This window comes from Nonomuraea sp. NPDC049421, from assembly GCF_040677005.1.
Lineage (GTDB): Bacteria > Actinomycetota > Actinomycetes > Streptosporangiales > Streptosporangiaceae > Nonomuraea > Nonomuraea salmonea.
Window position 1 is genome coordinate 1 of record NZ_JBFAQA010000040.1, and the last position, 57115, is coordinate 57115.

The 57115-nt window shown below is 71.4% G+C and carries 49 protein-coding genes (1 of these 49 cut by a window edge); 17 read left to right on the top strand and 32 right to left on the bottom strand.

Translation table 11 applies throughout. The features are described from left to right. Positions 1 to 442: 442 nt before the first annotated feature. On the top strand, positions 443 to 1540 hold the full coding sequence (locus AB0K18_RS44235; RefSeq protein WP_364927249.1) for an AI-2E family transporter: 1098 nt from the start codon (positions 443 to 445) through the stop codon (positions 1538 to 1540). Here the strand turns inward: AB0K18_RS44235 and AB0K18_RS44240 are convergent. Next, positions 1509 to 2135, bottom strand: coding sequence for a helix-turn-helix domain-containing protein (locus tag AB0K18_RS44240; RefSeq protein ID WP_364927252.1), 627 nt, complete (start codon positions 2133 to 2135; stop codon positions 1509 to 1511). The genes AB0K18_RS44235 and AB0K18_RS44240 overlap by 32 nt on opposite strands. Next, positions 2101 to 3177 carry a hypothetical protein gene (locus tag AB0K18_RS44245; protein WP_364927254.1) on the bottom strand — a complete coding sequence of 359 codons (1077 nt, stop codon included), beginning with the start codon at positions 3175 to 3177 and terminating at the stop codon, positions 2101 to 2103. The genes AB0K18_RS44240 and AB0K18_RS44245 overlap by 35 nt, the downstream gene beginning before the upstream one ends. A 75-nt stretch (positions 3178 to 3252) precedes the next feature. Here AB0K18_RS44245 and AB0K18_RS44250 point away from each other — a divergent pair, with 75 nt between their 5' ends. Then, positions 3253 to 3420, top strand: coding sequence for a hypothetical protein (locus AB0K18_RS44250; protein ID WP_364927257.1), 168 nt, complete (start codon positions 3253 to 3255; stop codon positions 3418 to 3420). Between the two features lie 3 nt (positions 3421 to 3423). Here AB0K18_RS44250 and AB0K18_RS44255 read toward each other — a convergent pair whose 3' ends face one another. Both AB0K18_RS44255 and AB0K18_RS44260 read right to left on the bottom strand, forming a co-directional pair. Then, on the bottom strand, positions 3424 to 5199 hold the full coding sequence (locus AB0K18_RS44255; protein WP_364927260.1) for a hypothetical protein: 1776 nt from the start codon (positions 5197 to 5199) through the stop codon (positions 3424 to 3426). Then, positions 5196 to 6257, bottom strand: coding sequence for a MoxR family ATPase (locus AB0K18_RS44260; protein ID WP_364927263.1), 1062 nt, complete (start codon positions 6255 to 6257; stop codon positions 5196 to 5198). The genes AB0K18_RS44255 and AB0K18_RS44260 overlap by 4 nt, the downstream gene beginning before the upstream one ends. 249 nt (positions 6258 to 6506) lie before the next feature. Between AB0K18_RS44260 and erm the strand changes: the two genes are divergently transcribed. Further along, a complete protein-coding gene (gene erm / locus AB0K18_RS44265; protein WP_364927266.1) occupies positions 6507 to 7331 on the top strand; it encodes an ErmE/ErmH/ErmO/ErmR family 23S rRNA (adenine(2058)-N(6))-methyltransferase in 825 nt (274 codons plus the stop codon). Here erm and AB0K18_RS44270 read toward each other — a convergent pair. Next, complete coding sequence (locus AB0K18_RS44270; RefSeq protein ID WP_364927269.1) at positions 7320 to 8708, bottom strand: hypothetical protein; 1389 nt, start codon at positions 8706 to 8708, stop codon at positions 7320 to 7322. The two genes, erm and AB0K18_RS44270, sit on opposite strands and share 12 nt — an antisense overlap. Positions 8709 to 8835: 127 nt before the next feature. Between AB0K18_RS44270 and AB0K18_RS44275 the strand changes: the two genes are divergently transcribed. Next, positions 8836 to 10422 (top strand): molybdopterin-dependent oxidoreductase, encoded by a 1587-nt coding sequence (locus tag AB0K18_RS44275; RefSeq protein WP_364927272.1) that lies wholly within the window; start codon positions 8836 to 8838, stop codon positions 10420 to 10422. On the opposite strand, the gene AB0K18_RS44280 is transcribed toward AB0K18_RS44275, so the two are convergent. From AB0K18_RS44280 to AB0K18_RS44300, 5 genes are all read right to left on the bottom strand, one after another. After that, positions 10409 to 12205: a glycoside hydrolase family 18 protein gene (locus tag AB0K18_RS44280; RefSeq protein WP_364927275.1), complete on the bottom strand. Its 1797-nt coding sequence runs from the start codon at positions 12203 to 12205 to the stop codon at positions 10409 to 10411. The two genes, AB0K18_RS44275 and AB0K18_RS44280, sit on opposite strands and share 14 nt — an antisense overlap. Before the next feature lie 114 nt (positions 12206 to 12319). Beyond that, positions 12320 to 13762 (bottom strand): carbohydrate-binding protein, encoded by a 1443-nt coding sequence (locus AB0K18_RS44285; protein ID WP_364927278.1) that lies wholly within the window; start codon positions 13760 to 13762, stop codon positions 12320 to 12322. Beyond that, positions 13759 to 15336, bottom strand: coding sequence for a cellulose binding domain-containing protein (locus tag AB0K18_RS44290; protein WP_364927283.1), 1578 nt, complete (start codon positions 15334 to 15336; stop codon positions 13759 to 13761). Before AB0K18_RS44290 ends, AB0K18_RS44285 begins: the two co-directional genes overlap by 4 nt. A 289-nt stretch (positions 15337 to 15625) precedes the next feature. Further along, the gene (locus AB0K18_RS44295; RefSeq protein ID WP_364927287.1) at positions 15626 to 17455 is read right to left on the bottom strand and encodes a M14 family zinc carboxypeptidase; all 1830 of its coding nucleotides are present in this window, start codon (positions 17453 to 17455) and stop codon (positions 15626 to 15628) included. Positions 17456 to 17546: 91 nt separating this feature from the next. Further along, on the bottom strand, positions 17547 to 18413 hold the full coding sequence (locus AB0K18_RS44300; protein ID WP_364927290.1) for a TIGR03619 family F420-dependent LLM class oxidoreductase: 867 nt from the start codon (positions 18411 to 18413) through the stop codon (positions 17547 to 17549). 105 nt (positions 18414 to 18518) lie between these two features. Between AB0K18_RS44300 and leuE the strand changes: the two genes are divergently transcribed. Both leuE and AB0K18_RS44310 read left to right on the top strand, forming a co-directional pair. Then, positions 18519 to 19175 carry a leucine efflux protein LeuE gene (leuE, locus tag AB0K18_RS44305; protein WP_364927293.1) on the top strand — a complete coding sequence of 219 codons (657 nt, stop codon included), beginning with the start codon at positions 18519 to 18521 and terminating at the stop codon, positions 19173 to 19175. 216 nt (positions 19176 to 19391) lie between these two features. Further along, positions 19392 to 20033: a VC0807 family protein gene (locus AB0K18_RS44310; protein ID WP_364382891.1), complete on the top strand. Its 642-nt coding sequence runs from the start codon at positions 19392 to 19394 to the stop codon at positions 20031 to 20033. On the opposite strand, the gene AB0K18_RS44315 is transcribed toward AB0K18_RS44310, so the two are convergent. Both AB0K18_RS44315 and AB0K18_RS44320 read right to left on the bottom strand, forming a co-directional pair. Next, positions 19941 to 20927, bottom strand: a complete 987-nt coding sequence (locus AB0K18_RS44315; protein WP_364927296.1) for a hypothetical protein — start codon at positions 20925 to 20927, stop codon at positions 19941 to 19943. The genes AB0K18_RS44310 and AB0K18_RS44315 overlap by 93 nt on opposite strands. Continuing rightward, a complete protein-coding gene (locus tag AB0K18_RS44320) occupies positions 20911 to 22164 on the bottom strand; it encodes a histidine kinase (RefSeq protein WP_364927299.1) in 1254 nt (417 codons plus the stop codon). The genes AB0K18_RS44315 and AB0K18_RS44320 overlap by 17 nt, the downstream gene beginning before the upstream one ends. Before the next feature lie 391 nt (positions 22165 to 22555). Between AB0K18_RS44320 and AB0K18_RS44325 the strand changes: the two genes are divergently transcribed. From AB0K18_RS44325 to AB0K18_RS44360, 8 genes are all read left to right on the top strand, one after another. Beyond that, a complete protein-coding gene (locus AB0K18_RS44325) occupies positions 22556 to 23173 on the top strand; it encodes a DedA family protein (RefSeq protein ID WP_364927302.1) in 618 nt (205 codons plus the stop codon). Positions 23174 to 23210: 37 nt separating this feature from the next. Further along, positions 23211 to 24011, top strand: a complete 801-nt coding sequence (locus AB0K18_RS44330) for a DMT family transporter (RefSeq protein WP_364927305.1) — start codon at positions 23211 to 23213, stop codon at positions 24009 to 24011. A 65-nt stretch (positions 24012 to 24076) separates the two neighbouring features. After that, the gene (locus AB0K18_RS44335) at positions 24077 to 25288 is read left to right on the top strand and encodes a glycosyltransferase (protein ID WP_364927308.1); all 1212 of its coding nucleotides are present in this window, start codon (positions 24077 to 24079) and stop codon (positions 25286 to 25288) included. After that, positions 25285 to 25995, top strand: coding sequence for a DUF998 domain-containing protein (locus AB0K18_RS44340; protein WP_364927311.1), 711 nt, complete (start codon positions 25285 to 25287; stop codon positions 25993 to 25995). Before AB0K18_RS44335 ends, AB0K18_RS44340 begins: the two co-directional genes overlap by 4 nt. A 49-nt stretch (positions 25996 to 26044) precedes the next feature. Next, the gene (locus tag AB0K18_RS44345; RefSeq protein ID WP_364927314.1) at positions 26045 to 26992 is read left to right on the top strand and encodes a hypothetical protein; all 948 of its coding nucleotides are present in this window, start codon (positions 26045 to 26047) and stop codon (positions 26990 to 26992) included. After that, positions 26989 to 27729 carry an isocitrate lyase/phosphoenolpyruvate mutase family protein gene (locus tag AB0K18_RS44350; protein ID WP_364927317.1) on the top strand — a complete coding sequence of 247 codons (741 nt, stop codon included), beginning with the start codon at positions 26989 to 26991 and terminating at the stop codon, positions 27727 to 27729. The genes AB0K18_RS44345 and AB0K18_RS44350 overlap by 4 nt, the downstream gene beginning before the upstream one ends. 8 nt (positions 27730 to 27737) lie before the next feature. Next, positions 27738 to 30668: a BTAD domain-containing putative transcriptional regulator gene (locus AB0K18_RS44355; protein WP_364927320.1), complete on the top strand. Its 2931-nt coding sequence runs from the start codon at positions 27738 to 27740 to the stop codon at positions 30666 to 30668. A gap of 60 nt (positions 30669 to 30728) precedes the next feature. Next, positions 30729 to 32261, top strand: coding sequence for an MFS transporter (locus tag AB0K18_RS44360; RefSeq protein ID WP_364927324.1), 1533 nt, complete (start codon positions 30729 to 30731; stop codon positions 32259 to 32261). Between the two features lie 9 nt (positions 32262 to 32270). Here the strand turns inward: AB0K18_RS44360 and AB0K18_RS44365 are convergent, their stop codons facing one another. The 7 genes from AB0K18_RS44365 to AB0K18_RS44395 all read right to left on the bottom strand — a co-directional run bounded on the left by AB0K18_RS44365 (position 32271) and on the right by AB0K18_RS44395 (position 40141). Then, positions 32271 to 33185 (bottom strand): serine hydrolase, encoded by a 915-nt coding sequence (locus tag AB0K18_RS44365; protein ID WP_364927327.1) that lies wholly within the window; start codon positions 33183 to 33185, stop codon positions 32271 to 32273. A 120-nt stretch (positions 33186 to 33305) separates the two neighbouring features. Then, positions 33306 to 34700, bottom strand: coding sequence for an FAD-dependent oxidoreductase (locus AB0K18_RS44370; protein WP_364927330.1), 1395 nt, complete (start codon positions 34698 to 34700; stop codon positions 33306 to 33308). 49 nt (positions 34701 to 34749) lie between these two features. Continuing rightward, positions 34750 to 35535, bottom strand: coding sequence for an ABC transporter permease (locus AB0K18_RS44375; protein WP_364574741.1), 786 nt, complete (start codon positions 35533 to 35535; stop codon positions 34750 to 34752). Then, on the bottom strand, positions 35532 to 36383 hold the full coding sequence (locus tag AB0K18_RS44380; protein WP_364927333.1) for an ABC transporter permease: 852 nt from the start codon (positions 36381 to 36383) through the stop codon (positions 35532 to 35534). Before AB0K18_RS44380 ends, AB0K18_RS44375 begins: the two co-directional genes overlap by 4 nt. A gap of 2 nt (positions 36384 to 36385) precedes the next feature. After that, a complete protein-coding gene (locus AB0K18_RS44385) occupies positions 36386 to 37579 on the bottom strand; it encodes a spermidine/putrescine ABC transporter substrate-binding protein (RefSeq protein WP_364927336.1) in 1194 nt (397 codons plus the stop codon). A gap of 30 nt (positions 37580 to 37609) precedes the next feature. Then, positions 37610 to 38689 carry an ABC transporter ATP-binding protein gene (locus tag AB0K18_RS44390; protein WP_364927339.1) on the bottom strand — a complete coding sequence of 360 codons (1080 nt, stop codon included), beginning with the start codon at positions 38687 to 38689 and terminating at the stop codon, positions 37610 to 37612. An 18-nt stretch (positions 38690 to 38707) separates the two neighbouring features. Next, positions 38708 to 40141: a gamma-aminobutyraldehyde dehydrogenase gene (locus AB0K18_RS44395; RefSeq protein WP_364927342.1), complete on the bottom strand. Its 1434-nt coding sequence runs from the start codon at positions 40139 to 40141 to the stop codon at positions 38708 to 38710. Between the two features lie 198 nt (positions 40142 to 40339). Between AB0K18_RS44395 and AB0K18_RS44400 the strand changes: the two genes are divergently transcribed. Further along, positions 40340 to 40831: an Lrp/AsnC family transcriptional regulator gene (locus AB0K18_RS44400; RefSeq protein ID WP_355422752.1), complete on the top strand. Its 492-nt coding sequence runs from the start codon at positions 40340 to 40342 to the stop codon at positions 40829 to 40831. Here the strand turns inward: AB0K18_RS44400 and AB0K18_RS44405 are convergent. Genes AB0K18_RS44405 through speB form a run of 3 tightly spaced genes read right to left on the bottom strand, consistent with a single transcriptional unit; the run spans position 40828 to position 43918 of the window. Then, a complete protein-coding gene (locus AB0K18_RS44405; protein ID WP_364927345.1) occupies positions 40828 to 41472 on the bottom strand; it encodes a cyclase family protein in 645 nt (214 codons plus the stop codon). The genes AB0K18_RS44400 and AB0K18_RS44405 overlap by 4 nt on opposite strands. Further along, entirely contained in the window at positions 41472 to 42983 is a 1512-nt protein-coding gene (locus AB0K18_RS44410; RefSeq protein WP_364927348.1) for a cytosine permease, read from the bottom strand. The genes AB0K18_RS44405 and AB0K18_RS44410 overlap by 1 nt, the downstream gene beginning before the upstream one ends. Further along, entirely contained in the window at positions 42980 to 43918 is a 939-nt protein-coding gene (gene speB, locus AB0K18_RS44415; protein WP_364927350.1) for an agmatinase, read from the bottom strand. The genes AB0K18_RS44410 and speB overlap by 4 nt, the downstream gene beginning before the upstream one ends. Positions 43919 to 43988: 70 nt before the next feature. Between speB and AB0K18_RS44420 the strand changes: the two genes are divergently transcribed. After that, positions 43989 to 45482: a PucR family transcriptional regulator ligand-binding domain-containing protein gene (locus AB0K18_RS44420; RefSeq protein WP_364927353.1), complete on the top strand. Its 1494-nt coding sequence runs from the start codon at positions 43989 to 43991 to the stop codon at positions 45480 to 45482. Between the two features lie 2 nt (positions 45483 to 45484). Here the strand turns inward: AB0K18_RS44420 and AB0K18_RS44425 are convergent, their stop codons facing one another. From AB0K18_RS44425 to AB0K18_RS44470, 10 genes are read right to left on the bottom strand one after another with little or no spacing between them, the layout of a single operon-like run. Continuing rightward, a complete protein-coding gene (locus tag AB0K18_RS44425; protein ID WP_364927355.1) occupies positions 45485 to 45712 on the bottom strand; it encodes a hypothetical protein in 228 nt (75 codons plus the stop codon). 12 nt (positions 45713 to 45724) lie between these two features. Beyond that, the gene (locus AB0K18_RS44430) at positions 45725 to 46171 is read right to left on the bottom strand and encodes a hypothetical protein (protein ID WP_364927358.1); all 447 of its coding nucleotides are present in this window, start codon (positions 46169 to 46171) and stop codon (positions 45725 to 45727) included. A 3-nt stretch (positions 46172 to 46174) separates the two neighbouring features. Next, positions 46175 to 48904, bottom strand: coding sequence for a glycoside hydrolase family 38 C-terminal domain-containing protein (locus tag AB0K18_RS44435; protein WP_364927360.1), 2730 nt, complete (start codon positions 48902 to 48904; stop codon positions 46175 to 46177). Then, positions 48901 to 49980, bottom strand: a complete 1080-nt coding sequence (locus AB0K18_RS44440; protein ID WP_364927362.1) for a Gfo/Idh/MocA family oxidoreductase — start codon at positions 49978 to 49980, stop codon at positions 48901 to 48903. Before AB0K18_RS44440 ends, AB0K18_RS44435 begins: the two co-directional genes overlap by 4 nt. Then, positions 49977 to 50870, bottom strand: a complete 894-nt coding sequence (locus AB0K18_RS44445; RefSeq protein ID WP_364927365.1) for a TIM barrel protein — start codon at positions 50868 to 50870, stop codon at positions 49977 to 49979. The genes AB0K18_RS44440 and AB0K18_RS44445 overlap by 4 nt, the downstream gene beginning before the upstream one ends. After that, positions 50861 to 52054 carry a CehA/McbA family metallohydrolase gene (locus AB0K18_RS44450; protein WP_364927367.1) on the bottom strand — a complete coding sequence of 398 codons (1194 nt, stop codon included), beginning with the start codon at positions 52052 to 52054 and terminating at the stop codon, positions 50861 to 50863. Before AB0K18_RS44450 ends, AB0K18_RS44445 begins: the two co-directional genes overlap by 10 nt. Further along, positions 52051 to 53115 carry an ABC transporter ATP-binding protein gene (locus tag AB0K18_RS44455; protein WP_345398051.1) on the bottom strand — a complete coding sequence of 355 codons (1065 nt, stop codon included), beginning with the start codon at positions 53113 to 53115 and terminating at the stop codon, positions 52051 to 52053. Before AB0K18_RS44455 ends, AB0K18_RS44450 begins: the two co-directional genes overlap by 4 nt. Then, entirely contained in the window at positions 53115 to 53933 is an 819-nt protein-coding gene (locus AB0K18_RS44460; protein WP_345398048.1) for a carbohydrate ABC transporter permease, read from the bottom strand. Before AB0K18_RS44460 ends, AB0K18_RS44455 begins: the two co-directional genes overlap by 1 nt. Next, positions 53930 to 54856, bottom strand: coding sequence for a sugar ABC transporter permease (locus tag AB0K18_RS44465; protein ID WP_364927371.1), 927 nt, complete (start codon positions 54854 to 54856; stop codon positions 53930 to 53932). The genes AB0K18_RS44460 and AB0K18_RS44465 overlap by 4 nt, the downstream gene beginning before the upstream one ends. Beyond that, positions 54831 to 56225 carry an extracellular solute-binding protein gene (locus AB0K18_RS44470; protein ID WP_364927374.1) on the bottom strand — a complete coding sequence of 465 codons (1395 nt, stop codon included), beginning with the start codon at positions 56223 to 56225 and terminating at the stop codon, positions 54831 to 54833. Before AB0K18_RS44470 ends, AB0K18_RS44465 begins: the two co-directional genes overlap by 26 nt. Positions 56226 to 56489: 264 nt before the next feature. Between AB0K18_RS44470 and iolC the strand changes: the two genes are divergently transcribed. Then, positions 56490 to 57115: the 5' portion of a 5-dehydro-2-deoxygluconokinase gene (gene iolC, locus AB0K18_RS44475; protein ID WP_364927377.1), read on the top strand. The gene runs 313 nt beyond the window's last position; the window shows 626 of its 939 coding nt (coding positions 1-626); its start codon is at positions 56490 to 56492; its stop codon lies beyond the right edge, outside the window.

Genomic DNA, 57115 nt, shown 5'->3' on the forward strand with positions numbered 1-57115 from the left:
CAAAGGAATCCGTCAAAAATGACGGGGTTGTGCATCATGCACTGGCTTTTAACACACTGTTGAGTTCTCAAGAAACGGACGCGTACATCCGCACCGGAACCACAATCCCTTGTGATCCCCGCTCGGAGGCGTTCACTCCGTTCGTTCTGTTGTGTCTTAATCTTTTCAGCCGCTCAAGTCCCTGTCAAATTGACCGGACCGGCTCGACTTTCCAAGAATTAAGCCGCGCCCCCTTTCGGAGACAACCCCTCTAAGTTACCAGCCGATCCGAGTGGACGCGCACGTCTCACCGGAGTGGTGATCTCTTGGAGGTGGCCCCCGAGTGAGCCCGGCGATCACCGCCGTTCTCGTGGGACTGGTGAACTCTATGTACGCCTCCCGGAACCGTCAAATCGATGGTTCGTCCCTCTCCCGGAGGCGGCCCAGGGGTAGGTACGGGGGCGTGCGTGATCAATCCGTGCCGAGGGCGGTGATCATCCTGGTCGGCCTGGCCGCCGGGGTGATCGTGCTCTTCGGTATCCGCGAGGTCGCCTCCATCGCCGGGCCCGTCGTGCTGGCTCTCGTGCTGGTCATCGCGGTCTCCCCGGTACGCAACTGGCTGGCCCGCCGGCACGCCCCCATCTGGCTCCAGGTCGCGCTGCCCTTCCTCATCGTCGTCCTCGTGCTGCTCGCCATGGTCGGCATCATCACCATCTCGGCCACCCAGCTCGCCTCGCTGCTGCCCACGTACACCGACCAGTTCCAGGAGCTGGTGGCCGACGCGCAGCGCTGGGCCGCGGCGCACGGGCTCAGCAACGACGTGCTGAGCAGGGGGCTGCAGGCGTTCGACCCCGGCAGGGTGCTGGGGCTGGCGCAGATCCTGCTCGGCAGCCTGATCGGGGTGCTGTCCGCGCTCTTCCTCATCGTGGTGCTGTTGCTGGCGATGTCGCTGGACGCGCCCGTCACCTCCAAGGTGCTCACGGCCGGCGAGGGGTATCGGCCGCACGTGGTGACGGCGCTGGCGACGTTCGCGCACAAGACACGGCGGTATTTGATCGTCTCCACGGTCTTCGGATTGATCAACGCGATTCTCGACATGATCGCGCTGTCGTTGTTGGACGTGCCGCTGCCGTTGCTCTGGGGTGTGCTGGCGCTCATCGCCAATTACATTCCGAACATCGGTTTCGTGATCGGGTTGCTGCCGCCCGCCATGCTCGCGCTGCTGGACGGCGGGGTGCGGACGATGCTCCTGGTCATCGCGGCCTATTGCGTCATCAATGTCGTCACGCAGTCGTTCATTCTGCCGAAATTCCTGGGCGACGCCGTGGGGCTTTCCACGACGATGACGTTCATCTCGCTGATCGTGTGGACTTTCGTGCTGGGGCCGCTCGGGGCGATTCTCGCGATTCCGTTGAGCCTGCTGACGCGGGCGTTGCTGATCGACAGCGACCCGAGTGCGAAATGGGCGCAGGCGCTGGTGTCCGGTAAGCGGCCGGCGGGGCGGCCCGGGCAGAGGCGAGTGCGGCGGGTCAGAGGAGGTGGCTCATCGGGCCGCCGCTGAGCCGGCGGACGTCGTTGGCCATGTGGGCCTGGTCGGTGTAGCCCGCCGTGGCGGCGACCTGCGCCAGGGGGAGGCCGGTGCGGGCCAGGCGCAGGGCGTGCTGGAAGCGGACGATGCGCTGCAACGTCTTGGGGGCATAGCCGAAGGCGGAGACGCTGCGGCGTTGCAGCTGGCGTTCGCTGAAGCCGAGTGACCAGGCGACCTCGCTGACCGTCCTGCCCTGGCTCAGGGCGGTGGCGATGGCGGGGGCGACGGGGTCGAGGCCCTGGTCGGCGTCGTAGCCGAGGTGGGGGACGAGCAGGCGGCGCCGCACCGCCGCCCGCACGGCGTGCAGCCGCTCCCCCGCCGTGCTCGCGGGGCCGTCGATCAGCTCGCGGAGGAACGCGTGGCCGCCGGGCAGGTCGGCCAGGGGGACGCGGCGGTCGAGGAGGTCGGCGAGCGGGACGCCGAAGAACGCGCCGACCGCCCCCGGCTTGAACCGCACTCCGACCATGGTCTCGCCCGCCCTGATGGACGTCGGCATGGGCCCCGTGTCAGGCCCCGCCACGAACGGCCCTTTGTCACCCCAGATCAGGTCGACACAGGCGTCGGGCACCACGAGCACCCGCCCACCGCCCCGCTGCTCGGGGGTGACGGCAGAGCCGGAGCCTCGCGCGCCCGAGGCCGGCGTGGGCGAGGCGGAGGTGTCGCTGGTGCGGAGCCATTCGCAGGCGATGCGGCCGGTGAAGCCCGAGGCCGGGGGCCGTTCGGCGTACATGGCTCCAACGTACGCCCGTCCTACGACAGATCGCCGAGCCTCCGTACGCGTGCAGCGTCTGCAGGCTCTGCACGGTGATGTAGCCGCCCCACTCGTGCTCCACCAATGGCGTCCACATCGTCCAGTTCGGGCCCCAGCCGCCGTCCGGGGACTGCGCGGCGAGCAGCGCGTCGAGGTGGGTGTCCAGGATGTCCTGGGGGAAGAGCGGCAGCGGCGACGGCCGGGGCGCGAAGTCGAGCGGGTGGTGGACGTGGCCGGGCGCGTCGAGGTCGTAGGTGACGGTGCCGAGCAGGACGTCCCGCAGCCGGTCGAACTCGGCCAGCGCGCGTTCCCTGTCCGGCACGTACGTCAGGAAGATCAGCGCGGCCATCGCCTCGTACGTGCCGGGCTCCTTGAGGCCGGCCAGCCGCGACCAGCAGAACGCGGTGGCCCCGGCCAGCCACGGATGCGCGACCCCGTGCTTGTGCAGCAGTCCCGCGATGGGCGCGGTGGGGACGAGCGCGCCGGGCGGGTCGTCGTCCGTCTGCCACCAGGGGGCGCGCGGCGCCTCGCGCACGGACGGCAGCACCCACGGCACCCCGCCGTCGATCGTGGTCACGGAGGCGAGGTAGTCGCAGGCGGCGGCCACCATCGGTGAGTCGAAGGCGTCCAGCTCGTCGAGGATCCACAGCGCCACCTCTACGGGCTCGGGCTGGCTGCCGGCGCCGCGCAGGTCGGGTTCGAGCGCGTGGCCGAAGCCGCCGTCGGGGTTCTGGTAGGCGCGCAGCGCGTGCAGCACGGGCTCGCGCGGGCCGCCCCTGAACAGCGCCTGGAAGCGCAGCCGGTCGATGAGGCGGCCGTGGTGCAGCAGGTAGCGCTCGGCGCGGTCGAGGACGTCCATGGCGGAGCTCCTTCTCAACGTGGGCTTCCGACGCTAACGAGACCGGGAGACCGCGGGCTTGTAACAATCGGACACGTGGACAGACGGCGCTGGGACATCGACGACCGCTTCACCGGGGTGTGCGACGCGACGGCGATGCTGCCCGCCGTGCACCGGCTCGGGGAGGCGATGGCGTCCGACGGGTGGGTGACGGAGAACCCTGAGGTGCACCTGCTGCCGCACACGGCCACCTGGTGCGCCTGATCGTCACTTGAGGTGGAAGACGGGCCCGCGCGGCCGGAAGGGCAGCGAGGCCCCCTGCGGGATCAGGAAGGCGTGCTCGCGCCGGATCCGCAGCACGTCGCACTCCCCGTCGGTGATCAGCAGGATGGGCCCGTCGGGCGGGAAGTCGCCGGCGCGTTCGAGCAGCCGGACGCCGGGCTGGAGGATCGTGCCGCCCCGCCCGCGCACCCTGACCTTGGAGGCGATCTCCTCGACGGGAAGGTAGCCGGCGTCGTAGGCGGTGGCGTCGCAGAACACCACTCGGGCGCGCGGCACGTCGCGGGCGGCGGCGTAGGAGGCGATGGCGCCGAGCGCCTTGCCGAGAAGCTTGACGTCCATGGAGCCGGAGGTGTCGAGCACCACCCCGAACGTGGCCCTGCGCACGGTCTCCTCGGGCCTGATCCGGCCGGGGCGCGGGATGTGGGGGGTGGCGGCCTGCCGGCGGGAGGCGCGGGCGTAGGTGCGGCGCTGCTCCTCGGGCCGGAAGTGCTCGTCGAACCAGCGGGCCAGCCGGGCGTCCCATGGCAGGGGCGGCTGGTCGAGCGCGCGGATCTCCTGTTCGAGCCCGGCCGGCAGCAGGCCGCGGCCGCTGGACTGGTGGTAGGCCAGGCCGGTGGTGAGGGCGTTGCGGTAGTAGTCGTCGAGGTCGACGTAGCCGCCGGCGCGGCGGGGCGGGCGGTCGAGCACGTCGCCGAGCCCGCGCCCGCGCAGCGTGCCGAGCTTGCGCAGGCGGCGCAGGTCGGTGGCGATGCGGTCGTAGACGGCCTCGGCCGACATTCCGGTGAGCGACTGGTCGAACAGCAGCCCTTCCGGCATCTCGCCGACGCCCATCTCGACCAGCCAGCCGTTGATGACGTAGTCGCAGGCGACGTTCCACAGGTACGGCTCGCGCAGACCGGCGCGCTCGCCGTGGCGCAGCGCGGCGTGCAGCATCTCGTGGGCCAGCACGAACCGCCAGCCCAGCTCGGTCTGCCTGCTGAGCGGGTTGATGTAGATCTCGCCCGCCTCGGCGCTGACGGCGGCGATCGAGATGTCCCGCTCCCGGGCCAGCTCGGCGTCCGTGACGATCTTCATGCCCGCGGCCAGCGCCCCGAGCAGCGGGTACGACGACACGAACCAGCGCAGCGCGGTGTCCCACGGCCCCTTGACGTGCCCTTCGACGGAGGTGCGTGGCTCACCGGCGACGTCCAGGGCGTGCGTGGCCGCGTCGGCGATGCCGATGGCGAACGACCGGGGGAAGTCGAGGTCGCGGGCCAGCTCGGCGGTGCCGATGCGGAAGTCGGGCTCGCCCGGCGGTCGGTAGGCGTCGGGCACGCTGGTGCGGCGCCACAGCTCAGACAGCGCCACCTCGTCGTGCGGGGGCAGCTCGGCGGGCAGCGGCTCAGGGCAGCGGCCGATCTTGAGGGTGCGCAGGAAGCGTTCGACGGCCAGGCAGCAGGCGGCGTGGTAGGCGGGGTCGGGGAGGTCGTCGTCGACGTCCTTCGGCGCGCAGGAGCGCGGGTCGGCGTGGCCGAAGCCGAGGTGGAGCAGCAGGTGGGCGAACACCCACGCCCACTCGTCGGCGGGGGCGCGGCGCTTGGGGTGGAAGTGCACGTCGCCGCCGGCGGTGACGTACGCCCACGTGTCGGTGGTGAGGCGGCCGTCGGGGGCCTCGTACAGGGTGCTGTGGAAGACGCGGAACAGCGGCAGCCGGCTGACGGTGTGCCAGCCCTTGAGCACCTCGGCCCGCCAGGGGTCGGTCTTGGCCTTGCGGCGGCTCATGAGCGGGCGGCCATCAGGCGGGGCACGTCTCTGCCGACCTCGACGAGGAACCAGGTGGGCAGCGCGGGCGCGCCGTCGGCGTCGTTGGCGATGACGAGCTGGGCGCACTCCAGCGAGATCTCGGCCAGCTCGACCAGCAGCGTCTTGGCGCGGAAGGCGAGGTCGCGGCCCCGGCCCGAGGCGCCGCGCTTGTCGGCGGGCAGCTCCTTGACGAGGCGGGCGCGGAACGTCTCGGCCAGGAAGTAGAGCAGGTCACGCTCCTCGGGCCGGCGCGGCCATGGCGCGTCGCCCTTGAGGACGGCCTCCAGATGGTACGCGTGCCGCACGGTCTTGACGTAGGCGCGGAAGGCGGAGGCGTGGGCGCTGGTGAGCGTGCCGAAGGCGAGCGTGGCGAGGGTGTCGTCGGAGATGTCGTCGCCGTAGGAGACGAGCACGTCGGAGAGCATGTGCCAGGCGCGCGGAGAGGAGAACGGCTCCTCGGTCTTGGGCGGCGGGCTCCACAGGTGGTCGGGCCGCTGCACGAGGTAGTCGATGATCCACGGGTGGATGCCGTTGGCGGCGGCCCACTTCAGCCAGTCGTCGGACGAGGCCCGCAGGTGGACGTGGACCAGCCGGTTGATCAGTGCGGAGGCCATGGGCCTGGCCAGGGCGTTGTCGGTGGCGCGGTTGCCTGCGCCGATGACGACCGAGCCCTCGGGCAGCTCGTAGGCGCCGATGCGGCGGTCGAGGATCAGCGAGTAGAACGCCTTCTGCACCTCGGGGGCCGAGGCGTTGAGCTCGTCGAGGAACAGGCAGTAGGGCTCGGCCCGCGCGATCGACTCGGGCGGCGCGAACCTGCTGCGCCCGCCGACCAGCTCGGGCACGCCGATGAGGTCCTCAGGGGCGAGCTGGGTGCCGAGCAGCGTGACGCAGTCGAGGCCGAGCGAGTCGGCGAACGCGCGGACGAGGGAGCTCTTGCCGATGCCGGGGGCGCCCCACAGGAAGACGGGCCGGACCACGGCGACGTGCAGCAGCAGCTCGGGGAGCTGTGCCGGAGTGACCGTGATCGTCGCCTGCATCACTCCAGACTGCCCAACGACGCGCGCGGCGCGCGAGGCATTTAATGCTTTGCCCGCCCGATCGGCCGCGACCTACAGTGACGGGCATGTCGAGCATGTTCTGCTGTCCGTGCTTCATCCGCATCCGCCGCGGCCGGGCTCTGGCCCGCTAGCGGATGCGATGAGCTGACCTGAGGCTGACGCGTCCGCAGGCGCGCCCGGGGCCCTTCGAGAGACCTGTTCGTCTCGAGGCCCAGGAAGGGCAGTACTGTGGCGCAGAACTTCGCGCACGGAAACCATTCACACACTCAGAAGAAGATCAGGAACGCCGGTGGCGGTCGCACGCCCGCGGATCGGGCGCGGCGCACGCTGTCGCAGAACTTCCTGGTCGACCGGCATGCCGTGCACCTGATGGTCAAGGCCGCCGCCCCGGATGGCCTGGTGCTGGAGCCGGGTCCTGGCACGGGGGCGCTGACGTTCGCGCTGGCGGAGGCGGGCGCGCGGGTGATCGGCTACGAGCTGGACCCGCGGCTGGCCGGGCTGCTGGCCGCGCGGACGCGCAGCGATCCGCGCATCCAGGTGGTCAGGGGCGACTTCGCTCGGGCGCGGGCGCCGCGCGAGCCGTTCGCGGTCGTGGGGAACATCCCGTACGCGGCGACCTCGCGGATCGTGGACTGGTGCCTGCGGGCGCCCGACATGACCTCGGCGACGCTGCTCACCCAGCGGGAGTACGCCCGCAAGCGCTCCGGCGACTACGGCCGGTGGAGCCTGGTCACGGTGCTGTCATGGCCGTGGTTCGACTGGCGGCTGGGTGACACGGTCGGCAGGGAGAGCTTCCGCCCGGTGCCGTCGGTCGACTCGGCGATCCTGCGCATCGAACGCAGACCGGAGCCGCTGGTGTCCGGCCGCCGCTCGTACGAGGAGCTGGTCGAGCTGGGCTTCGGCGGGGTGGGCGGCTCGGTGCGCGCCTCGCTGAAGACGCGCTACGCCGGGGTGGACGCCGCGCTGGCGGCGGCCGGCGTGGCCCGCGACACCGTCGTGGGCCACGTGCGTCCCGGCCAGTGGATCACGTTGTGGGAGCGCCTATGCCGGTGACGTGATCCGCGACGACTTGGGCGACCCGGAGGAGGCGAGCCCTGGGGCCTCCGCGACGCGGCGGTTCCAGGGCAGGGCCAGCGCGAGGATCGGCAGGATCAGGATGGAGGCCCGCGACCAGTAGGTGTGCTGCAGCCACCACCCCTGCGGGTCGAACTGGGTCATGACCAGGTAGCCGTAGGCCGACCAGAACGACGTGGTGAGAATGGCCGCCCAGGCGAACCTGGTGGGCCGGGCGACCAGGAACGGCATGAACCACAGCAGGTATTGGGCGCCGAGCCGGGGCGTCATGATCATGAAGACGATCAGGATGGCCGTCGTCATGTCGATCGGGTCGGCCCGCCGCCACCACAGGATGACGGCGATCACGCTGACGTAGATGAGGTTGGTGCCGAACGAGGCCAGCTCGGGCCGCAGGTCCCAGCTGCCGCCGGTGAACCACGGGGTCCAGCCCCACTCGCCGACGATGGGCCGGATGTCGCGGATGGTGTCGATGACGGCCGGGATCTGGTTGAGCGACGTGCCGGCGAAGATCGGCAGCGTCACCAGGAAGAAGACCGGCACGAGCCCGGTGGTGAACAGCCCCATCACGCGGGCGCGCAGGTTGGGCAGGAGCAGCAGCATGCCGGGGATCAGCCAGATCGGCCAGCTCTTGGCGCACAGCGCGAGGCCCATGAGCAGCCCGGCCAGCGCGCCGCGGCGCAGGTGGGCGCGGTCGTCGGGGCCGGGGAGCAGCGCGCGGTGCAGCATGCCGCGGCGGCCGATCACGCGCGGGATGGAGCCGCGTACGCCGTAGGCCGCGATGCCCTGGCGCACCCTGGCGGCGACGTCGGTGACCATGCCGGGCCTGTGGGGGTCGCCCGGGCCGCGGGCCACCACGAACGCGGCCACGCCGAACACCAGCGCGACCGGCTCGACCTGGCCGTGCACGGAGGCGACGAGCAGGGCGAGCGGGTTGAGCGCGTACTGGAAGGCGCGCAGCGACGCCCTCGGGCCGCCGGCGAGCTTGCCGACCAGCGGGATGAGCACGATGTCGGCGACCACGGTGACCAGCCGGCCGGCGTATTCCCAGGGGATGCCGAGCCACAGCAGGATGCCGTAGACGTAGGGGATGGTCGGCAGGAAGTGCCAGCCGCCGTTGCTGGCCAGAACCGGGTCCTCGCCGCGCAGCACGGCCTCGCCCGCGGGCTTGAAGCTGTTGACGAAGTCGACGGGCTGCCAGGTGCCGATGGCCGCGACGTACATGATGAGCACGCGCACGGCGATGCCGACCGTGAGGGCGACCCAGAGAGGGGGGCGCCAGTCACGACGTTGCGCGACGATGGCGAGCACGACACCGGCGACGAGGACGATCCCCGTGAGAGCTGCGTAATCCATGGCGCGTCTAGCCTGCCGTAAGCCGGGACCCGCTGCCACTCGGCCGGGTCGAGTGCTGCCAATTCTTATCCCCGACATGCCGACACGTATCCCGATACGACATCACGGTCTGTGTTGAACTTTTTCCATGGGGGGATCGCAGGTCAACCAGGCACTGGTCAGGCTGTATTTCGAGGTACGGGACGAGGAGCGCGACCCGGTCGCGGCCTGGGCGAAACTCACAGGAAACTCACAGCTCTACCACCGCATGCGAGGTGAGCGGCGGGTGCCGCTCGACGACGCGACGGCGGCGGAGCTGGCCGGCGCCGCGATCGTGGACACCGCGGCGCGGCACGGCGCGGAGCGGGTGGCGGCGCTGGCGACCTCGCCGCTGTCGCGGCTGGTGGGCGGGCTGGGCGGGGCGGTACTGACCGAGCATCCGTGCGCGCCCGAGCAGGTGCTCGGCCCCCGGTTCTCCGGTCCTGGGGCCGACGACTGGGCGCGGCAGGCGTACGTGCTGCTCTGGGGCGAGAACAACCGGCTGGTACGCACGGCGGACACGCCCTGGGTGATCGCCGGGCGGTACAAGGGCCAGAAGGTGGTGGCGATCGGCACGCACCCGACCCGGCTGTCGGACGAGACGCTGGTGGTGCGGCCGGGCACGGACGGCGCGCTGGCGATGGCCATGGGGCACGTGCTGCTCAAGGAGTTCTTCCTGGATCGCACGCCGTTCGCCGGGCACGCGATGGAGCGTACGGACCTGCCGTCCCTGGTGTGGTTGCGGCGGCGGGAGGGCGCGTACGTGCCGGGCGGGCTGACGGGTGAGATTTGCGACCGGCTGAGCGTGTACGGCGGTGAGGCGGCGGAGGTGCTGCTGCCGCGCTTCGACGACGGCACGGGGGTGCTGCGGCGGGGCGTGCCGGTGGTGCTGGACGGCGGTGAGCCGGTGACGACGGTGTTCGACCTGCTGCTCGCCGTGTACGGGGTGCCGCGCCCCGGGCTGCCGGGGGTGTGGCCGGGCGGATACGAGGACCGGGCCGAGCCGTACACGCCGGGGTGGCAGGAGGCGTACACGGGGGTGGCGGCGTCGCGGGCGGTGAAGACGGCGCGGGAGCTGGGGGTGACGGCGGAGAAGACGGGCGGCCGGTGCGTGATCGTGCCGGGGCGGCTGGAGACGCCGCACGCGGACACGGCGTACCGGGCGATGCTGGCGCTGCTGGTGCTGACCGGGTGCGGCGGCGGGTGGGCGCAGGCGGGCGGCGCGGGGATCCCGCTGGTGCCGTACCTGTGCCTGCACGCGTGCGGCGAGGACCGCGCCGACGTGGGGGCGCTGAGCTGGGCGCTGGCGGAGGGGTTGTTCGCGCGCAGGACGTCGCGGGCGGTCCTGCTGGAGGCGGTGGCCGGGGGGTGGCCGATGGCGCCGCCGCCGCGCGTGCTCGCGCTCCCCCGGCCGATCTATCCGCTGCCGCCCGACGTGGACCTGCTGATCGGCCCCGACGAGCACTGCGACCTGACGCCGCCCGACCCTGAGCTGCTGGCCGGGGCCGTGACCAGGCTGGCCGGCGACACGTCACCCCGGCGGCTCCCCGAGCCGGGCGCGCGGCCCGGGTTCGGGCGGATGCGGGTGATGGTGGACCACGCCTGGATGCACGAGTACGGCGAGGCGCTGCCCACCTACCGACCGCCCGGTCTCGGCATCCCGATCAAGCCCACCCAGCTCGTCAGGGTGCGGTGAGCCCGTCGAGGTAGTCCCGGTGGTTCCGGGTGAACTCCTTGCCGTTGAAGACGTCCCAGTTGATCGACCAGGCCATCAGCCCGCGCAGGCCGGGGTAGACGCCGCGCGGCCGGTACGACCCGCAGCCGGTGCCCTTGGCCAGGCAGTCGAACGCCTTGTGCACCTCGGCCACGGTGGTGAACCCGTTGCCGGCGTTGGGCGAGGCGGGCAGCCCGATCGCCACCTGGTCCTGGCGCAGCGGCGGGAACACGTTGGCCGGGTTCCCCGCGATCGGGAAGCCGGCGAGCAGCATGTCGGTCATGGCGACGTGGAAGTCGTGCCCGCCCATCGTGTGGTACTGGCCGTCGAGCCCCATGATCGGGCCCGAGTTGTAGTCCTGCACGTGGAGCAGGGTCAGGTCGTCGCGCAGGGCGTGGATGACCGGCAAATAGGACGCGCTCCTGGGGTCGGCGCCGTTCTGGCCCGGCCCGTAGAACTGGTGGCCGAGCTGGACGAAGAACGTCTCGGGGGCCATGGTGAGCGTGAAGTCGTCACCGTAGCGGCTCTTGAGCGCCTTGAGCGCCGCGATGAGGTTGACGACGACCGGGGTGGTCGGGCGGGCGAGGTCGGTGTCGCCGGGGTCGAGGTAGAGGGAGTGGCCCTCGAAGTCGACGTCCAGGCCGTCGAGGCCGTAGCGGTCGATGATGGCCGAGACGGAGCTGACGAACGCGTCGCGGGCCGCCGCCGTGGTGAGCTGCACCTGGCCGTTCTGGCCGCCGATCGAGATCAGCACCTTCTTGCCCTGCGCCTGCTTGGCCCTGATGGCGGCGATGAAGTCGGACTCGGACTCGACGCCTGGGCATTCGGCGGCGGGGCAGCGGGTGAAGCGGATGTCGCCGGAGGTGACGGAGGTGGGCTCGCCGAAGGCGAGGTGGATGACATCCCACTCGTCCGGTACGTCGCTCATGCGGATGTAGCCGGAGCCGTTGGCGAACGACGCGTGCAGGTAGCCGGCCATGACGCGCTCGGGCAGGCCGGTGTCGCCGCCGCTCTCCGTCGTGGTGCCGGTGACCTGCGTCGAGTACGGCGAGCAGTTGCCCGCCGCGTCGCAGGCCCTGACCCGGAAGGCGTACGACGTCCGCGGGGTCAGGCCGGTCGCGGTGTACGCGGTGCCGGTGACGGCGGTGGGGGCGGCGCCGTTCCTGGAGACCTCGTATTTCGTCACGCCGACGTCGTCCGATGAGGGCGACCAGGTCACGTCGAGGCTGCTCGCTGTCGCGCGGCCGACGGTGACGTTCCCTGGGACGGCAGGGGCCTGGGTGTCCTCGGGGCCGCCGCCTCCTGGGCCGTCCAGTTGCAGGTCGTCGGCGAGGTAGGGGCCCTGACCGTACCAGCCGTTGACGTACACGGTCACCGACGTGGTGGCGGGGCCGGTGGTGAAGGAGGTCCTGAGCTGGGACCAGGCCGCGCCGGGCGAGGCCCACGTGCTGGCGCTGACGCCGGAGCCGGTCGCGCCGAGGAAGACGTACGCGCCCTGCACCCAGGCCGACAGCTGGTAGGCGGTGTTCGGCAGGACGGTGACGGCCTGCTCGCAGCGGGCCAGGTCGTTGCCCTGCGGGGTGGCGCGCAGCGCGCGGGCGCCGCCGTGCACGGGTACGGTCACGGTCTCGGCGCCCGAGCAGGTCCAGCCGGTCAGGCCGGACTCGAAGCCCGGGTTGCGGGCGATGTTCGCGGCGTGTGCGGGGGTGGCGGGGAGTGCGACGAGTGCGGCGGCCAGCAGGACCGCCGGTGCTCGGAATCTCATGCTGTCCTCACTGCGGCCCGCCCCCGAGGCGGAGCGAGGACGGGCCGGTCGGTGACTCGGAGGGGCGGGATCCGGGAGGCGGCCCGCCCCTTCTTGGAGGGGCGGGCCGGTGGGTCAGAAGCCGGCGGTGATCCTGGTGAAGTCCCAGTCGGCCTGCGCGATGCCGCTGCAGTGCGCGACCACGCCGCCGCCGGGGCAGCCCCGGTCGCGGTTGACCGCCCAGTAGGCGAGCCTGGTCAGGCCCTTCGACCTGGCCCAGTCACGGATCTGGGTCCAGGTGCCGGTGGTGGTCATCTCCTGCTGGTCGGACAGGCCGTTCATGCCGGAGATGCCCATGTGGGCGTACGCCTGCGCGTCGGTCCAGCCGTAGGCGTTCTTGAGTGCGTTCTTCAGGCCCTCGGAGGCGTTGACGGTGTCCTGGTAGATGTTGGAGCTGCCGAAGTCGAACGGCATGATCGTGAAGTTGTCGATCGGCACGCCGAGTGCCTTGGCCTGGTTGATGAGCCGGACGCCGTGGTTGTTCGGGCCGGTCCGCTCGGTGCCGAACGTGACGACGATCTTGATGTTCGGGTTGTTCTGCTTGACGATCTTGAGGGCGTTCAGGATGCGGTCCTGGACGGTGTAGTCGGCGAACTCGTCGGTGTTCTCGATGTCGAAGTCCACGACGGCCGGGCCGACGGCGTTGATGACCTGCTGCACCGCGTTGGCGTACGCCTGCGGCGAGGAGCAGTTGGGGCCGAGCTTGTTGCCCTGCCAGCCGCCGAAGGAGATCTGGACGTCGCCGCCCTTCGACTTGATCGTGTTGATCGCCTGCTGGTCGGCGCCGCCGGTGAGCGGCCTGTTGCCGTCCCAGGCCGGGGTGCAGCCGCCGCTCGACAGGATGAACGCCATCGTGAACGACTTCACGCCGGTCGCGTCCATCACCGTGCCGGGGTTCGGCGGGTTGCCCCAGCCCATGTAGAGGTAGGGGGCGCCGGCCATCTTCGCCGGGTTGGGCCCAGGGCCGGAGCCGCCGCCGGAGGTGGTGGCCGTCACGGAGTTGCTGGCCCCGGACAGGTTGCCGGCGGCGTCGCGGGCGCGGACGGTGTAGGTGTATCCGGTGTTCGCGGCGCGGCCGGTGTCGGTGTACGACGTGCCGGACACCGTCGTGACGAGGGTGCCGCCCCGGTAGACGTTGTAACCGGTGACGCCGACGTTGTCGGAGGAGGCGTTCCATGCCAGGGAGACGCTGCTGGAGGTGACGCCGGTCGAGCGGAGGTTGCCGGGCGCCGACGGGGCCGAGGTGTCGCTGCCGCCGCCGCCCGAGCCGCGCTTCCACAGCGCGGGCACGTTCGGCGGCTCCCAGCCGGGCTGCGAGGTGTGGGCCTGCAGGCACACGTAGTCGACGCCCTGGTACGTGACGACGGCGCCGGTCGCGTACGAGGTCCACGGCGCCCAGGCGGCGGCGAGCACCCTGATCTGCTCGACGGTGGCCTGTGCGGGGGTGGCGAGTCCGGCGCCGGTCAGCACGAGGGCGAGGCCGCTCGCCAGGGCGGTGAGTCTGCTGCGAAAGGTCATGGCATTCCCTGGAGGTGGGGCTTGACGGTCTTGGAGAACTGCCAGTTGTTGCTCGCGTCCCAGTTGATGGACCAGGTCATCGCGCCGCGGATGTCGGGGTAGGCGCGCGGCGGCACGAAGGATCCGCAGTTGCTGCGCTTGGCCAGACAGTCGAGCGCCTGGTTGACGAGGGCGGGCGCGACGACGCCGCCGCCCGCCGCGCCGGGCCCGGCCGGCAGGCCCAGCGCCACCTGGTCGGGGCGCAGGCCGTTCTCGAGCTGGATGCAGGCCAGGGCGGTCATGAAGTTGACCGAGCCCTGCGCGTACGCCTGCGCCTGGTCGCAGCCGAGCATGGAGCCCGAGTTGTAGAACTGGGTGTGGACGACCGTGAGGATGTCCTTGATCGACAGGGCGAGCTTGAAGTACTCCATCCCGGTCGTCTGCATGTCGATGGTCTGCGGGGCCATCGTGATGATGAGGTCGGAGCCGGCCTTGGCGCGCAGCGACCTGAGCGCCTGGGCCATGTAGGTGGCGTTGAGCCCGTTCTCCAGGTCGATGTCCACGCCGTCGAAGCCGTAGCTCTGCATGATCGCGTAGACGGAGTCGGCGAAGCGGGTCGCGGCCGCCGAGTCGGCCACCTGCACCCGGCCTGCCTCGCCGCCGACCGACAGGATGACCTTCTTGCCGCGCTGGTGCAGGGCCTGCACGTCGGCCTTGAACTGGGCGTCGGTGTAGCCGCCGACCGCGGCGGCCAGGCCGCCGTCCACGGCGAAGGTGACCTGGCCCGGGGTGGCGGTGGCCTCGCCGAACGCGACGGCGATCAGGTCGTACTCGCTGGGGACGGCTCCGAGCTTGAGCTCGACGGCGGGGTTGACGAAGTTGTGCCAGTAGCCGGTGAGGAAGTGCTTGGGCAGCGTGCCTCCGCCGCCGGTGCAGCCGCTGGTGGTGGCGGTGACGTCACGTCCCTGCGACTCGCCCTGCGCGTTGTACGCCTTGACGGTGTAGGTGTGCGTCTGGCAGGTGCCGAGCCCGCCGACGGTGGCCGTGGTGCCGGTGACCGTGGCCTTGACCGTGCTGCCCTCGTAGACGCGGTAGCCGGTGACCGTGCCGCTGGACGCGCCCCAGGTCAGGGTGATGGCGCTCGCCGTGGCGGTGGCGTTGACCGTTCCCGGGGCGCCGGGGACGCCGGGGTTGGTGGTGCCGCCGCCGCAGGAGGAGCCGTTGAGCGTGCAGCCGGTGATGCCGGGGAAGTTGCCGGGGTTGCCGTTGAAGCCGAAGCTCGCGCTGGCCCCGGGGGCGAGCGGGCCCGCCCAGCTCGGCGGGGTGAAGGTGTAGTGCTGCCCGCTCCTGGCCATGACGGCGTCCCAGGCGGACGGGATGCTGAAGCCGGACGGCAGGTCGAACTGCACGTTCCAGCTCGGCATGGCGGTGGTGCTGTCGTTGGTGACGGTCACCTTGCCCTCGAAGCCAGAGCCCCAGTCCGACACCTCGACGAACGTCGCGGTGGGGCCCGCGGCGTGCGCGGGCGCGGCGGGGAGCACGGAGAGGCCGAGTGCGGCGGTGGCCAGCGTCAGGAGGATCGCGCGTAATCTCACGGGTCTTTCCTTCTGGTTTTGCGTGCCGTACGGCTTGCGCAGGGGGGTGAGAACGCAAGCCGTACGGCACGGCCCGCGGAGGTGAACACGGGCCTGGGGGGTGTCTGCGCGAGTAACCTTGCTGCGGTTGTCAGGTCTTGTCCGGACGAAGATTACTTTTAGGAAACTTTCCTAAGGATTGCCGCGATCGTAGCTCTGACACCCGAGGCTTACAAGACCCAAACACGACTCCGCCGCACGAGTCAGCCGAGCGTGCGGCGGAGTCGTGCGGCGGAGAAGAGACCGGCTGCTACGGCTGCCGGGTGATCCTGACGTCGTCGATGCCGGCCTCGACCAGGGATGCGCCTGAGGCGTCGGCGGCGTCGATGAGGATGCGGACGGTCTGGCCCGCGTGCGCGTTCAGGTTCGCCGTGGCCGTGGCCCAGGCGCCGTTGCGGTTGCTCGCCGCGCCGGCCTGGTCGAGCACGGTCGTCGTGGTGCTGCCGACGACGCGGACACGCAGGTAGTCGGCGCTGGAGGCGTTCGAGCCGTGCGCCAAGTAGTACGAGAAGGACAGGTTCAGCGCGCCCGTCGAGGGCAGCGTGATCGGCGGCGACTGGACCGAGGTGACGCCGCCGTCGATGTCATGGTCGCCCGCCGACGAGCCCGCCAATCGCCCGGTCACCAGGTCGTTCGTGCCGCTGACCGTGGTGCCGAGCTGCTTGGCGCCGCTGGAGGTGGTGGCCTGCGGGTCGCCCCGCTCCCAGAGCCCGGTGCCGGCCGTGTCGGTGCCGCTCGGGTTCACCGTCCAGCCGGTCGCCGTCTCGAACGTGTCGACGTAGACGGTCTCCGACGGGGTGCCGGAGCCGCAGTACTGGGCCTCCTTACCGATGATGCGGTAGACGCAGTCCGCGTACTCCAGGAAGCGCAGCACCGCCTCCCTGTTACGGGTGGTCTGCGTGACGATCTGCTCGTCCGGCGGGTAGAAGCCGGGGCTGGAGCCGCGCGGATACATCTCGAACGTGAAGCTGAAGATCTTGTAGACGCCCCACAGCCAGTCGTCGATCGTGCCGTCGGTGATGTAGAGGTCGCTGGCCTGCTCCGGCGTGTACCCGTTCGTGCTCGCCATGTTCTGCCCCAGCGTGGCGTGCGCGTCGCGGTCGTCCTGCGTCAGGCCGGGCGCCGTGTCGTTGAAGGTGTAGCCGTACGGCCAGAGGATCAGCTCGCTGTAGGTGTGCCAGTCGATGTGCGCCTTGATCTGCTGCACGCCGCCCACGACCCGGCCGCGCACCCAGTTGGCCGCCGCCCTGACCTCGGGCGCCGACTCCGCGCTCGCCCCCCGGTACGTCTCGCTGCCCGCCGAGCCCGACGACCCGCCGCAGCAGCCCCAGTTGTAGGCCCAGTTACGGTTCAGGTCGGTGCCGACCGCGGACGAGCCGGAGTTCGGCTGCCGGTTCTTGCGCCAGGACCGGTAGGAGCCGGTGGCGATGTCGTACTCGCCGCCGTCCGGGTTCAGGTCCGGCATGATCCAGATCTCCCTGGTGTTCACCAGGTTCGTGATCCGGGCGTCGCTGCCGTGGTTGTCGGCCAGCAGGTGCATGATGTAGAGCGCCATCTCGACCGTCAGGTGCTCCCGGGCGTGCTGGTGCGCGGTGAACAACACCTCGGGCTCGTTCTCGTCGGTGCCCACGTTGTCGCTGATCTTGACCAGGCGCAGCGGCCTGCCCTCGTACGACGTGCCGTACGTCGTCTGGCTGACGATGTCGGGCCGGGCCGCCACCAGTGCGTTGATCTCCGCGGTCATCTCGGCGTAGTTGTGGTAGGCCGAGTCCGCCGGCGGGAAGTCCAGCGCGCCCACCGATGACGGCGGCGCCGGTCGCGGTACCTCCGTCACCCGATAGCCGAGCCGCCTGATGGCGGACACCTCGGACTCCGTCGCCGTGACCAGCACCGAGTCCGGGTCCACCTCCTCGACGGCGGCTCCGGTCGCCGCCACCGCGCTGCGCTGCCGCGCGTCCGCCGGGCCCGCCACCCGATACTGCTTGTTCGGCGGCGGCTCGGCGGTGGCCCCCGCGCCTGTCATGCCGGTCAGGCTGATCAGGCTGAGGGCGGCAAGCAGGATGACTAATCGGTGTCTCACCTCGTCCTCCTCGGGCGCTCGGGGTCGGGGTTGACCGGCGCCTGAACTGAGAGTGAAGACGTTGACCGCCGCGGAGAAGGCCCAAATTCCGTCAGCCGGCGGCCAGCTCCGCGATGCGCTCCACCAGGCCGTCGGCGTCGAAGCCGATCGGCTGCCAGAAGACGTGGTCGGCGCCCAGTTCCCCGGCCCGCGCGAGGTCCTCGGCCACCTGCTCGGCCGAGCCGGTGAGCGGCATGCGCTCGTCCAGCGGCCGGTCGCCGATCACGCCGTTCACCTGGATGACCAGCGGCCCCGCCCCGCCGGCCTTCCGGTACGTCTCCACGCACTGGCCCAGCGCGTCCCAGTCGAACACCACGGCGGTCAGCCCCATCCCGAGCGCGGCCGCCCGCTCGACCGCCGCCGGGGCCGCCGCCCCCGCGAGCAGGGTCAGCCCGGCCGGCTTCGGCCCGATCTGCGACTCGGGGATCGTGGAGAAGCGGCCGGAGAAGCTCACCGGGTCGGGGCCCCAGCACGCCCGCATGGCCGCCACGTGCTCGGCGAACCCGGCCCCGCGCCGCGACGTGGGCACTCCCGCCGCCTCGAACTCCTGCGCCATCCAGCCCTGGCCGAGCCCGATCCACAGGCGGCCGCCGCTCAGCCGGTCGAGCGTCGCGAGGCGCTTGGCCAGCACGACCGGCGGGTGGTAGAGGGCGTCGATGACGCTGGTGCCGAGGCGGATCGAGCTGGTGGTGGCCGCGAGGTAGGCGAGCGTCTCCAGGGGGTCGTACACGATGGCGCTCTCCTCAGGCAGCGGCACCACCTGGTTCAGCCCCAGCATGTACGGCTCCGCCGGCCGCAGCAGCCGCTCGTACGCCCACACCGCGCCGAGTCCCGCGCGCTCGGCACGCTGCGCGACGTCGGCGATCCGCTCAGGGCTCGCCTCAGGTCCCGTGATGGGCAGGCCGATTCCGAAGTCCATGTCGTGCTCCCTTCCGTCACATGGATGGACCCGGGCGGGGCGGGAAAGTCATCGGGCCGCCGGATATCGTGTGATGTCAGCGGTTCGTCCCCAGGAGCAAGCAGCATGTTCTTCGGCATCACCGATTTCTGGGCCTACGCCATCGGCGCCTTCCTGATCATCCTGTTGCCCGGGCCCAACTCCCTGTTCGTGCTCAGCCACGCGGCCACGCACGGCGTACGGGCGGGCTACCGGGCCGCGTGCGGCGTCTTCGCGGGCGACACCGTGCTGATGTTCCTCAGCGCCGCCGGCGCCGCCTCACTGCTGCGCTCCCACCCGGCGCTGTTCGCCGTCGTCAAGTACGCGGGCGCCCTCTACCTCGCCTGGATCGGCCTGCAGATGATCCGCGGGGCGTGGAAGTCCTGGCGCGCCGCCCCCGAGGTGTCGGAGCAGCCCGTCACCGCGCCGGCCAGGGCCGAGAGCCGCCCGTTCCGCAAGGCGCTGACGATCAGCCTGCTCAACCCGAAGGCGATCCTGTTCTTCGTCTCGTTCTTCGTGCAGTTCGTGGACCCCGGCTACGCCAGCCCGGCGCTGACGTTCGTCATCCTCGGCGCGGTCATCCAGCTCTTCAGCTTCCTCTACCTGACCGCGCTGATCTTCGGCGGCACGTTCCTGGCCGCGCAGTTCCGCCGCCGCAGGCGGCTCGGCGCGGGCCTGGCCTCCGGCGTCGGGGCCGTCTTCCTGGGATTCGGGGCGAAGCTGGCCACCGCGTCACTCGGCTGAAAGCGCCGTTCAAGGCGCGGCTGTTTTCGTGGAGACAGATCGAACGCGTCAAAAGAGGCAGTCGCACCACCACTCCTCAGGTACGGTAAGCCACCGGCGTGCTTCCCGGGGACGGCGGCCGATGACGCTCTGGTGACAGCGAGCGATCCATCGGGGAAAGCCTGGTCCCCCGAAGCCCGGGTAGTCGCTGATCGTCGGCCTATCTGCGGAGCAGCCTTGAACCATCCACCGGTCACCCTTCCACGCCTCACCGCGCTCGCCCGGCAGGCGGCTCCCCGGCTGCTCGAGGCCGTCGTGGCGCCCCTCGCCGTGTTCTACCTGGCCATGGTGGTCCTCGACTTCAGGTGGGCGCTCGCCCTGACCGTCGCCTGGGTCTACCTGGGGGTGATCTGGCGGCTGATCAGGCGGATCAAGGTGCCCGCGACGATGTTCCTGGCCGCGTTCGCGATCACCGTACGCGCGATCGTGGCGTTCTGGACCGGCACCTGGATGTGGTTCTTCATCCAGCCCGAGATGGGCACGATCTGCATCAGCATCGCCTTCCTCGCCTCCGTGCGGCTCAACAAGCCGCTGGTGGAGAAGCTGACGCTCGACTACATCCACCTGCCGTCGGCGGTGCTCAAGCACGAGCGCGTGCGAAGGTTCTTCGCCAGGATCACCCTGCTGTGGGCGTTCGTGCTGCTGATGAACTCGACGTTGAGCATCTTCCTCGCCGTCTACGAGTCGCTGGCCGGCACGCTCGCCGGGTTCATGCTGCTGCGTACGTCAGCGGTGGCGCTGATCAGCGGCACCGCGATCACGTTCTCGATCATCGCCTTCAAGCGGCTGCTGCACCGCCTGCACGTCGCTCACACCTGAGCCCACACCTGACCGTTCGACCAGCAGAAAAGCCGCGCACAGGCCCATGACCAGCCCGGTCAGCATGCCGAACAGCGCCACGAACTCCTCCACGCCGCCCTCCGCCGCGCTGAGCGGCCCGGCCGCCGCCGCGACCACCATCGCATAGAGCCCCCAGGCGAACAGCGTGCCCGAGCCCAGCCAGACCAGCACCGCGGGCCGCCAGAACGGGCCGCGCCCCCGCCCGCGCACGAGCGCCACCAGCCCGAGCGCCCCCGCGATCGCCAGCGTCCCGCGCAGCAGGTTCTGCACCGCCAGGTACGGCTGCTCCCCGATCACCCGCGTCAGCATGACGCCGCCGAGCAGCACCGCCACCGGCAGCGCGGCCCACGCGATCACCTGCTGCAGCGGCCTGGTGAGGCTGGGGAAGGGGCGCGCGAGCCGGGTGGTGAAGACAGCAGGCCAGCGGTCGCGGGCATAGAGCGCGAACGCGGCCATCAGCCCCACGCCCTGCCCGATGAACCCGCCGTAGACCATCGCGTACACCCACGGCTCGATGGGGCCGCCGTCGAGCGCGTCCAGCCCGGAGGCGACCAGCACCACCGGCGCGCTGACGACCACCACCGACAGCAGGCCAGAGCCGACCCACAGCGGCAGCAGCACCAGCCAGGCCGGCAGGCGCAGCCCCCAGCGCATGGTGAAGGCCAGCGCCAGCACCAGGCCGACGGCGTCCATGCCGAACGTCATCGCGTTCATCCCGACCATCGCCGGGTCCGCCATCAGATCGGGTGCGCCGACGCCGACGTAGTGGCCGGCCAGCCAGAGGATCTTCAGCGTGAGATAGGGCAGCATGGCGGCGACCGCCACGATCGCGGCGGTGACGCGGCCGATGCCGGGCCTAGGTGCTTCGGTCATGCTCCGAGCGTGGCGCGGTGAGCTCCCCGGCTCCTCCCGAGCCTCGGGGATCCTCCTCCCCCTCGCGGGGGAGGGTGACGGCGAGCTCGAAGCCGCCGCCCAGGGCCCGCGCGGTCAGCGTGCCGCCTTCCGCCCGTACGCGCTCGCGCAGGCTCGTCAGCCCCAGCCCGCCCCGGCGGGCCGTGGGCCTGCTGCGCGGCGGCCCGTTGCGCACGCGTACGAGATGCGGCGAGACCGACACCGCGACCTCGGCGCCCGGCGCGTGCTTGGCCGCGTTGGTGAGCCCCTCCTGCACCACGGCGGCGGCCAGCTCCGGCATCGGGCCGCCGGCCAGGTCGAGGGTGATCGCCATGCCGGAGGCCGCCGCCCTGCGGACCAGGTCGGGCACCGACTCCCCCGCCGAGTCCCCCGCCGGCTCCCCCGCCGGCTTCTCCAGGGGCGCCAGGGGCGCCGCCTCGGCGTCGTCGCGGAGCAGCCCGATGATCTGCCTCAGCCGCTCGGTGGCGTCGGACGCCGCCTCGCGCAGCTCGCCGGCCGCCTTGACCTGGGCGGGCGCCAGCCCGGGAGCCAGCTCAAGCCCGCCCGCCCTGACCGCGATCAGCGCCAGGTCGTGGCCGAGTGAGTCGTGCATGTCCCGCGCGATCCGCGCCCGCTCCCGGAGCCTCGCCTGTGCCTCGACCGACAGCCTGGTCTGCGCCCGCTGGTGCAGCAGCCTGCCGCGCAGCACGCCGAGCAGGTAGGGGACCAGGTAGGTCCCGATCAGCGCGGTGACCATCGACACCCACAGCGCGAGGTCGCCGCCCATCACCACGACCACGGCCACGCCGACCAGCGTGATCAGGCAGAACGCCACGAGCGCGGGTGCCGTACGGGTCGCCCGGCGGCCGGTCAGGTAGGCGTACCAGATGATGAACGGCGACGTGGGCAGCAGCGGGAGGATCTTGACGTCGTGCCGGGGCAGCAGCCACGTCAGGTCCACCGTCGCGAACCCCTCGCTGAACTTCCACGGCCCGAGCGGCAGCAGCAGCATCAGCGCGGCCAGCGGCCAGCGGCGGCCGACCAGCACCGCCGCCGTGGCCAGGCCCCAGCGGGGCAAAGTCACCAGGGCGAACCCGGCGGGGTCGCGGAACGGGTCGGCCCCCATCGCGGCGATGAACACGCAGAGCCCGATCCACAACAGCAGGTCGTAGACCACTTGGCGGCGGTTCGCGCGGCGGAGCTGGCGAAGGTACCTCACGCCCGCCGACGTTATCCGCTGCCGGCCGGTACGGGAGACCCCGAAGGCCAGGTGAGGCACCTGACGAAAGTAAGGGTGGGGAGCCGTCCACCGCGACGGTAGTGCTAGCCCTACCGGGAAAGCGCCTACCTCCACTCCTGATTCCGGCGCGCGAAACCGGTTTGATCGATGGTGTCATCCGGAGGTCCGGCGCCCTCCCCCGACGAAAGTAGGGGGCGGGGCATGCCTTACGTCCGATGTGCCGTGACCTGCGGAGTTTCTACCTTCCAGGGGTGACGGCCCTGACCCGCCTCCGGGAAAGGGCCGCGTTCGACCCGGGGCATCCCCGATACCCCGGGGACCCCCGCACAGACAGGCTGTGTGGTGCCCCTAACGATCGGAGTACACGCTCATGTCGCACGCCATCCTCGACCTGGTCGAGCAGGTGATGTCGTCGCCGTGGCTGTATGTCGCGCTGTTCGGGCTCGCGCTGCTCGACGGGTTCTTCCCGATCGTGCCGGCCGAGACGTCCGTGATCACCGCGGCGGTCTTCGCCGCCTCGGGCCAGACCAACCTGGCCCTGGTCATCGTGGTCGCCGCCCTGGGCGCGTTCGCCGGTGACCACATCTCCTACCTGATCGGCCACCGGTCAGGGGGACGGCTGCGGGAGAAGAAGGCGTTCGTCTGGGCGCGCAACGCCCTGGCGGAGCGTGGCGGGCTGGTCCTGGTCGTCGCCCGGTACATCCCCGGCGGGCGTACCGCGACCACGCTGACCATGGGAGCCGTACGGCATCCACTGCGCTCGTTCACCTTCTTCGACGCGATCGCGGCGGGCTCGTGGGGCCTGTACTCCGGGCTGATCGGCTTCTTCGGCGGGATGGCGTTCGAGAACGACCCCATCAAGGGCCTGCTGCTCGGCCTCGGCATCGCGGTGTCCGTCACCGTCGTGGTCGAGGTCGTGCGCTGGGTCAGGAAGCGGCGCGCCACCAAGGCTTCCGCTGGCCGCCTTCCGGTGGACACGTCCCTTTGACCCTGCCAGGTCACCATCCGTTCGAAAGGAGTGCGCAATGACTGTGCTGGCCGCGGTGATCGCCCTGGTCGGTTCGCTGTTCTTCGCGCTCGGAGCCGCCCTGCAGCAGTTCGAGGCGGTCGGCACCGCCAAGCCTGGGCTGCTCGTCCTGCTGCGGAGGCCGCGCTGGCTGATCGGCGGCGCGTCCATCCTCGCCGGTGGTGGCCTGCACATCGTCGCACTCGGGCTCGGCCCGCTGACCGTCGTCCAGCCGATGGGCGTGGCCAGCCTGCTGTTCGCGCTGCCCCTCGCCGCCACGCTGCACAACCGCAAGCCGGAGCGCAAGGAGCTGGCGGCGGCGGGAGTGGTCGCGGCGGGGCTGATCGGGCTGGTGCTGCTGGTGCCGGAGTCCGACGGCCCCACCCAGCTCGACCCCGACGGCGTGCTGACGCTGCTCGGCGTGGCCGGCGTCGCGGCGGTCCTGCTGTGGGCCGCCTCGAGGGTCGCCTCGCCCGCCGGCCGCGCGGCCCTGCTCGCCACCAGCTCAGGCGTCCTGTACGGCGCCACCGCGACGCTCATGCGCGTCCTGGTGGACGGCGCATGGAACTGGCTGTACCTGCTGGCGCTGCCGGTCCCCGCCCTGCTGGCGCTCATGATGCTGCAGCGCGCCTACGCCGTCGGGCACTTCGGCGTCTCCTTCGCCGCCCTGCAGATCGCCGACCCGCTGACCGCGGTCGCGTTCGGCGCGCTGCTGCTCGGCGAGCCGGTGCCGACCGGAGTGCTGCCCGTCGTGGCGGCACTGCTGACCGCCGCGGGCACCGTGGCCCTGGCCAGAACGAGCCCGCTGGAGACCCGCTGATGTCCCTGCACGAATCCCTGCCCCCCGCCGTCCCCCCGCAACTGGTGAAAACGGAGTCATCTCACATGGCCATTCCTCTGCACAGCGTGCCCCGCGTCCCCGACCTCGGCCCCGCCCCCGAGCGGCCGCGCCGCGTGCTGATCTCGACCGACACCTACCCGCCCGACGTCAACGGCGCCGCCTACTTCACGCACCGCCTGGCCGCCGGACTGGCCGCACGGGGCAACGAGGTGCACGTGGTCTGCCAGTCGGAGACCGGGCGAGCCGGCGCCGACGTCGAGGACGGCGTGATCGTGCACCGATTGCGCTCGGCGCCGATCCTGGTCCACCCGACCATGCGGGTGACCGTGCCGACCAGGCTCGACCGGCTGGTCGCCGACATCAAGCCCGACGTGCTGCACACCCAGGGCCACTTCGTGGTCGGCAGGGCCGCCATCGCCGCCGCCCGCCGCGCCGGTGTGCCGATCGTCGCCACCAACCACTTCATGCCCGACAACCTGTTCCAGTTCGCCCACATCCCCGCGCGGCTGCGCGAGCAGGCGGGCCGGCTCGCCTGGCGCGACTTCAGCCGGATCTTCAAGCGGGCCGACCACATCACCACGCCCACCCCGCTGGCCGCCAAGCTCCTCGCCGACCAGGGCTTCCGCAGGGAGGTCGAGCCGGTCTCCTGCGGCATCGACCTGACCAGGTTCCACCCGCGGCCCGAGCCCAAGTCGTGGGCCCGCAGGTCCTTCGACCTGCCCGACCGGCCCACCGTGCTGTTCGTCGGCCGCCTCGACGAGGAGAAGCACCTCGACGAGCTGGTACGCGCCCTGCCGCTGGTGCTCAACGACACCGACGCGCAGCTCGCGTTCGTCGGCAAGGGCAACCAGCGGGAGGTGCTCGAACGCCTGGCCAAGCGCATCGGCGTGCAGGACAGGGTCTTCTTCCTCGGCTTCGTGCCCGACGAGTCGATGCCGCAGGCGTTCGCCGCCGCCGACGTGTTCGGCATGCCGGGCGTCGCCGAGTTGCAGAGCATCGCGACGCTGGAGGCCATGGCCTCAGGGCTGCCCGTCGTCGCCGCCGACGCGATGGCGCTGCCGCACCTGGTCGACTCCAACGGCTACCTCTACGAGCCCGGCGACATCGTCGCGCTGGCCAGGCACCTGACCACGATCCTGGTGGACGACGAGCTGCGGGCCAAGCTGGGCCGGGCCAGCAGGGAGCTGGCGCTCACGCACGACGACCAGGCGTCGCTCGCCAGGTTCGAGCGCATCTACGACGAGGTCGGCCGATGACGCTGAAGCAGACCTTCTGGAGCACCGTGCTGCTCACCGTGGCATCGGCGGGCGCGCTGGCCTACGCGCAGGTGGCGCTGCCCTCGCAGGTGCTGCTCAGCGACTACGCGCTGGTCTCCGGTGGGCTGCTGCCCGTCCTGGTCGGGATGCTGGCACTCGCGGGAGCGTGCCTGAGTCTCGCGTACGGGCTGGCCGCCTCCGACCCGGCGCGTACCGCGGCGACCCGGGTCCTGCTGCTGGCCGGCGCGGCCGGGCTGATGATGAGCGCGATCTTCCCGACCGACCCGGGCACCTCCCAGGTGGGGTCGCTGTCCGGCGAGATCCACCGCTGGTCGGCGGCCGTCGTCTTCACCTCGCTGCCGGTCGCGGGCTGGACCCTGGCCAGGGGCCGGGGCGGCGCGCCGCGCTGGAACGCCGTACGCGCGATGGCCATGGCCTCCGGGGTGTCTCTGGCGGTCTACCTGGCCGCGCACCCCGCCTCGTTCACCTCGCCGCTCATCGGGGGCGCCGCCTACTACGGGCTGCTTGAGCGGGCCGTGGTGCTGGCCGAGATGGGGCTGCTCGTCGCCATGGCGCTGGCCGTCGCGACCGGCCGGCCCGCCGTCAGGACCGCGCACGACCCCGCGAGCACGGACACGAACGCGATCACCGGCCCGCTGACCGGGCACCCCGAGCGGCCCGGCGAGCAGGAGCGGCTGGCCGCGTGACGGCCACATTTCGACGGGGGCCGAAGGAACGCCGCCCTAGCGTGGGCGCATGCTCATCACACGCCATGCCGACGCCGCGGCGGTGCTCGCCGACCCACGGTACGTGCCGCCGCCCGTCGCCCAGGACGCCCCCGAGGGGACGCTGGCCTGGCTGCGCGCCCGGGTGTCGCGGTTCAGCACCGGCGCGACGCACGCCGAGCGCCGCCGCGACCTGGTCGCGCTGCTCGACGGCATCGATCCGGCCGGGCTGCGCGCCGATGCCCGTGACCTGACCCGGAGGCGCGGCGGCGACTGGCGCGGGGTGCCCACGGCGGTGCTGGGGGCCGCGCTCGGCGTCGAGGACACCTCCCCCATGGCCGACACCGCGGCCAGCACCGCGGCCAACACCGCGGCCGACACTGTGGTCGGCGCCGTGGCCGACGCCGCGGCCGGCTACCTGTCGGGCCCGGGCGGCCCGGGCGACCCGGACGGCTCGATCGCCGACGCCGCCGTCGCGAAGCTGCTCGCCACCGCCGGCATCCCGGCGATCACCCTGCTCCTCCAGGCCCACACCGCCACCGAGACCCTCATCGAGCACGCCCTGCGCCACCGCGCGCCCGGCCAGGACGTGGACGCGCTGCTGCACGAGACGCTCAGGCACGATCCGCCGCTGGCGGTGACCCGCCGGGTGGACACGCTGACCGGGAACGAGGTGACGATCGACCTGGTCTGCGCCAACCGCGACCCGTCGGTGTTCCCCGACCCCGACCGCTTCGACCGCCACCGCCGGCACTCCTCGCACCCCGAGGATTCGCCGCACGGCGGGGACTTCCCACGCCCCGAGGACGCGCCGCACCCCGAGGACTCACCGCACCCCGAGGACTCACCGCACCCCGAGGACTCACCGCACCCTGAGGGCTCCTCGCACCTCACCTTCGGCTACGGCGTGCGGCCCTGTCCTGGGCCTGCCCATGCGCTCGCGCTGGCCGCCGGTGTCCTGGAAGGGCTGGTCCCGTGAACTTTCATGACCTGCACCGGCCCGGCGACCCCCTCCTGCTGCCCAACGCCTGGGACTACGGCTCCGCCGCGCTCCTGGCCGCCCACGGTTTCCCCGCGATCGGGACGACGAGCCTCGGCGTCTCCGCCGTTCACGGCAGACCGGACGCGGCCGGCGCCACGAAGGCCGAGACGATCGAGCTGGCCGAGACGATCAGCGGACTCGGCGTCCTGGTGACCGTGGACATCGAGGGCGGCTTCAGCGACGACCCCTCCGAGGTGGCCGACCTGGTGTCCGGCCTCGCCGCGCTCGGCGTCGCGGGCGTCAACCTGGAGGACGGCAGGCCCGACGGCACCCTGCGCCCCATCGAGCTGCACCAGCGCGTCATCGAAGCCGCCAAGGGCCACGGGGTGTTCGTCAACGCCCGTACGGACACGTGCTGGCTGGGGACCGGCGACACCCTTGAACGGGTCCGCGCGTACGAGCACGCCGACGGGATCTTCGTGCCGGGGCTGAGCGACCCCGGCGCGATCGCCGAGGTGGTGGCGGCAACGCCGCTGCCGGTCAACGTCCTCTACCAGCCGGGTGGTCCTTCCCTCGCGCGGCTGGCCGAGGCCGGCGTGGCCAGGGTGAGCACCGGGTCGCTGCTCTACCGGGCCGCGCTGGGGGCGGCCGTGGCGACCGCGCTCGGCGTACGGGGGGAGCCGGCGCCGCCGATCCCGACGTACCAGGAAATGGTGGCCCGGCTGCCGGGATAATCGGAGGTATGCGCTTCCAGATCCTCGGACCCACCACCGCGTGGCGGGCGGACGGCGAGCCGGTGGAGCTGGGCGGGCCCCGCGTACGCGCCCTGCTGACCCTGCTCGCCCTCGACGCGGGCCGCATCGTCACCGCCGGGCACCTGGTGGACGGCATGTACGGCGCCCGTCCTCCCGAAGGCGTGGCCAACGCGCTGCAGTCCCAGGTCTCCCGGCTGCGGCGGGCGCTGGGCCGCGACCGCGTCGAGTTCCACCCGGCCGGCTACCGGCTGGTCGCCGACCCCGAGGACGTCGACGCCCGCCGCTTCGAGCTGCTCATCCGCGACGGGCGGCAGGCGCTGGCCGGCGGCGACCCCGAGCGGGCCGCGGCGCTGCTGCGCGCCGGGCTCGACCTGTGGCGGGGAGCCCCGCTCGCCGACGCCCCGCACGCCGGGGCCGCCGCTGCCGCCCTGGAGGAGCTGCGCCTGACCGCCGTCGAGGATCGCGTCCAGGCCGATCTGGCGCTCGGACGGCACCGGGAGCTGGTGGCCGAGCTGACCCGCCTCACCGCCGCCCACCCGCTGCGCGAACGCCCGCGCGCCCAGCTCATGCGCGCCCTGTACGGCAGCGGCCGCCAGGCCGAGGCCCTGACCGTCTACGAGGAGGCCCGCAAGCTGCTCGACGAGGAGCTGGGCATCGATCCCGGCCCTGACCTGACCGCCGCCCACCTGGCCGTCCTCCGCGCAGACCCCTCCCTCACACCCCCCGCCGCCGCACCCGCTTACCCCCTAGCCGACCCGGCTCCCCCGGCCAACCCCCGCACCGACCCTGCCGGGCCGGTGCGGGTGGGGTTGCGGAGTCAGTTGACCAGTTTCGTCGGCAGGGCTGAGGAGCTCGATCGGGTGGGGGCGAGCCTGCGGGACGGGCGGTTGGTCTCCCTCATCGGAGCCGGTGGGGCGGGGAAGACACGGCTGGCGATGGAGGCGGCGGCCAGGGAGCCGGGCGAGGTGTGCTTCGTGCCGCTCGCGCCCGTCTCCGGCGGCGTGCCCCAGGCGGTGCTGGGGGCGCTGGACATCCGCGACGCCCTGCTGCACGGCCACGAGCGCTCCCGCATCGATCCCGTGGACAGGCTGGTGGCCGCCCTGGCCGACCGGGAGCTGCTGCTGATCCTGGACAACTGCGAGCACCTGGTGACGGAGACGGCCGAGCTGACCGACCACCTGCTGGCCGCCTGCCCCCGCCTGCGCGTGCTGGCGACCAGCCGCGAGGCGCTGGGCATCACGGGCGAGTCGGTCCTGCCGGTGACGCCGCTGCGGTTGCCGCCGCCCGAGGCGGACGACCCGCTCGACTACCCGGCGGTCAGGCTGTTCGCCGACCGGGCGGCGGCGGTCCGTCCTGGCTTCGCGGTGGACGAGGACAACCGGGCCCACGTCGTACGGATCTGCCATGCCCTCGACGGCCTGCCGCTGGCGATCGAGCTGGCCGCGGCCCGGCTGCGCACCCTGCCGGTGGCCGAGGTCGCGGCCCGGCTCGACGACCGGTTCCGGCTGTTGACCCGCGGCAGCCGTACGGCGCTGCCCCGCCACCAGACGTTGCGCGCGGTGGTCGCCTGGAGCTGGGACCTGCTGACCGAGGACGAGCGGCGGATGGCCAGGCGGCTGAGCGTGTTCGCGGGCGGCGCGCGGCCGGAGGCGGCCGAGCGGGTGTGCGGGCTGCCGGAGGACGTGCTGTTCTCGCTGGCGGAGAAGTCGCTGGTCGAGTACGTGGACGGGCGCTTCAGGATGCTCGCCACCATCAGGGCGTTCTGCCTCGAACGGCTGGAGGAGTCGGGCGAGGCCGAGGAGATCCGCCACGCCCACGCCCGCCACTACCTGGACTTCATGCTCGCGACCGACCCGCTGCTGCGCACGTCCGAGCAGCTCGTCTGGCTGGCCAGGGTGGACGAGGAGAGCGACGACCTGGACGCGGCGGTGCGCTGGGCCACCGAGGCGGGGCATCTGGAGCTGGGGGTGCGGCTGCTGGCCCACAGCGCCTGCTACTGGTGGATGCGCGGCCACCGCTCGGCCAGCGCCCACCTTGCCGACGGAATGCTGTCCGCGCTGGGCGAGCGCCGCCTGCCCGGCATGGACGAGGAGTTCGCGATGTGCGTGCTCGTCGCGGCCTGGGCCGGTGGCGCGGACGAGAAGCTGCACACGCTCCTGGGCGAGGCGCGGGTGACGCTGTCGCTCGACTACCTGCCGGCGCGGGTGGAGTTCCTGATGATGCTGCTGCCGATGTACAGCGGCCCGCCGATGGACTCCGACCTGGCGTTCCGGCTGCTCGCGGAGCACAAGCAGGACCTGCCGCCCTGGCAGGAGGCGCTGGCGTTCACCGGGCAGGCGTTCATGCTGCAGCTCGGCGGCCGCATGAAGGAGGCGCTGGCCGATTTCGAGCGGAGCCTCGCGGCGTTCAGAGCGATCGGGGAGCGGTGGGGCATCGTGCTCGTGCTGGCGGGGCTGTGCGACCTGCGGCTGTCGCAGGCCGACCACCGGGGAGCGCTGGCGCTGGCCGACGAGGCGCTGGAGGTGGCGCGGGAACTGCGGGCGTACACGGAGATCGGGGAGGCGCTGTGCCGGCGCGGCGACGCGCTCGCGCACCTAGGAGACCTCGAAGGCGCGCGGGCCGACTACCGGGAGGCGGCGGAGCTGGCGCGGATGAAGGGCTCGATGGAGATCAGGGCGTGGGCGCTGCTCGGCCTCGGCGAGGCGGCCATTGCTGACGGTGACCTCGGCACGGCCCGCGACCTGCTGGTACGAGCCCGCGAGGCGTGCCCCCGCAGCTGGTACAGCACCGAGGACACCTGGGAACGCATCGAAACGGCCCTCACCCGCCTCGACACGGCCGTCGAGCCGACAGGCGGCGGGAAGGCCGGCGACGGGCGAGCCGACGACGGGCGGGCCGACGGGGAGGGCTCCCGCTGATCGGGCGGCGGTCAGCGGGCGGTAGGCGGGTGGTCAGGGCGCACGCCGAGAGTGGGCGGCATGACAAGCGTGAAGAATCCGTGGGCCTGCCTGGCCATCGCCTGCCTGGCCACGCTGCTGCTCTCCCTCGACCTGACGGTCCTGCACCTGGCCCTGCCCAGCCTGGCCGCCGACCTCGGCGCGGGCTCGACGCAGGTGCTGTGGATCGGCGACATCTACGGCTTCGCCCTGGCGGGCCTGCTGGTCACCATGGGCAACCTGGGCGACCGCGTCGGCCGTAAGCGGCTGCTGCTGATCGGCGCGGCCGCGTTCGGCGCCGCCTCCGTGGTGACCGCGTACGCCCCCACCCCCGAGCTGCTGATCGCGGCGCGGGCGCTGCTGGGCGTGGCGGGCGCGACCATCATGCCGTCCACGTTGTCCATCATCAGGAACGTGTTCACCGAGCCGGGCGAGCGCACGGCCGCGATCGGCATCTGGAGCGGCATGAGCGCGGCGGGCTTCGCGATCGGCCCGGTGGTGGGCGGTCTGCTGCTGGACCACTTCTGGTGGGGCTCGGTGTTCCTGATCAACGTGCCGGTCATGGCGGTGGTGCTGGTGGGCGGCTGGCTGGTGCTGCCCGAGTCGCGCAACCCGCACGCGGGCCGGCTGGATCTGCTGAGCGTTGGCCTGTCGTTCGCGGGCATCGTCGGCGCCGTCTACGCGCTCAAGGAGGCCGCGAACAAGGGCGTCGATCACGCGGACGTGCTGGTGGCGGGGGCGGGCGGGATCGTGCTGCTCGGGTGGTTCTGGTGGCGGCAGCGGCGGCTGGCCGAGCCGCTGATCGACGTACGGCTCTTCGCCCGCCGGGCGTTCAGCGCGTCGATCCTGACGAACCTGCTGGCGATCTTCGCGATGTCGGCGATGATGCTGATGTTCGCCTGGTACCTGCAGCTCGTGCTGGGCTGGTCGCCGCTGATGGCGGGCCTGGCGCAGCTGCCCGGCGGGCTGAGCGGCGCGGTCGGCGGCGTGCTGGCCGCCCGGCTGATCCCGCTGCTGGGCAGGAACGGCGTGGTCGCGCTCGGCCTGGCGATGAACGCGGGCTCGTTCCTCTACTACACGACGCTCGGCGCCGAGCTGAACTACCTCACGCTGCTCCCCGCGATGATCGTGGGCGGGGTCGGCGTCGGGTTCGCCTTCACCGTCAACAACGACAACGTGCTGGCGACGGCGCCACGGCAGCGTGCGGGGGCCGCGGCCGCGGTGTCGGAGACGGCGTTCGAGCTGGGCGGCGCGCTCGGCATCGCGGTGCTGGGCACGGTGCTGACCAGCGCCTACCGGAGCAACCTGGAGCTGCCCGCCGGCTTGACGGGCGGGGCGGCGGAAGGGGTGGCGCGGGAGTCGCTGGCGAGCGCGGTCGCCGTGGCGCAGGGCCTGCCCGCGGGCCAGGCGGCCGACCTCGTCCGCGCCGCGCAGGCCGCCTTCCTCGACGGCGTGCATTTGGCGTCGTACGTCACGGCGGGCCTGCTGGCCCTGGTGGCGCTGCTGGCGCTGGTGGGCCTGCGCGGTGTGCCGAAGGTCATCCCGGAGGAGGTCCTGACGGCGGCGCACTCCTGACCGGCGGCGTCAGAGGATGGGGTTGGTGGGGCACGGCCGGACGGTCGTGGGCGACAGGCCGTCGAGCCGGCCCCCGATCATCCGGGCGACGCCCTCGATGGTCTGGATGCCCGCCCCCTCCCCCGGCTGCCGGTCGGTCTGCACCGACAGCAGCAGGTCGCGCCCCGGCCCCGCCACCCGCCCGTAGCTGGTCACGGCCCACGTGTTCTGGATGAACGGCCGGGGCGTCCAGCCGTTCTTGAGCGCCACCCGGTCGCCCGGCCTGGCCGCCGCGCTGACGCCCCACGCCTGGTCCTGCTGCACCTGCTCCATCAGCTCAAGCACCGTGCGCCGGTCGGCCCTCGTCAGCCCGCGACCGCCCTTGACCAGCACCCGCATCAGCCGGATGCGGTCGGCGGGACTGGTCTTGGTGCCGCCCCAGAACCTGCTGGGCCCCGGCGCGGTCTCCCGCAGGCCGAGCTCGCGGTAGAGGCCGCTCATGGAGCCGGCCACGCGCGACCACAGCGCGTCGGCGGCGCCGTTGTCGCTCTCCTTGATCATGCGTTCCGCCAGGTCGCGCTCGCCCTCGCCGAGCCCGGCGTCGCGCCGGTGCAGCAGCGCGACGAGGATGTCCACCTTCGCGCCGCTGGCGGTGATCAGGTCGTTCTGGTGCTCGCCCTGGCCCAGCCGGACGCCGGTGACCAGGTCGAGCGCGCCGTAGACGATGCGGCCGGGGCGGCCGGCCAGATAGCGGGCGATGTCACGCTGCAGCCGGGCGCGCGCCAGGGCCGCGCCGCGCGGGTTGGAGAACGACAGCAGGCAGCGCGCCACCTTGGCCGGCGGCCGGACGACCCGGCCCACCGAAGCGGGCACCACGGGCGCGGGCTCGCTCCCGCATCCGGCCACGAGCACCAGGCTCAGCCCGGCCACCCATCTCGCACGCACGCCACCAACCCCCGCAGGCTCGACGGGGGTCGTACGGGAACATGCCCGGCACTCGTGGCTTATCCCTCACACCAGGGGTTTCCTGGCCATACCTTCAGCACGCCGTTGCCAGGAGCGGCGCTAGGAGTCGAAGCCCAGCCCCATCCGGTCGAGCGCGCGCAACCACAGGTTGCGTCTGCCCTGGTGCTGGTCGGCCTGCGCGATCGACCAGCGGGTGAACTGGATGACGCCGGACCGCACCGGCTCGGGCGGGAACGGGATCGGCTTCTCCTTGACCATGCGCAGCTCGGTCCGCTCGGTCGGCTCGCCGGACAGCAGGTCGAGCATGACGTTCGCGCCGAAGCGGGTGGCGCCGACGCCCATGCCGGTGTAGCCGGCCGCGTAGACCAGCCGGCCGCCGTGCGCCTGGCCGTAGAAGGCGCTGAAGCGGCTGCAAGTGTCGATCACGCCGCCCCACCGGTGGGTGAAACGCACCTCGGCAAGCTGCGGGAACGTGTCGTAGAAGTGGCCCGCGAGCTTGACGAACGTCTCGTCGCGCTGCTCGTACTCGGGCCTGACCAGGCCGCCGTTGTAGTAGACGGCGTCGTAGCCGCCCCACAGGATGCGGTTGTCGTCGGTCAGCCGGTAGTAGTGGAACTGGTTGCCCGAATCGCCCACGCCCTGCCTGTTGCGCCAGCCCACCGAGGCGAGCTGGCCGGCGGTCAGCGGCTCGGTCATCAGCACGTAGTCGTACACCGGCACGACGAAGTGCTTGAGGCGGCGCAGCAGCGGCGGGAACACGCCGGTGCCGAGCGCCACCTGGCGGGCGGCGACCGCGCCGTGCGGCGTGCGCAGGGTGATCGTCGTGCCGTCGTCGTCCATCGCGCGTACGGGCGTGCGCTCGTGGACGCGGACGCCGAGCCGCAGGCAGGCCTCGCGCAGCCCCCACGCCAGCCGCGCCGGGTCGAGCATGGCGCAGCCGCTGCGCTCCCACAGCCCGCCCAGGTAGGCGGGCGAGTGAACCTCGGCGCGCACCTGGTCCTGGTCGAGCGGCACGTAGTCGAGCCCGAGGTCGGAGATCAGGCCGAGGTGCTCGCCGAGCGCGTCGACCTGCCAGGGCTCGGTGGCGACGTGCAGCTCGCCGGTGCGCTCGAAGGAGCAGTCGATGCCGTAGCGCTTGAGCGTGACCTCGATCTCGTCGAGGTTGGCCACGCCCATGCGTTCGAGCTTGTCGATCTCCTCCGGCCACCGCTCCAGGCCGTTGGCCAGGCCATGGGTGAGCGTCGCCATGCAGAACCCGCCGTTGCGGCCGGTGGCCGCCCAGCCGATCCTGCGGCCTTCGAGCAGGACGACGTCGAGCGAGGGGTCGCGTTCCTTGGCCATCAGGGCCGTCCACAGGCCCGAGAAGCCGCCGCCGACGACGACCAGGTCGGCGGTGGTGTGTCCGAAGAGCCGTGCCCGCGGCTCGGGTCTGGCCGGGCTGTCCAGCCAGTACGGCTTGCGCTCCGCGTCAGCAAGCGCCTTCAGCGGATCCACACATCCCACTTCCCTACAGGTTCTTCATGACGTGATCACGGGATCGAGCTCAGGTGCGCCGCCGGGCCGCGACCGCGTTGGCGATCGCGATCAGCACCCCGATGCAGAAGATCAGCGTACCCATGACGTTGACCTGCGGCGGGATACCGGTCTTGACCGCGCCGACGATCCACAGCGGGAACGTGACGGTGGAGCCGTTGACAAAGCTGGTGACCACGTAGTCGTCGATCGACAGGGCGAACGACAGCATCGCGCCCGCCAGCACGCCCGGCATGATCGACGGCAGCGTGACCTGCCGGAACGTCCCCCAGGCCGTCGCGCCCAGGTCCCTGGCCGCCTCCTCCAGGGCGGGGTCGAGCGTGACGACCCGCGCCCGTACCGTCACGACCACGAACGACAGCGAGAACAGCACGTGCGAGACGATGATCGTGAGGGAGTCGCGCGGCACGTTGCCCGAGACGAACAGCGACAGCAGCGAGGCGCCCATCACCAGCTCGGGCGTGGAGATGGCGGCGAAGACGAGGAAGTTCGTCACGCCCTTGGCGCGGAAGCGGTGCCGGCCGAGCGCGAGGCCCAGCATGGTGCCGATGACGACCGTGATGACGGTGCTGACCACGGCGATCACCAGCGAGTTGCGCAGCGCCACGGTCAGGTCGGAGATGTCGAACAGCTCGGCGTACCAGCGCAGCGTGAAGCCCTGCCAGCTGGTGTTGGACTTGCTGCGCTTGTCGTTGAAGCCGAACAGGATCATCACGGCGATCGGCGACGACAGCCAGATGATGATCAGCCAGGTGTAGAGGTGCAGCAGCCGGTCGCCGGCCCTGGTGCCCCTCATCGCGCGGCCGCCTCGAGGACGTTCTCGGTGCCGAGCGCCCGCGCGTAGACGAAGATGCCGACCAGCAGCACGGCCATCAGCGTGAACGACAGCGCGGAGGCGGTCGGGTAGTCGAGGTTCGTCAGGTACTCGGTCTGGATGATGTTGCCGATCATCGTGTTGGAGGTGCCACCGAGGATGGCCGCGTTGATGGGGTCGGCCGTGGCGGGCACGAACGTCATCAGCACCCCGGCGAACACCCCGGGCAGCGACAGCGGCAGCACCACCCGGCGGAAGGCGGCGGCGCGGGTGGCGTACAGGTCCTGGGCGGCCTCGACGACGCGCGGGTCCACGCGTTCGAGCGCCACGTAGATCGGCAGGATCATGAACGGCAGGAAGTTGTACGTCAGCCCGCCGACCACCGCGAACGTGGTGGCCAGCACGTGGAAGTCGCCGGGCAGCAGCCCCCAGTCCTTCAGCGTGCCGAACAGGATGCCGTTGTCCGACAGCAGGAAGTTCCACGAGATCGTGCGCAGCACGAACGAGACGAAGAACGGCAGCAGGAGCAGGAACAGGTAGACGGACTTGCGGGTGCCGGCCTTGAACGCGATCCAGTAGGCCACCGGGTAGCCGATGACGAGCATGGCGACGGTGGCCAGGGCGCCGTACCAGAGCGAGCGGCCGAGCTGGGTGCTGTAGCGGCCGAGCGCGTCTCCGTAGTTGGAGAAGCTGAACGTCATCGCGAAGCCGTCGATGGCGTTGCCGGTCTGCAGCGACACCGACGCCATCGCCACCATGGGGACGACCAGGAAGATCGCCAGCCACAGCCAGCTCGGCAGCGCCAGCAGGTAGGGGGTGAGCCGCCGCATGGTCAGGCCTGGGTGATCGACTGGAAGATCGGGTTGAACACCTGCTCCTGCTGGGTGGTGAGCGTGGTGTAGGTGCGCAGCTTGGCGTAGTCGGCCTCGGAGGGGAACATGAGCGGGCTGTCGATCATGTCCTCCAGCGCCTTCTTGTCCTCGCCCTCGGCCGTCTTCGCCTTCTCCCTCAGCAGGTCCTGCACGGCCGGGACCGGGGTGACGAACTGGATGTACTCGTCCAGCTCGGCGGCCACGGCCGGCTGGTAGAGGTAGTCCATCAGCATGAGCGCGTCCACGGGGTTGGCGGCGCCCTTGGGGATGAGCATGTTGTCGGTCCAGATCGTGCCGCCCTCGGCGGGCACGACGAACTTGACGGGCTCGCCGGCGAGCTGGCGCTGGAAGACGTCGCCCGACCAGGCCATGGTCACCCAGACGTCGCCCTTGGACACGGCGTCGATATACGACTGATCATAATATTTCCGCACAATTCCGGCGTCGCGCTGGGCCTTGAGCTTCTCCCCCGCCTTGCGCCAGTCCGCCTCGGTCGACTTCTCCGGGTCGATGCCCAGCGCGATCATCCCGAAGTTGCCGATCTCCTGGGCGTCGTTCATCATGCCGACCCGGCCTTTGTACTTGGGGTCGAACAACGCCTCGATGCTGGTGATGTCCTCTTTGACGTACTCGGTGTTGTACGCGATGCCGGTCACCCCGGACGTGTACGGCACCGTGTACTTGTTGCCCGGGTCGTAGGACCGCTCCTTGTACTTCTGCCCGGCGTTGGCCTGGAAGTTCGGCAGCTTGGAGTGGTCGAGCGGGATCGCGTAGCCCAGCTCGATCATGTGCTGGAGCTGGATGCCGTTGGTCATGACGACGATGTCGTAGCCCAGTGACTGCCCGGCGCGCAGCACCGGGTCGGCCTTGCCGAAGAAGTCGGCGTTCTCCTGGATGACCTCTTTGTACTCGTACGCGACGCCGGTGTCCTTCGAGAACCGCTCCAGCGGAGCCTTGTCCTCGGGCATGTACTCCGGCCAGTTCGCGAAGACGACCTTGCCGTGCTTGGTCTGCTTGGCCCAGAAATCGGCCACCGCGTCCGCCTTCGGCGGCGCCTGCTTCTGTCCCTGCACGCCGCAGGCGGCCAGAGCCAGCCCGGCCGCGGAGAAGCCGGCCAGCCTGAAGACGTCGCGGCGGGTACGGGGCTGCGTCATTCCACGCATGAGGAGGGGGTTCATGGGGTGCTATCGACTTCCAATCACGTACGAATGCTGCGCCTGCCATGACAGCCACACGGAGTCGCCTCGCTCCGCCGTCGCCGTCGCGTCGTGGGCATTCTGCTGGAACACGGTGATGGTGGTCTCCCCGGCCCCTTCACCGAGCCGCACCGCGTAACTGTTGTAGGTGCCGAGGTAGACCACCTCGGCGACGGTGCCGCGGACGGCGCTGCGGTCGCGCGCGGGCTCGTCGGTGCCGATGGTGATCTTCTCCGGCCGTACGGTGACGGTCACCTCGCCGTCGTGCCCCGGCACCAGCACCCGGCCGTCGCCGACCTTCAGCTCGCCGTCCCCGGCGGTGCCGGCGAGCAGGTTGGAGGTGCCGATGAAGCCGGCCACGAACGGCGTCGCGGGCCGCTCGTAGATCTCGCGCGGACCGGCGAGCTGCTCGACCAGGCCGTCGTTCATGACGGCGATGCGGTCGCTCATGGTGAGCGCCTCGCTCTGGTCGTGGGTGACGTACACGAACGTGATGCCGACCTCGCGCTGGATGCGCTTGAGCTCGATCTGCATGGCCTGGCGCAGCTTGAGGTCGAGCGCGCCGAGCGGCTCGTCGAGCAGCAGCGCCCTGGGCCGGTTGACCAGCGCCCTGGCCAGCGCCACCCGTTGCTGCTGGCCGCCGGACAGCTCGCGCGGCATGCGCTTCTCCCGGCCGGTCAGATCGACGATCTCCAGCGTCTCGCCGACCCGCCGCCTGATCTCCTCCTGCGGCGTCCTGCGCTGCCTGAGCCCGAACGCCACGTTGTCCCAGACGCTCATGTGCGGGAAGAGCGCGTAGGACTGGAAGACCATGTTGACGTCGCGCTTGTTCGGCGGGACGTTCGTGACGTCCTGGCCGTGCAGCTTCACCAGACCTTTGGTGGGCGCCTCGAAGCCCGCGATCATCCGCATGGTCGTGGTCTTGCCGCACCCGGACGGGCCGAGGAGGGAGAAGAACTCCCCCTCGGCGATGTCCAGCGTCACGCCTTTGACCGCCTGGACGACCTCGCCATGCGAGAGATACTCCTTGACGACGTCTGCAAGCTCAATCGCACTCAGCCCGGTCATATCCAGGATTTTTCCTTGCTATTCGCCGATGTAGTGCATGACGTGCTTGACCCTGGTGTAGTCGTGCAGGCCGAACACCGACAGGTCCTTGCCGTACCCCGAGTGCTTGAAGCCGCCGTGCGGCATCTCCGACACGAACGGGATGTGCGTGTTGACCCACACCACGCCGAAGTCGAGCCGGTTCGACATGCGCATGGCGCGGCCGTGGTCGGAGGTCCACACCGAGCTGCTCAGCCCGTAGCGGACGTCGTTGGCCTTTGCCAGGGCGTCGGCCTCGTCGGTGAACGTCTGGACGGTGATCACGGGGCCGAAGACCTCGTTCTGCACCATCTCGTCGTCCTGCTTGAGCCCGTCCACGACGGTCGGGGCGAAGAAGTAGCCGCGCTCGCCCACGCGGTGACCGCCGGTGAGCACCTTGGCGTGCGCCGGCACCCGGTCGATGAAGCCCTGCACCCTGGCGAGCTGGTTCTCGTTGTTGAGCGGGCCGTAGAGCGCGTCCTCGACGCCGCGGTCGCCGGTGACCGTGGCGGCCGCGGCCTCGGTGAGCGCGGCCACGAACTCGTCGTGCACGCTCTCCTGCACGAGCACCCGGCAGGCCGCCGTGCAGTCCTGGCCCGCGTTGTAGAGGCCGGCCATCGCGATGTCGGCGGCGGCCTTGCCGAGGTCCTTGACGTCCTCGAACACCACGACCGGCGCCTTGCCGCCGAGCTCCAGGTGCACCCGCTTGAGGTCGTCGGCGGCGCTCCTGGCGACCGACATGCCCGCGCCGACCGAGCCGGTGATGGCCACCATCGCCGCGGTCGGGTGACCGACGACCAGCGCGCCGCTCTCCCTGTCGCCGGTGACGACGTTGAAGACGCCGGGCGGCAGCACGGAGCCGAGGATCTCGGCCAGCTTGAGCGTGGAGACCGGGGTGGTGTCGGACGGCTTCAGCACGATCGTGTTGCCCGCCGCGAGCGCGGGGGCGATCTTCCAGACCGCCATCATCATCGGGTAGTTCCACGGCGTCACCTGGCCGACGACGCCGATCGGCTCGTGCCTGATGACGCTGGTGTGCTCGGCCAGGAACTCGCCGGCCGTCGGGCCCTCGAGCGTGCGGGCGGCTCCGGCGAAGAACCGGAAGTGGTCGGCGGCGATCGGCGTCTCGTCTTCGGCCATGCGCGCCAGTGGCTTGCCGGTGTTGCGGCACTCGGCCTCGTTGATCTCGTCGGCCCGCGCCTCGATCGCGTCGGCGACCTTCAGCAGCAGCCCGGCCCGCTCGCCCGGGGTGGTACGGCCCCACGACTCGAAGGCGGCGGCCGCGGCGGCGTAGGCGGCGTCGACGTCCTCCTGCCCGGAGACGGGCGCCTGGACGTACGCCTCACCCGTGCAGGGGTCGATGATGTCGGAGAACCGGCCGCTCTTGGCGTCCACGAACTCACCGTTGATGAAGTTCTGCAGACGGGTTGTCATTCGCCCTCCTGGACAGGTGGCTGAGATGCCGCGACTCTGACAGAGCAGATGCAGCTGGACAAGGGATTTCGTGGTGAAGATATCAAATTGCTACGAATTCGCTTGACAGACCGCCAAGAACTGACAACATGTCGCACCAGGACGGCAACCCAGCGGGAACGCCCCCGTAACGCCGACCCGCTAGGAGGAATCCTCTCGATGACGACGCCGCCGCGCGTACGCCGCAACAACGGCAAATCCGGGCCCGTTGTACTCGACGACCTGTCCAAGCAGATCATCGAGCAGCTCCAGGCCGACGGGCGCAAGCCGTACGCGGCGATCGGCAAGGCGGTCGGGCTGTCCGAGGCGGCCGTCAGGCAGCGCGTCCAGCGGTTGCAGGACGCCGGGGTCATGCAGATCGTCGCGGTCACCGACCCGCTCACGCTCGGTTTCCCCCGCCAGGCCATGATCGGCGTCAACTGCGAGGGCGACCTGGAGTCGGTCGCCGACGAGCTGGCGGCCATCGACGAGATCGACTACGTGGTGCTCACGGCGGGCTCCTTCGACGTCATCGTCGAGGTGGTCTGCGAGGGTGACGGGCACCTGCTGGAGATCCTCAGCAAGATCCGGGCCATCCCCTCCGTGCGCGCGACCGAGTCGTTCGTCTACCTCAAGTTGCGCAAGCAGACGTACTCCTGGGGCACCCGCTAACCGACCCGCCGGCCCACCCTCGCCACGGCCCGCACGGGTGCGCCGTCCGCGCCCGGCAGCCGCAGCGGCAGCAGGAACACCTCGATCGGGCCCGCCTCCGCGAGCAGCCGGTCGAGCCCCGTCAGGTTCTCGGCGATGACCGCGTGCGCGCCCAGCAGCGCCCGATGCGCGGGGAAGTCGGCGGCGGGCGTCGGGTCCACGCTGAACGCGTCGATGCCCACCGTCCGCACCCCGCGCTCGACCAGCAGCGCCGCCGCCTCCTCCGTCAGGTAGGGGTGCTCGGTGTAGCGGGCGCTCCCCCACCACTGAGACCAGCCGGTGGCGACCAGCACGATCACGCCGGCCTCGACGTCCCGGAACGGCTCAGGACCGATCGGCGCCCGCGGCGGCAGTCCGCGCACGTCCACCACGACCGCCGGCCCGCAGAACCGCTCCAGCGGCAGCTCGTCCAGCGCCGGCAGCGCGTCGTCGATGTGCCGGGGCGCGTCCACGTGGGTGCCGGAGTGGGAGCCGAGATGCAGGCCCAGGACGTTGACGCCGTCGCGGGCCACGGTGAGCGCCGGGCCGGTCGAGACCTCGGGATCGCCGGGGTAGACGGGCATCCCGGTCTCGACCGGAACCGACAGATCGACGATCGCCATCAGGCCACCGGCTCGGTGGCCGCGGTGATGGGCAGCACCGGCGTGTCCGCCGCTCTGACCAGGCGCGGCCCCTGCGGGCCGTAGACCTCGCGCGGCTCGGGGAAGGCGGTCAGCAGCGCCAGGTAGAGCAGCGCCGCCACCGCCAGGCCCAGCGGCAGCGACACGTCCACGCCGCCCGCCAGGTCGCCCAGCGGTCCGACGAACTGGCCGGGCAGGTTCACGAACGCCAGCGCCACCCCCGCCGAGACCAGCCACGCGCTCATGCCGCGCCAGTTCCAGCCGTGCGTGAACCAGTAGCGGCCGCCGTGCTGGCGCCGGTTGAACACCTGCAGCGCCTCCGCGTCGTACCAGCCGCGCCGCGTCACGTAGCCGATCATCATGATCACCATCCAGGGTGCGGTACACGTGATGATCAGTGTGGCGAACGTGGAGATGCTCTGCGTGAGGTTCGCCGCGAACCTGCCGACGAAGATGAACAGGATGGACAGCGTGCCGATGAACACCGTCGCCCGCACCCTGGAGAAGCGCGGGAAGACGCTGGAGAAGTCGAGGCCCGTGCCGTAGAGGGAGGTCGTGCCGGTGGACATGCCGCCGATCAGCGCGATGAGGCAGACCGGGACGAAATACCAGCCGGGCGAGATCGCCAGCAGGCCGCCCACGTAGTTCGGGGCCGCCGGGTCCACGTACTCGGCCGCCTTGGTCGCGATGATCGAGGCCGTGGTGAGGCCGAACAGGAACGGCAGGATCGTGGCGATCTGCGACAGGAACGCCGCCGCCATCACCCTGCGGCGCGGGGTGCTCGCCGGGATGTAGCGCGACCAGTCGCCCAGGAACGCGCCGAACGAGACCGGGTTGGACAGCACGATCAGCGCCGCGCCGATGAACGACGGCCAGAAGAGCGGGTCGCCCGGCCCGATCGCGCCGGCGTACGACGGGTCGAAGTCGCCGGCGAACGCGAACACGCCCAGCACGAACAGCGCCGACGCCGCCGCCACCGCGATCTTGTTGACGAACAGCATGAAGCGGAAGCCGTACACGCAGACCACGAGCACCAGGACGGCGAAGACGGCGTACGCGACCGCGTACGACAGGTCGGTGTCCGGCAGCCCCATCAGCCGGTGCGCGCCGCCCACCAGCGCGTCGCCCGACGACCACACCGAGATGGAGAAGAACGCGATCGCCGTCAGCAGCGACAGGAACGAGCCCACCACCCGGCCGTGCACGCCGAGGTGCGCCGATGAGGAGACGGCGTTGTTGGTGCCGTTCAGCGGGCCGAACAGCGACAGCGGCGCCAGGATCAGCGCGCCCACGACCAGCCCCAGCACGGTCGCGGCAAGACCCTGCCAGAACGACAGCCCGAACAGGATCGGGAAGGCGCCGAGCACGCAGGTGGCGAACGTGTTCGCGCCGCCGAAGGCCACCCTGAACAGGTCGAGGGGGCGGGCGGTGCGGTCGGCGTCGGGGATGCGCTCGACGCCGTAGGTCTCGATCTCGGTGATGGAGCCGCTCATCCCGTCTCCTCCTCGGTCAGCGCCATCAGGCTGACCAGGTCGTACGCCACGTGGGACGCGGCGATCGAGGTGATCTCCGCGTGGTCGTAGGCCGGGGCGACCTCCACGACGTCGGCCCCGACGAGGTTGCGGCCCGCCAGACCGCGCAGGATCTCCAGCAGCTCGCGGCTGGTCAGCCCGCCCGCCTCCGGGGTGCCGGTGCCGGGGGCGTGGGCCGGGTCGAGCACGTCGATGTCCACCGAGACGTACAGGGGACGGTCGCCGATGCGCTGCCGCAGCAGGTCGATCACCTCGTCCAGGCCGCGCCGCAGCACGTCGGCCGCGGTCACGATGCCGAACCCGAGCCGCCGGTCGTCCTCCAGGTCCTTCTTGCCGTAGAGGGAGCCGCGGATGCCGACGTGGCTGAGCGCCTCGGTGTCGAGCAGGCCCTCCTCGACCGCCCGCCGGAACGGGGTGCCGTGGGTGTACTCGGCGCCGAAGTAGGTGTCCCAGGTGTCGAGGTGGGCGTCGAAGTGCACCAGCGCCACCGGGCCGTGCCTGCGCGCCACCGCACGCAGCAGCGGCAGGGCGATCGTGTGGTCGCCGCCGATCGTGACCAGCCGGGCGTCCATGCCGCCTGCCGCGTCCTCGATCGTCTCGATGGCGGCGCCGATGTCGAACGGGTTCACCGCGATGTCGCCGGCGTCGGCGACCTGCGCCCGCGCGAACGGGGAGACGTCCAGGCCCGGATGGTACGGGCGCAGCAGCCGCGAGGCCTCCCTGACCGCCGCGGGGCCGAACCTGGCACCCGGCCGGTAGGAGACGCCGGTGTCGAAGGGCACGCCGACCACCGCCACGTCGGCCCGCTCGACCTGGTCGAGCCGGGGCAGGCGGGCGAAGGTGGCGAACCCCGCGAAGCGCGGGACCTTGGAGGAGTCGACAGGTCCTGTGTTCATGTCCGCCAGTGTTCGTCATGGCTCTGACCTGCGGCAATTGTAGGTGCCACGAAGTACTACGGTGTGTGTTGTGGCTGACCACAAGCTCACCGTCGAAGACCTCCTGCGCTCCCCCGCCCTGCAGCTCCGCCTGCTCGCCGGGGAGGCGGGGCTGTCCCGCTCCGTGTCGTGGGCGCACGTCAGCGAGCTCGACGACCCCACGCCGTGGCTGCTCGGGGCCGAGGTCATCATGACCACCGGTATCGGCCTGCCGCGCGCCGCCGCCCGGCAGCGCGCCTACCTGCGGCGGCTCGACGACGCCGGCGTCTCCGCGCTCGCCCTGTCGGCCCAGCTCCACGTGCCGCCGCTGCACCCGGCCTTCTTCGAGGCGGCCGAGGAGCGCGGGATGCCGGTGCTGGAGGTACCGCTGGCGGTGCCGTTCATCGCGATCGCCCAGGAGGTGGCCGCGGCGCTGCAGGAGGACGCCAGCCACCGGCTCGGCGCCCAGCTCCAGGTCTTCGGCGCGCTGCGCTGGCTCGCCGCCGAGGACCTCGACACCGCCACCCTCTTCAAACGCCTGGAACGCCTGTCCGGCTACGACGTCTACCTGTCCACCCGCAGCGGCCGGCCTCTGCTGCCCGGCGTCCCGGTGCCACCGCTCGACGTGCTGCCCGCCGAACCCGACGCGCCGCCCACGATCCCGGGCGGCTTCGTCCTGCCCGTCTCCGCCCCTGGCGGCCCCGCCGGGCACCTGGTGGCCCTCGCACGCGAGGGCGCCCGCCCCGCCGGCCTCGCCGTGGTCCAGCACATCGCCACCGTCGCAGCGCTCCAGGTCGCGATGGCCCGCCACGAACGAGAGACCCTCCGCAGGGAGGGCGCGGAAACCCTGGCCGAGCTGCTCCAGGACCTCCTCGACCCGCCCGCCGCCCGCCGCCGCCTCGCCCGCCTCGGCCTGCCCATGGACACCGACACGGTCCTGCTGGTGGCCCGGGACCTCCCGGAAGGCTTCACGGGCGGGGTGCGAGGCGGAGCGGACGAGGCGCTACGCCGCGCACTCGACGACCTCCCGCACCTGATGCTGCGCCGAGGCGACGACCACTACGTCCTGGGCCCGCCCGCGATCGGCCCGGCGGTGGCCGCCGTGCCCGGGGTCGCCGCCGGCCTCAGCCGCCCCTTCCCACCAGGCACATCTTTGCGGGTCGCCCAACGGGAAGCCGTCTGGGCCGCCGCCAACGCCGCCGAATCCGGCAAGCCGTTGGTCCACTACGGCGACGACACCACGGGCCGCTGGCTCCCCGACGACCCCGCCACCCTGTCGGCCCTGGTCGACCACGTGCTGGGGCCGGTGCTCGCCTACGACGAGGCCCACTCGTCACGGCTGCTGACGTCCGTACGGGTGTGGATGGAACGCAACCGGCACGTGGAGGACGCCGCGTCCGCCCTCCACATCCACCCCAACACCTTGTCCTACCGCCTCCGCCGCTTCGCGGACCTGACGGACCGCGACCTCACGTCGACCAGCGCCTTCGCAGAGGTCTGGCTGGCCATCCGCGCCGCCCGCCACCTGGGCCTCCTCGGCCCCTGACCTCACCCGAAGACGTCCTCAGCCGACTCGACGGTGATCGCCCTGAAGTGCCACTCGCGCAGGATATCGAGGTCCCGGCAGGAGGTGATGCGCCCGCGCACCCACTCGGGCACCACGAGCCCCCGAATCTCGAGCACTTCGAGAACGGCCTCGGCCCTATCCTGGACCTTGCCCTCGGCGAGGAGGCCCTCCGCGTACTCGCCCTGGTACGGATACGTCATCGTGCTCATGCCTCGGTTCCACTACTCCTGTGCGTCACCCAGCAGTGACAGATTGACATAACGAGCGTACCGCGACGCCTGCTTCGTATCGATGTGATCCAGCGCCTGTTGCAGGACGGCGAAGATCGTGGCGAACTTCGGGTGTTCGCTCTGTGTGATCGCGGAGATGAGGGCCAGGCCGATGTTCTCGGTGGCCTGGGCGAGGTCGGTGATGACCGGGGTGTTGCCCGCGTGGATGATGAGCGCCTTGAGGATCAGCCCCGGGTGGCCGGTGTAGATCTCGCGGGCGGCCCACCGGGCCGCCTTCCTGATCGGGCAGATGACGACCAGGCAGGCCGGGCATCGCTCACGCGCCCGGAAGTTGGCGATGTACTCCAGCCACGCATAGAGCTTGTCATCGTCCTGGTCGCGCTGCGTCTCGACGATGACGCCGACCCCGGCATACGCCGGGGTCAGCATTCGAGCCATTACTCAGAGTTTACGGAACTGGATGGTCGCGATCTCCCAAGGAGACAGGGGAAGGCGGACGGTGCCGTCGGTGACCTGCAGCGGAGCGCCGGGGCGGCCTCTGAGGTCGGTGTGGCGGGCCTCCTGGACAGTGGAGATGACCGCTTCCGTGGGGTCGGGGGTCATGGCGACGACGCGGAGCTCCAGCCAGCCGTCGCGGTCGCGGAGCGAGGTCATGACGACCCCGTCGCCCGTCACCGACAGACCGGGGACGGGCTGCGGCATGGGCAGGGAGCGGTCGCCGAGTCCTGGCACCACGAGCAGGTCGTGACGGAACGCCTCCGCGTGGGGGACGACCTTCTCCCACGACCCGAGGTACGGCATGAGCGCCAGGTTCACCGTCCGCAGCCCCCGTGACTGCGCCGCGGGAGTGGGCAGCTGAGGACCGGCCGGTTCGGGGCGCAGGGTGTTGCGGTTGCGGGAGAGGTAGCCGACCGAGCGCAGCAGGGTGAGCGCCAGCTCGTCGTCGTTCACCTCGTACTCGGTGACGTGCTCAAGGAGCGCGGCCACGCCGCCCGCGGCGACCCAGGAGGAGGCGGGGAAAGTGGGCAGCGGGGTCTCGCCGCAGCCGCCCTCGGAGGTCAGAGGCCGGGTGACGACCGCGAACTGCCCCTCCGCGTACGACTCGGAGGCGGGCGTGGGCAGCGGAACGTGGAAGCGTACGCGATGGTCGTCGCAGCGATTGTCGAACGAGACGCGCAGCCGGACGAACGGCTCGCCCGCGCGCAGCTCGACCCGCATGGTGACGACGATCTCCTCCATCTCCGCGCGCCGGTTGAGTGCGGGCACCTCGGGGATGCCTTCGATCGCCTCGGCGGCGGCGGGCCAGCGGTAGGTGCGGCGGACGTCCACGGCGGCGACGATCGGCCCGCTGAGGATCATCTCGGTCTCGACGCTCACCGGCTGGGAGACGACGAGGTCGGCGCGCGGCGGCGCGTAGTTGTAGGTGTCGCCGACGTCGCCGCCGTCCACGATGCGGCCGGCGCCGGTGATCCTGGTGCCGTTGTCGCCGACGATGTCGAGCAGGCCGTCCTCGGCGATGGTGACGCGCACCAGGCCGTTGTCGAGGACCTGGGCGTCGCCGCGGACGGGCAGCGGGGCGTCGTCGGAGCGCAGCCAGCACGACGGGTGGTGCTCGCTGGGCAGCGGTTGCGGCGCGTCGGGGTCGTAGACCTCGTCGCGCGGGGCGGGCCTGACGGTGGTGTGGCCGAGCGGCGGCGCGGTGACGAGCGCGGCGACGGTGCGGCGCTGCTCGGCCTCGATGCGGACGTGGGTGACGCCGTCGATGGCGGCCCGCAGGTCGTCCACGTCGAAGACGACGGACGTCTCGCGCGCCACGGTGAAGGTCAGGGTGTCGTCGTCGACCTTCCAGTCGGTGATGTGCTGGCCGTACAGCTCGGTGCCGTGCACGAAGCTGAGCGCGACGGCCGGGTCCATCTCCTGGTCGAGCAGGAGCGTGGGGGCGTACTCGATGGGCTGGGTGGGCAGGGCCTCGCCGGTGGGGTCGGCGATGGGATCGGTGCCCTCGACGTCGAGGATCACGACGCCGGAGCGCGTCTGGGGCGTCGGGTTGACGATGACGACCGAGTCGGACGGCGCGGCCTCGGCGAGGCGGGCGGTCACCATGTCGCGGACGGCCTGCCCGAGGTGCTCGGCCTCGGCGATGCGGGCGGCGACCTGCTGGGCGGTGTCGTCCACGCCGCAGCCGGTGACGGAGTCGTGGCCGCTGGCGTCGACGAGCCGCCACCAGGCCATGTCGAGGAAGCGTCCTGGCCACTCCTCGCCCCAGAGCGCGGCGAGCGGCTCGGCGTAACGCTCGACCATCCGCTCGGCGCGGCCCATGGCCTGCTTGACGTGGGCGCGCACGGAGATGACGCCGGGCAGGATGTTGGCGCGGGCGTGGGAGCGCAGCTCGCCGTGCACCTGCGGCAGGCCGTCCACGTCGCCGGAGTACGCGCCGATGTAGCCGGACAGGGTGTCCATGCGGGCGCCGATGGCGGCCACCATCTCGGGCAGGCCGCGTACGGGGGCGGAGTGGTCGGTGCCGTACATCGCGAGCAGCGACCCCTCGGGCCCGTGCCACTCGCGCATGGTCCTGACGAACGCCGCCGCCCGCTCCTTGAGCCCCTCGCTGTCGTGGAACAGGTGGGCCCCGTTGCCGTAGCCGCCGGCGGGCAGGTATTGGGTGCGGATCGCGGTGCCGTCGGGAGCGGTCCAGGCGAAGGCGTCGGTGGTGACGGAGGACGGCACGCCGCGGTAGACGCAGGCGTGCAGCAGCCCGGCCTTACGCAGGATCTGCGGCATCTGGGCGGTGTGGCCGAACATGTCGGGCAGGTAGCCGACCGGCATGGCGCCGCCCAGCTTGTCCGCCCTGTCCATGCCGAGCTCCAGGTTGCGGATGATGTTCTCGCCCGAGCACAGGAACTCGTCGAGCAGGATCTGCCACGGCCCCACGGCCAGCCGCCCGGCCTCGACCAGCGCGGCGATGCGGTCGCGGTTCTCCGGACGCACCTCCAGGTAGTCGTCCACGCAGGCGAGCTGGCCGTCGAGGGTGAAGTGGTAGTCGGGCTCGCGCTCCATGGTGTCGAGCACCTCGTCGAGCAGCGCCACCAGACGCAGCCTGAAGCGCTGGAAGGGCTCGTACCACTCCCGGTCCCAGTGGGTGTGCGGTACGACGACGATCTCCGTGCTCACGCTGCTTCCCCTCCAATGGGCAGTCCGTGCTGTACGGCGTAGCGGGCCGCGATCCGCTGTGCCGTGACGATGTCCTCGAGCCCGCCGCCCGCGTCGGTGAGCGGCGGCGTGCCATCGTTCACGTAAGCATGGAAGGCCGCCAGCTGTACCTCGAATGCCTCAGTCACCTCGCGCCATTCCGCACGGCTCTCGCCCGGGGTGACCACGGTGAGCGTGGTGGGGGCGTTCATGAGGTAGGGCGAGGGGAAGACCAGTTCGAGTGAGCCGCTGTCGTGGTGGATGGCGACGGTCTCGCGGTAGGCCGGGTAGTCCTCCAGGTAGTGCCAGCGGAGGGAGAACCGGCCGGTCTCGGGGAGGGGGCCGGAGATCTCGATGGAGCCGGGCGTCTCGCCCCACGTCTCGGCGTACGAGATCTCGGCGGGCGAGCCGGTGAAGCGGCGCAGCAGCGACAGGTCGTGGCAGATGGAGCCGAGTGCGACGCCGTACAGATCGCGTACGTCCTTCGGGGCGTCGGCGCCCAGCGCCTGGGAGACCAGCTCGTCCTCGGCGGCCCGCAGCGAGGCCAGCAGCCCGGGGTCCACGTCGCGGGCCTGGGTGAGGTTGGCGAAGGCGAGCTGCGACTCCCCGCTCGGGTGCAGCACGGTCACCTCGACCGCCCTGATGGCGGCGGGCCCGCCCAGCTCGGCGAGCAGCTTCTCGGCGCGGCGCACGGCGGGGTCGTACTGCTTCATGTAGCCGACCATGAGCCGCCCTTCGGGCAGCGCCGCCACCTCGGCCCTGGTCAGGGCTAGCGGCTTCTCGCAGAGCACGGCGTAGCCGGCGGACAGCGCCTGCCGCACGGTCTCGCCGTGGGAGCCGGACGCGAGCACGACGACGGCCTCGAACCCGCCGTCGGCCAGCATGTCGGCGACCGCCGTGTAGCGCTTGCCCGCGCCCAGCCGGTCGCCGACGGCGTCGGCCAGCGTCCGCGACAGGTCGCAGACGGCGACCACCTCGAACAGGTCGCGGCGGCGCGACAGCAGCGGCACGTAGACCGCCTGGGTGACGGCGCCGCAACCCACCAGCGCGATTCTCACAGTCCCAAGTCCTTCAGCTTCTGGCGGTTGGCCGCCTGGTCGGCGATGTTCTGGGCGACGCTGCGCCGCCCCGGCAGGGTGTCCTGCTCGACGATGACCCAGCCGGAGTAGTCGATCTCGTCGAGCGTGCGGATGACGGCGGGCAGGTCGAGCTCGCCCTCGCCGAGGAGGGCGAAGCCGCCGCGGCCCATCAGCTCGCGCAGGTCCACGCCGTCGGCCAGGGCCTGGGCGAGGATCGCGGTGTCGCCGTCCTTGATGTGCACGTGGGTGACCCGGCTCGCCCATTTGCGCAGGCATTCGACCGGGTCTCCGCCGGCCAGCAGCAGGTGGCCGGTGTCCAGGCAGAGCTCGACGTCGGTCAGCTCCAGCAGCCGCTCGACGTCGTCGGGCGTCTCGACGTACGTGCCGAGGTGGTGGTGGTAGGCGGGCTCGAAGCCGCGCTCGCGGCACCGGTCGGTGGCCTGCTGGATGCGGGCGGCGTAGGCCAGCCAGTCGGCGGCTGGCAGGCCGGGAGCGTTCCCGCCGGGCCGCGCGAACCGCTCGGGCGTGCCGGGCGCGGCCAGCGTGGGCCGGGGCGGCAGGTCGCCGGCGGGGGCGGCGGCGAAGAAGTCGAGCGCGCTGTCCAGCCCGGCCAGGTCCTGCTCGAACGCCTCGGCGTCGTGGTAGCGCAGGTCCACCCAGCCGCCCGCGAGCAGCAGCCCGGCGCCGGACAGCCGCTCGGCCAGCTCGGAGCCGGTGCCGAGGTAGCCGATCGGCCCTGAGTCGATGCCCTCGTAGCCGGCGTCGGCCAGGGCGCGGACCATCTCGTCGGCGGTCAGCGGCGGCGGGGCGTCGCTCAGCTCGAACACGCCGAAGCTGACGGGGGCGTTCGCGACTTTCCTCACGCGCATAGTGCGATCACCTCGTTCTCGTGGGTTTCCAGCCGGTGCGGCCCGTCGATGGCCGGCAGCAGGGCGCGCTCGCCGCGGACGACCTGGCGGGTGCCGTCGGGGCGGACCAGGACCAGGCCGCCGGCGTCCAGCGCGAGCAGTTCGTCGCCGAGGCGCAGCAGGAGCGGCGCGTCGGGGCCCGCCGAGACGGCGGTGCGCCCGGCCTTGACGGCGTCCAGCACCGTGTCCGTGCCGGGGGCGGCGCCTTCGGCGAGCACCCAGGTCGTGGGCGCGCCGGGCAGGCCGTCGGAGCCGTGCTTGTGGAAGTCGCTGCCGCCGATCACGATGACGTCGTCGCGCCAGGCGTCGGCCCAGGCGAGTGGCGCGCCCCAGCGGCGGTCCCACCAGCCGGAGTGCCACACCTCGGCGACGCGGGGACGGCGCTCGATGGGTTGCAGCCAGGCGCAGTCGCCGCCGAGCGGATGGTTGATCGACATCACGCCGCCGGCGCGGTCGGCGTGGTCGTGCCAGGAGTCGACGGGCCGGCGGAAGTCCACCCAGCCGACGTCGCCGAACACGTTCGCGTGGCCCCGGTCGGTGGTGACCTCCTGGCCGGGCAGCAGGTGGATGCCCCGGTCGATCTTGCCGAGCCAGGGGTGGTGGCTGACCGTGTTGTGGTCGGTGACAGCGAGGAAGTCGAGGCCGCGCCCGTGGGCCAGCTCGGCCAGCTCGGCGATGGTCAGGCTGCCGTCGCTGTGCACGGTGTGGGCGTGGAAGTCGCCGGCGAACCAGCGCAGGCCGCCGACGTCGGGTATGTCCCTGCGGGGCGGGCGCTCGCCGTGCGGCGGCTCGGCCACGACGGGCTCCGGCGGGGCGACGCGCTCGCAGGTGATGTCGAGCGTGTAGTCGAGGCCCTGCGGCGGGATGCGGTGCAGCCGCAGCCACACGTTCCAGGTGCCGGGCTCCGGCTCGCCCGGCAGGTAGCCGGGGGTGGCCCAGTCGCGGGTGATCGTGTACTCGTCGCGCGCGCCGCCCGACCAGCCGCGGAACCCGTCCGGCGCGCCGCAGCCGAGGTCGAGCACGCCCTGCGACCTGTCGTAGGACAGCTTCACGTGCACGGCGGCGGTGCCGGGCGGCACCTCGAACGGCACTTCGCGCAGAATCCGCTCCAGGCGGTCGTCCAGCGACCAGTGGCCGGTGGTCAAACGAGTTCTCCGTTCCGGTAGACGAGCGCGCGGTCGCGGCGGGGCACGGCGAAGCCGTCGTCGCCGACGGCGGGCTCGCTGCCCTCGGGCACCACGGCCTGCACGTTCACGTCGTTGACGTCGAGGGTCACCAGGTGGGAGGCGCCCAGGTTCTCGACGATGGCCACCTTCCCGCCGAACGCCCCGTCGGCGGGCGCGGCGGAGTAGGCGAGGTATTCCGGACGTACGCCGTACACGATCTTCTCCCCGTCGGACAGCAGCCCCTCGGCCGAGTCGGGGACCGCGACCTTGCAGCCTGCCACGTCCAGCGTGTCACCTCGTACGGTGCCGTCGAGCAGGTTCATCGGCGTGGACCCGATGAACGCGGCGACGAACGTGTTGGCCGGCCGCTGGAACACCTCCGACGGCGTGCCGATCTGCCGGATGTGCCCGGCCTCCATGACGGCCATCCGGTCGGCCATGGCCAGCGCCTCGGCCTGGTCGTGGGTGACGAAGACGGTGGTGACGCCCAGCTCGCGCTGCAGCTTCTTGAGGAACGTCCTGGCCTCCAGGCGCAGCCGCGCGTCGAGGTTGGACAGCGGCTCGTCGAACAGGAACGCCTGCGCCTGCGTGGCCATCACCCTGGCCAGCGCGACGCGCTGCTGCTGCCCGCCCGAGAGCTGGCCCGGCCGCCGGTCCATCAGGTGCTCCAGGCCGAGCCGCGCGCCGACCTCGGCGGCCTTGTCGCGGCGGGTGTTCTTGGCGACCTTCTTGATGCGCAGCGGGTAGGCGATGTTGTCGGTGACGTCCATGTGCGGGAACAGCGCGTAGTCCTGGAACACCATGGCCACGTCGCGGCCGCCCGGCTGCACGCCCGTCACGTCGCGCTCACCGATGACGACGGCGCCGCCGGTGGCGGTCTCCAGGCCGGCGATCGTGCGCAGCAGCGTGGTCTTTCCGCAGCCGGAGGGACCGAGCAGGGCGAAGAACTCGCCGTCGGGGATGGCCAGGTCGAGCGCGTCGAGCGCTGTCACCCCGCCCGGGTAGACCTTGGTCAGCCCGCGTAGTTCGATGGCGGCCATTAACGCTTGATCCCTCCGTGGAAGCGGAAGCCGTACTTCTTGCTGACGAACAGGTACATGAGGACCACCGGGATCGAGTAGAGCAGCCCGAACGTGGACAGCATGCTGAGGTTGGCCTGCCCGCCCTCGGTGTACAGCGTGTACGTGATCACCGCCGCCGGCTGCTTCTCCACGTCGCTGAGCAGCAGGTACGGCATGAGGAAGTTCCCCCACACGTTGGCCACGGCCCACACGGCGATGGTCGCGAGCCCGGGACGGACGAGGGGCACCACGACGTGCCGGACGATCTGCAGCGGCGTGGCGCCGAAGACGCGGGCCGACTCCTCGTACGACTTCGGCGTCGAGTCCATGAAGTCCTTGAGCATGAAGATCGCCGCGGGCAGCAGGCCGCCGGTCAGGATGAGGATGAGCCCCATCTGCGAGTCGATGAGGTTCAGCTCCACCGCGAGCTGGAACAACGGCACCATGGCCGCCGTGCCGGTGATGATCGACGACAGCAGGAGCAGGGCGTACAGCAGGGCGTCGCGGCCGGGCAGCCGCACCCGGCTGAGCGCGTACGCGGCCAGCGCCGAGAAGATCACGACCAGCGCGGCGGTGCCGACCGACAGCACGACCGAGTTCCACAGCGACGGCAGCGCGTACGGGTGCTCGATGACGGCCTGGAAGTTGTCCCAGGTGAAGTCGGGCAGCCGTACCTCGTAGGTGGGGTCGGAGGTGAAGGGCGCGGTGACCAGCCACAGCAGCGGGATCGTGAAGAACGCCAGCAGCACGGCGATCAGCGTGTAGAACCCGATGCGGCCCAGGACGAATCGCGTCATTTCTTGCTCCTGAGCAGCCGCAGGTAGAACACCGCCACGACCAGGTTGATGAGCAGGATGATCGTGGAGACGGCGGCGCCGTAGCCCAGTTCGCCGCCCTGCAGGGCCACCTTGTAGACGTGCACGGCGAGCACCTCGGACTTGCCGTCGGGGCCGCCGGCGGTGAGCAGGAACGGGCTGAAGTCGTTGAACGTCCACAGGCTGATGAGCAGCAGGTTCGTCAGGATGTGGCCCCTGATGTGGGGGAAGACGACGTCCCTGAGCTGCTGCCAGCCGGAGGCGCCGGCCAGGCGGGCGCTCTCCAGGTGGGAGGGCGGCACGTTGCCGAGGGCGGCGCCGTACAACATCATCGAGAACGCGGTGCCGCGCCAGGTGTTGAACACGATGATCGACAGCATCGGGTGGTCTAGCAGCCAGGCCATGCCGGGCATGCCGAGCAGCGCGTTGAGCGTGCCGCCGTCGCGGTCGAGCAGCGCCACCCACAGGAACGCCACGATGGCGCTGGGCAGGATCCAGGCCAGGATGACCAGGCCCTCGACGACCCGCTTGAGCGGGCCGCGTTTGTCGCGCAGCAGCCAGGCGATGGTGAAGCCGAGCCCGACCTGCCCGATGACCGCCGAGCCCAGCACGAACTCGACGGTGAGCCAGGTCGAGCTCCAGAACGTCGGGTTCGCGATCGCGTCGAGGAGGTTGTCCAGCCCGACGAACTGCGGATCGGCGGCGGCGATCCCGGTCAGGCGGTAGTTGGTCAGGCCGAGATAGAGCACCCACAGCGCGGGGAAGACGAGGAAGACCGCGATGAGCAGCAGGGCTGGGGCCATGAAGACCCCGGCCCTGGCCTTGCCCAGGCCCGCCGCGTCCGAGCTGTAGCGGGCCTTGCCGCTCTCGGTCGCTACTTCAGGAGGCGATGTTGCCTGCGCCACCGACGATTCCCTCAAGCTTCTTCTGGTAGTCGGCCGCGGCCTGGTCGGGCGGGGTGCCGCCGGCGACCGCCGCGGTGGCCTCCTGCAGCGCCACCGACACCTGCGGGTAGACGGCGACCGGCGGGCGGTAGGCCGTCACCGGGAGCACCTTCTCCGAGATGTACGTCAGCAGTGGCTCTCCGGCCAGGATCTCCTTGTTGACGTCCGAGCGCGGGGTGATGCGCACGTTGCCGTCCTTGGTCTCCTCCTTCAGCGCCTCAGGGGAGAGGGTGAAGGCGGCCAGCTCGAACGCCTCCTTGGGGTGCTTGCTGTTGGGGTTGACCGTGCGCAGCGCGCCGCCGGACATGCTGACGAAGTCCTGGCCGCGGATGCCCTTGCCGGGCTCGATGGCGGGGATCATCGCGTAGCCGACGACCTGGTCGCGGTCGGCCATCTTGGCGACGCCGGTCTTGGGGTTGACCACGCCGCGCCAGAAGTAGTCGCCCTCCATCAGGATGCCGATCTTGCCGTCGGCGAACTGCTGGAACGACTTGTCGCGGCCCTTGGCCTCCTGCTGGAGCTTGGGGTCGCCGAGGCCGCCGCCGTAGATCTTCTGGTAGAGGCCGAGGGCGTCCTTGAGCGGCTGGGACGCGCCGGTCCACTTGCCGTCCTGCTGCACCTCGCCGCCCGCGCCGGCCAGCAGCGGCAGCACGCCCTGCATGGAGGTGGCTTCGCCCATGGCGGTGCCGGCGTTGATCTGGATCGGCACGGGCACGCCCGAGCCCTTGAGCTTGGCGCCGGCGTCGAGGATCTCCTGCCAGGTCGTCGGCTGCCAGTCGGCGGGCAGCCCGGCCTTGGCGAAGAGGTTCTTGTTGAAGTAGAGGACGCGGCCGTCGGTGCCGACGGGCAGCGCGTACTTCTTGCCGTTGAACTCGGTCATGCCCTGCACGGCCTCGGGGATCTGGCCCCAGCCGTCCCAGTTGTCGGCCTCGGGGCCGACCAGCTCCGACAGCGGCTTGAGGTAGCCGGCCTCGGCGAACTCGCCGGCCCAGATGCCGTCGATGTCGATGACGTCCGCGCCCTTGCCAGACTTGAGGTCGAGCGAGAGCTTGGTCTTGTACTGCTCGTCGTCGACGCCGCTGGGTACGAACTTGACCGTGACGTTCTTGCCCTTCGCCTTCTGGGCCGCCTCGAACTTCGGGATCACCCAGTCGGCGATGTGCTGCGCGGCGGCGGCGTTCTTGCCGCCCGCGATGGCGTTCTGGGTGATCGTCAGTTCGATCGCGTCACCGCCTTCGCCGCCGCCGGAGGACTGGCCGCACGCGGCGAGCCCCAGACCGGCCGCGGTGATGACCGCGACCACACCCAATGACCGTTTCCGCAATGCCATGCAAACCCTCCGACGTGTCCATAAAGGGAGGCAGCCATGGGCCAATATGTCATGACATTCAGATGACGTAAAGACCTGGCCATGATCAAGGAAGTGCCCACATGCTGCGCCTTTTCCCAGGCAGGAGCGATCTTCACGACCCGGCGCCCGCAGAGGTGAGCGACGGGGGTTTCGGACGGGGCACACAGCGCAACATAGCGGACATCCGAATGTCATGACAATATGCCATAGTGTCGAGGGTAAGCTCCGTCCCTGGAGGTGCTGTTGTACGACCTGATCACGATCGGCCGCTGCGGCGTCGACGTCTACCCGCTGCAGACCGGGGTCGGCCTGGCCGACGTCGAGACCTTCGGCAAGTTCCTCGGCGGCAGCCCCACCAACGTGGCCGTCGCCGCCGCTCGCCACGGGCTGCGCCCCGCCGTGATCACCGGAGTGGGCGCCGACCCGTTCGGCGACTACGTACGCCGGGCGATCCGCGGCTTCGGCGTGGACGACGCCTTCGTCAGCACCATCGAGGGCGCACCCACCCCCGTGACGTTCTGCGAGATCTTCCCGCCCGACCACTTCCCCATCTACTTCTACCGCGGCGAGCATCCGCCGGACCTGCGCATCGAGCCGTCCATGCTCGACCTCGGCGCGATCGCCGGCACCCCGCTGTTCTGGTTCTCGCTGACCGGGCTCAGCAAGGAGCCGAGCGCCGCCGCCCACGCCGCCGCGCTCGAGACGCGCACCTCCGGCTGGACCGTCTTCGACCTCGACTACCGGGCGAGCCTGTGGGAGTCGCGCGAGGCCGCCCACGAGGCCGCGCGGCGCGCGCTGCCGCACGCGAACGTGGCCGTGGGCAACCAGGAGGAGGTGGAGGTCGCGGTCGGCGTCCGTGACCCCGAGGC

Excerpts from the sequence above, each read along its gene's own strand:
- AB0K18_RS44245 (WP_364927254.1), bottom strand. The coding sequence starts at position 3,177 with ATGGACGTCCTCGACCGCGCCGAGCGCTACCTGCTGCACCACGGCCGC.
- AB0K18_RS44255 (WP_364927260.1), bottom strand. The coding sequence starts at position 5,199 with ATGAGCCGCCGCAAGGCCAAGACCGACCCCTGGCGGGCCGAGGTGCTC.
- AB0K18_RS44260 (WP_364927263.1), bottom strand. The coding sequence starts at position 6,257 with ATGCAGGCGACGATCACGGTCACTCCGGCACAGCTCCCCGAGCTGCTG.
- AB0K18_RS44270 (WP_364927269.1), bottom strand. The coding sequence starts at position 8,708 with ATGGATTACGCAGCTCTCACGGGGATCGTCCTCGTCGCCGGTGTCGTG.
- AB0K18_RS44275 (WP_364927272.1), top strand. The coding sequence starts at position 8,836 with ATGGGGGGATCGCAGGTCAACCAGGCACTGGTCAGGCTGTATTTCGAG.
- AB0K18_RS44280 (WP_364927275.1), bottom strand. The coding sequence starts at position 12,205 with ATGAGATTCCGAGCACCGGCGGTCCTGCTGGCCGCCGCACTCGTCGCA.
- AB0K18_RS44285 (WP_364927278.1), bottom strand. The coding sequence starts at position 13,762 with ATGACCTTTCGCAGCAGACTCACCGCCCTGGCGAGCGGCCTCGCCCTC.
- AB0K18_RS44300 (WP_364927290.1), bottom strand. The coding sequence starts at position 18,413 with ATGGACTTCGGAATCGGCCTGCCCATCACGGGACCTGAGGCGAGCCCT.
- leuE (WP_364927293.1), top strand. The coding sequence starts at position 18,519 with ATGTTCTTCGGCATCACCGATTTCTGGGCCTACGCCATCGGCGCCTTC.
- AB0K18_RS44315 (WP_364927296.1), bottom strand. The coding sequence starts at position 20,927 with ATGACCGAAGCACCTAGGCCCGGCATCGGCCGCGTCACCGCCGCGATC.
- AB0K18_RS44325 (WP_364927302.1), top strand. The coding sequence starts at position 22,556 with ATGTCGCACGCCATCCTCGACCTGGTCGAGCAGGTGATGTCGTCGCCG.
- AB0K18_RS44330 (WP_364927305.1), top strand. The coding sequence starts at position 23,211 with ATGACTGTGCTGGCCGCGGTGATCGCCCTGGTCGGTTCGCTGTTCTTC.
- AB0K18_RS44335 (WP_364927308.1), top strand. The coding sequence starts at position 24,077 with ATGGCCATTCCTCTGCACAGCGTGCCCCGCGTCCCCGACCTCGGCCCC.
- AB0K18_RS44340 (WP_364927311.1), top strand. The coding sequence starts at position 25,285 with ATGACGCTGAAGCAGACCTTCTGGAGCACCGTGCTGCTCACCGTGGCA.
- AB0K18_RS44345 (WP_364927314.1), top strand. The coding sequence starts at position 26,045 with ATGCTCATCACACGCCATGCCGACGCCGCGGCGGTGCTCGCCGACCCA.
- AB0K18_RS44355 (WP_364927320.1), top strand. The coding sequence starts at position 27,738 with ATGCGCTTCCAGATCCTCGGACCCACCACCGCGTGGCGGGCGGACGGC.
- AB0K18_RS44360 (WP_364927324.1), top strand. The coding sequence starts at position 30,729 with ATGACAAGCGTGAAGAATCCGTGGGCCTGCCTGGCCATCGCCTGCCTG.
- AB0K18_RS44375 (WP_364574741.1), bottom strand. The coding sequence starts at position 35,535 with ATGAGGGGCACCAGGGCCGGCGACCGGCTGCTGCACCTCTACACCTGG.
- AB0K18_RS44380 (WP_364927333.1), bottom strand. The coding sequence starts at position 36,383 with ATGCGGCGGCTCACCCCCTACCTGCTGGCGCTGCCGAGCTGGCTGTGG.
- AB0K18_RS44385 (WP_364927336.1), bottom strand. The coding sequence starts at position 37,579 with ATGACGCAGCCCCGTACCCGCCGCGACGTCTTCAGGCTGGCCGGCTTC.
- AB0K18_RS44390 (WP_364927339.1), bottom strand. The coding sequence starts at position 38,689 with ATGACCGGGCTGAGTGCGATTGAGCTTGCAGACGTCGTCAAGGAGTAT.
- AB0K18_RS44395 (WP_364927342.1), bottom strand. The coding sequence starts at position 40,141 with ATGACAACCCGTCTGCAGAACTTCATCAACGGTGAGTTCGTGGACGCC.
- AB0K18_RS44400 (WP_355422752.1), top strand. The coding sequence starts at position 40,340 with ATGACGACGCCGCCGCGCGTACGCCGCAACAACGGCAAATCCGGGCCC.
- AB0K18_RS44405 (WP_364927345.1), bottom strand. The coding sequence starts at position 41,472 with ATGGCGATCGTCGATCTGTCGGTTCCGGTCGAGACCGGGATGCCCGTC.
- AB0K18_RS44410 (WP_364927348.1), bottom strand. The coding sequence starts at position 42,983 with ATGAGCGGCTCCATCACCGAGATCGAGACCTACGGCGTCGAGCGCATC.
- speB (WP_364927350.1), bottom strand. The coding sequence starts at position 43,918 with ATGAACACAGGACCTGTCGACTCCTCCAAGGTCCCGCGCTTCGCGGGG.
- AB0K18_RS44425 (WP_364927355.1), bottom strand. The coding sequence starts at position 45,712 with ATGAGCACGATGACGTATCCGTACCAGGGCGAGTACGCGGAGGGCCTC.
- AB0K18_RS44430 (WP_364927358.1), bottom strand. The coding sequence starts at position 46,171 with ATGGCTCGAATGCTGACCCCGGCGTATGCCGGGGTCGGCGTCATCGTC.
- AB0K18_RS44445 (WP_364927365.1), bottom strand. The coding sequence starts at position 50,870 with ATGCGCGTGAGGAAAGTCGCGAACGCCCCCGTCAGCTTCGGCGTGTTC.
- AB0K18_RS44455 (WP_345398051.1), bottom strand. The coding sequence starts at position 53,115 with ATGGCCGCCATCGAACTACGCGGGCTGACCAAGGTCTACCCGGGCGGG.
- AB0K18_RS44460 (WP_345398048.1), bottom strand. The coding sequence starts at position 53,933 with ATGACGCGATTCGTCCTGGGCCGCATCGGGTTCTACACGCTGATCGCC.
- AB0K18_RS44470 (WP_364927374.1), bottom strand. The coding sequence starts at position 56,225 with ATGGCATTGCGGAAACGGTCATTGGGTGTGGTCGCGGTCATCACCGCG.